Raw genomic sequence first — 57671 nt, forward strand, 5'->3', positions numbered from 1 at the left:
GTTGCGTACATAATAATTAACTAATGCACTAACTCCTCCCCCTGTAAAAGAAAACTTTACCAATTGACCCTCTATACATCCATGATTTGTACAACTGATCCGATCCGTTGTGGGAACGATTCCGGTAATTACTCGATGTACCGAATTCCATAAAGTAACAAATGTGTTTCTCGAAATTGCCTGAGCGTTCGCGTCCTTAAAGTTAATAGAAGGAGCCAGGTTCAGACCGTCTTCGATAATACTTCCGATCGGAATCAAGAAATTTGCCAAATTTATGTCAGTCGAGTCGATCCGATCTTTTAAATATTGAAAATTTTCATATTGGCGATCAAATTCGTCGTCGATTAGATCCCCATCCGCAGGAGTATTTTTGCTCCAAGTTCTTGTTTTTACTGGATTGAATACCGCCATAATCACTCCTTTAACTCTTGTTCTAATATAATAAACTTCTCATATACTTTGAAAGGCTGGTCTACGTATTTTTTTAAACGATCACGAACCGGTTTTAAATCCTCTTCTCTCGTAAACTCGGCATCCAGTCCAGACCCGTTTTTTTTATATCCCTTTCGATGGCAGTATTCTAAAAGACTTTCATGTGTTTTAAACAGTGCAACCGGAAGTAATTCAATTCTAAATTTTCCAGTTCCGGCAAATTCTACGTTAGTTTCTCTTGCAAGTATTTGAATCACTGAAATTCCTCCTTAATTACAAAATCGTAAATTATAATATGATCCTTCTCTTTAGAAGGAAAAGTCCTAAGATATAGTAGTTCCCCATCCTCGTCAAAAAGTCCTATCTCATTAATTCCATAACCCATCATCTCCCCTTGTTTGACAGTCGTTTGAAAATAACGATTGCCATCCAGATCAGATTTAATTTCGACTAACTTACGAAAAACCTCGTTCTGCAAACCAGTATCTCCGATACCGGGAGTTTTCGGAAACCCTTCAGATAATCCTCCAATTCCAAAAGCAATCTCATAAGGTCGAATCTTAACCTTTTCTCCAGACAAAAGAGTGAACCCGTTTAAGGACCAACTCCCATCTAAATATGGGGCACGAATGGACTCTCCATACAATCTTCCACCTAACGTAGATATTTCGAAACGGTATCGAATGATCGCCTTTACACCTCCGGGACAAATTTGTGCAATCGCTTGGTTAAATTCCGGAACTACAGGAAGCTCATCAACCAAACCGGTAAAAATTACTTCAATTGTAGCGGGTCTTTTTGTATTTCCAGAAAGTGGATATTCCCCGTTGAGAGTATATGTAGCATCCAAGAGCATCGGAATACCTCCGTAACAAAGCTCTTTGATTTCGTATAACGTTCCTATTCCAGCAAGTATCTGAGATCCGATTTCGTTCATCGAAAAAATATCACCTTTCGATTTACGTTTTTGACGTGCGATCGAAAGAAAGATCTTATAACGAAAATCGTCCATTCCGTTCCGGGACTGTTTTAAATTCTTACCGATCAAATCTAAAACGGTTCCATTTTGAATCCTATAATCCGTAATTCCGGAAATCGATTCCAATACGGAACGGACTTCGTTTAACAATTCAAGTTCAACTTCCCACTTTTTCGCAATCGTTGAATCTGGATCTCTTGTAAAGATCGAAGAAGGATATTTTTCTAATACTTCGTTTAAGTGGGTCATATAAAATTTACCTGAATATTAGCAGTGATCAACTTAGCACGTTGTCTGCTATTGATCGGCAGTACGTCTTGTATAGCCGGAGAAGTTTGACCTACCTTTACGGTCATGGATTTAATTCCTAATACCTTTACAGAATCGAATTCCTGAAGTGCACTTTGGGCTGCGATCAATTTCCATGCAAACACATCCGCACCAGTTCCTTCTCCTTTATAGTAAGTGGAAGTAGAAGCAATCGTGTCCACTCCTCCTATCACTTTGATACAATTCGTTTTTATAACTGATTCAGAACCCTGCATCCAAAGATTTAAATCTCTTACAACATCAATTTTTACATAAACAAGAACGTCTGTTGGTCTATTGAAATAGTACGTTCTAGGAACACCTTTATTGTCAAAAACCGTAGTAAATTCCAAACCGTAAGATTCGATTCCTCCCGGCCAGTTTCTTAAAAAAACTTCTCCAATTTCTTCAGAAGAACCTCCTTCTATTACAGCTTCCATAGAATGTGGTGGTCTTCCGTCCACATCCGTAAAATCGGTGTTATTCTCATACACGATTGCATTGAGTACAGAGGGAATGTTGTTCAACACACCTTGAACGTTTGCAGCGGAAGAACCTCCGTTTACTCCTTCTTGAATAAAACGATTCAAATACTCAGAATCCGTTTCTATCGCACGCCCACCTCTGGACGGCTCTGGATTAGTAACTGAATCGATTCCGCTAATCGCTGTATTAATCGTAGTGATCGAATTGGCATTTACATTTCCATTTACTCCATAAGAAATTTCTAATGCTTGTGCGTTCACGTCAACGTGTCCGCCAGATAAAACTCCAGATTCGATGGTAATAAAAAGTAACCCGTTGCCAGTTTGACAAATGATTCCGGCCGGAACCACTGCATCGTCCACCCCTGAAAATCTAAGAACGACTATGGAACGTTTAGCCGGTTGACGTTCAGAACCGAGAGGATTCAAAACTCGATCTAAAGAAACACCGGAAGCGGTATGTGCAAAATTAGAATAAAATATTTTTTCCGCAAGCTGATGAATCTTATCTAGTTCATCTGCTAGAATCCTCATACGAATTCCGTCTTCACTGACGATAGAAAGATCTATATCCCCACCCAAGCGAGTTTTATAACCTTCCTCCAATTCTGATAAAATTTCTTCTCTACTTTTTCGGACAAAACCTTGTTCACTGACTCCTGACATCATAATTCTCCCGTAACGATTCCATACTTTGTAATTGCAGAAAATTGAATATATATTCCACGGCTCGAACTTTCTCTCTCTACCAATTCAATTTTTTCGATCGAAACGGTTTCAGGATCTTTTTGAATCGTCTTTTTAATTTCAGTCAAGATACGATCTCTAGAAACTTTTGTGGAAAATATGGCTTCCCAGTCCACTCCGCTTAACGGCTCGTAGACGGACTCTCCCAGAGACAAACGAATCGAATGCCGAATTCTTTGGGAATAATATTCTAAATCTTGAATAATCACGGACCGTCCCCCGACGATTACCGCGTCTTTGTTCTCTATCTTAATTCCCTTCATCCTAATTTCACCTTTCCGGAAAGCAACTGCTCCACTTCTGATTTACGAACGTTAAGCTGAGAAACTACCGAAGCCGCAAGTCCCGCAGGCGAACCAGGAACCGCATTAGTAGTAAACGTAGCCGAGTTGTTCAAAAATACGTCGATCAAAGACTTAATAAACTTCACCAGGGTTTCACCTAACACAGCTGATTCGGTCAAGTCAGCAATACCACCCTGAATTTTAATTCGATCTCCATCTAGTTGGATCAAAGACTTACCTTCTTTATGAGCGATTATAAGTCCGGGCAAATTAGAAGTGGTAGCTGGAATATCGGCTTTCCCTTTATAACCACTGATTACACAAGCGCTTTGAAGATCGAAAAGAGAATCCGAAGCAACAGATTCGATTCCTCTAATTGCGTCCGATATATCGTGTGTAGAAAACGAAATCCAAACCTTGTCTCCTCGTTTATAATCAGGTTTGATATAAAAATCTCCGGCCCAGTATGTGCCGACTCGAATGCCAGACAAAACAGGAAAAGACCTTTCTTGTCCAGAATCGTCTTCCTTTTTTAGAGGAATACGAACGTTAGCCGTCATATCTTGAGGCTGAAAAGATTCTATAATTCCAGGAAGACCAATTTGTATCTTAGATACGTTGTTTTGAATGGCGGCTAAAATCGCTTTATCTAAAGTCATATAGGTTTCACCTCTAATTCCGAAAAACAATCCGTACTCAAAGTAGAGAATTTATGCTTACCGCTAACAATTCTACATTCCGAATCGAGCCCTCCTCCTTTTACGGACACGATCATATTCTTCTTAAACTTGTGACGGAAGAGACTAGTCACCTTCCAAGTATCCTGACCCTTTTCTGGAACTCCGATCAATCCAGAAGAATGATCTAAAAAAATGACGCTGTTTTTTTTAGAAGGATCAAGAGAATCAAAATGAATTTGACCATCTTGAAACCAATATTGAGATTTTGTTAAATTACAAAAACGGCGAATACAATCACCTAACTCCGTATTGGCGCTGAAGTTCACAATTTTATTGACTCCTAATTGAATCCTTCCGGGCTTTAAATTTCCCTGATTTAAAATATCCATGATCACATTTCTTGCAGGAAGATTTGTGTACGTTTTCATAATATACGCTCTCGTCCAAGCGCCAGCGCTTCCGCTGATCTGGAATTCCAACTTTTTATTGGTTCCTTCTTGTTTCCACTTAGGATGAATAATTTCTCCGGAAACAACGAGCCCATTTTCGTCTTTGTAACCTGCATTTAACAACGCAGAAGGATATTGGATTTTTTTTTCTTTTATCTGAGCGCTTACAAGACTCAACGTTTCTTCGTTTACGTTATACATCGTAACCTGAGTTATATTGAGTCCGTCTAACTCGGCTTCAAATTCGAAGTTAAAAGGAGGATAACTAAACTCTTTTGCAGCTCCAGTCGCTGGAAGAATCTCCAAAGAAACTGTACGTCCAAAAAGTTTAGGATTACCGATCATTGTTTTTCTCCTAAATACAATCTTACTCTGGAACCGAAAGTTTCCAAATTCACAGGAATGTTTTCAAATTCATCCTTGTAAAGATCGTCTAAATCAAAAGGAGTTAAAAGAATAGAACTATTAAAACCGTCCACGATCATATGATTTAACGGAACACCGTATAACAATTTAGAGGCGAAAAGATCTTTCCCGTCCTGATCTCTAATCAACACAGTAATAAAATCTCCTTCTATGTTATGCGAGAATTCAAATTCATATTCCGTTTCCTCGATCATAAACGTATAACGAATCGGGAATATATTCTGATCAATTGGTAGATATTTGAATTCTTTCATAATAATATAAATCCTCGCTAATTTATCTTTTTGACCGGGGCTCCAGATTTTGTTTGAATTTGTGTCGTTCTTTTACCCGCGGATTTAACCGTATTCAATTGTCTCGCCTTTGCCTCTGCGATCACCACAGGAAATAAAGATAAACTCAAAGATACGTCGTTACCTGTTTCCTTGGCTTCTTGGATATTCATATCACCGATCAGAAGATTTGGAATTTCATCCGTAGAACGTCCTAAATATCTTTTATCAGGATCATCGGGTTCCACAAAACGGAACAAAGACGGTAACATAGAAAGAATTTTAGAAATAATTCCTCCAGTAGAATATCCAAGCAAAGTGACTAACGTCCCTTGGGACTGCCAACGGACCAAAGTCTCTAGTTTATCATCCACGCTTTTTTCGCTTAAAGCCAACAAATCCGTAGAAGACGAAATCAAAACGTTAAGCGAAATTTCTCTTTGACCGGGAATAACGTGATCTGTAATCGAGGTCATTCCTTTTTCCTTTTCTACAGTATGACGAGTAATCTCAACCGGATAAGAGTGTTGAATACCCAAAGAGACATTCAATTCCACCTCTTCGTCTCCGTCCGTAAGCGCGACCCTATCCCTACCATTTAAAATTTTCATAAAACCGCCTCCGGTGAAATACCCGCTCCGAGCCCGATTTTAGTAGCAATTTTTTCCAATTCCTTTTCCAAATAAGATGCAAACACGTTCGCCTCTTCTTTTGTAGAAGCAGAACCTAACACTACATTAGCGATGTTGATGTTGATCGAATTACCTCCACTTTTTGACTTAGATCCGCCTAACACCCCTAAGTCTTTTACGGCTACCAAATTGTCGTCTGGATGAAATTGTACAATCTGTCCTTGTTTTGTAATAAGAGCATCATCTACTTTCTTTACGTCACTAGACTGACTGGAAGTAATCCCTAGAACTTTCAATAATTGTAATGGAAAAATTCCACCTAATTTTTTCTGAATATTCGATCCAAGTTCACCAAGAGAACTTAAAATTTTTCCCGGAAGGGATTTAAACCAGTCAATTAAATCCCTAAACATTTTCTTAATATTCGCAAAAGGTCCTAAAAATTTACCGATCGCAGATTCACTTCCGGTAAACCATTTATATAAATCCTTAATAACTAAAATGATGATTGCAAACATAGCGCCTAACGCAACTCCAATGGCGATCCATACAATCCAAGGAGCAATCGCTATAAAACCGGCCGCCGCCATACTCAATAAAGAAGGAATCATAGCTCCAAAAGTAATTCCGGACGTAACGATCATCTGAGCCGCAATTGCACCCAGAACACCTACCAAAATACTTCCAAAGATAACCAATACGTCTTCCATATATTCCGAACTTTTCCCGCCAATCGTAAAGTAATCGATCAAGTCTCCGATCACATTCAAAGAAGGAGTTAGGGCTTTTGCGAGTAGAAGTCCAAAACTTTCCTTTAATCTTTCTATAGTTTTATCAAACCTTTCTAAAATTACGGAAGCGTTTTTAACGTGGGATCCATAATTATTTTGTAATATACTATTTTCATTTAAAGCCGCAGAGATTAATTTTTCCCTTGCCAACCGTTTATCAATCGCAGACATACCGGATTCATTTATCTGTTTAAACTCGGCAGAATAACTAGAAAACAAAGCCCCGTTACTTTTTAAAAATTCTTCGGAACCGTCTTCAATTGCTTTATAAGCCCCTTTCATAGAAGATATTAAATCTTGATTCGTAAGTCTGGAGACTTTTTGAAGCCCGGAAAGATTTTTAGAAATAAATTCAACCGAAGCTCCAGTTTTGATCGCTTCGTTTGCGGCTTCGGTAAGTTCTTTTTGTGTGGTTAGGCCTTTAGAAATTTGTATCGTATTATTGATCGCGTCTTGTAATTTTGGATATTCGTTTCCAGAAAGATTTTTCAAAACTCCAATCTGTTTTTCTAATGCAATTCCTACTTTCAAAGAAGGGACAATGATAGAATTAAAAGCGTAAGAACCTATCTGGGCAAAACCTTTGAACACGGAAGAAAGCAAGGTCGTAGTCCTAGCGCTGGCATTGAGTTGAAAATCTAGTTTTGCAATTTGCCTTTCGCTAAAACCCGCAGACCTTGCAAGTCCAAAAAATTCATTTTCTAACTTTACATTTCCTTTTAACTTAGAATACAAACTGGTAAGATTAGATTCAGTCGTTTTTAAACGACTCGCAAAAATGGATAAGCCAGATTCTCCTTTTACAAAATTTCGAACTGAATCTGTCAAATCCTTCCAAGACTTAATCCCTCTTTGAGAAGTAAGACTTGTAGCATCTGAAAAGTCTACGATCTGTGATTTTAGCTTTTTCAGATCCTTTTCAATTTCAGAAAAAGCGTCTTTCGAATCCACATCTATTTTAATAATAATATTTACTTCTCGTTCTGCCATATTTTTATCATCCAATCTTATTTTATTTATATATTAATTATTTAAAATATTAAGAAACTATTAAAAACTAGAACCTTGAATCAACCTGGCCAAAAACTTCAGTTCTTCCGACTTTTCTTCGGCTTCTCTTTTTTTTCTTCTATCTACCACTTCCATCATTTTCATATAAAGAACGGTGGACGCATTTTCGAGTTCTTTAGTTGTAAAATGCGCCGCACCTAAGATAAAAGGTTTCCAAAAAAAAAGTTCTCGATCCACTTCTTCATCAATCCACTTCATCCATTCTTCGGTAGAAGGATTTTCTCCAAAGTCCGAAAACCTTTTATTCCAACTCCCACTTAAGAAATCGGTTGGCTATATACAGCCACACCTCCACGTGATTTGGTTCAACTACGTCTAACGTAGGCTCAAAGGTATGTTCTACAGGTTTTACACAAAACTTAAAAAATTTATCCAGAAGTTTGTCCTGATTCAATCCTTCAGTAAGAGAAATAGATTCTTGTCTCCAACGAAGTGCCTTTCTGTTGCCCGGATGTTGAAGTTTATATCTTTTACCATCCACAAAAAGAATCTGAGCGACTTTGGCGTCATCGTCTACTGTTTCCAAAATGGGTTCGGATGAGGTCTCACCTTCCGGTTTCTTCTTTAACTTAGAATATTCTATTTTCTGAATATTCGAAATATTTCCGATACTTTCTGCATTCATGCCGTCAAAACTCCTTTATAGTCAGGGAGAAGAAACACCCAAGTTTTGTCCTTATATTCCTTGCCTTTTTCTATGTTTGGCCTTTCCCAAACTCTTCCCTGTGCGGAAAAACCGAGCATTCCGCCGTCGCTTTTATCTTTAATCGTAAATACACAAGGAAGACGTTCTTCACCCATTGCGAAAAAAAACTCGTTTTCAGGAGAATCTCCCATGAGAGCAATAGACAATTTTACCCTTCCATCATATATTTCAGAGATGTTCCAATCTCCTTTGATGCCTACTTGAGAAAGTATGTATTCCTTTGTTACTGGTTCGATTTTAAAAAAACCGTCCGATTGACTCATACCCGACACGTCTCTTCCGTTGCAGTTAACGTTTAATTTTTTTGGATCCCAAATACCGTTCATTCCTGATTACTCCTTAGGTTAATTCCCCGTCTATGTCGACTTCGTTGATCGCTCCTCTTAAACGGCACGAAAAAGTGACGTTAGGAAGAACACGGTTGTTCCGATCATTTGTCGGAATTTCGTCTATCGTATCTGGTAAATTGATTTTATATTGATAATCGCCAAGATCAGAACGTGTTTTATCCGTATCCGTTTCCACCGGCGCGATGATACCTTGAATTCCAGCTTGAACAAAAACTTCACGCATCTTCGCTTCAATCATCTGAATTCCTTGAATTGTATAAGGTACAACATCCGAGTTCAGAAAAAGACTTGAGATGTTTTCTTTCAGACGAGCTTTGAGCCAAGAGCGATTTTCGACTACATCGGCGTAGACGTTCCCAGTGGAAATTCCTGGATAAGGAACTTGTTTTCCTCCGAAATCTACGATCAAATTTCCATTTTCCGCAAATACGGAACTTACCTGTGAATTCGCATAACCCGAATTTTCCACTCCATCCAAAGGCAAATAAGCGTAGTTATACGAACCGACTCTGCGAGGAGCAGAATTTCCTACCCAAGCGGCTTCCGGAAAAGAATTTGGAGTTTTATGAAGAGTGATGTACTCCCAGATAGAATTTCTTCCAGTTAAAACGCTTAAATCGTCAGAACACGCAAAAAACATTTTTTCGATAGAAGCGAGATAATCACCTAACGCGTGTATGGTTTCCTTATCGTGAGTAGTTGCTATAGTTTTAAACCAAGAGTCTTTACCAGAATTTCTAAGAGCTGAAATTTCGGTCGAAGCAGCCGACCAGGAAGTAAGCAGAAATACCGCGACCCGTTTTGGTCTAGGGGTTTGTCTGAACATCTGCGCGGCTTGAATGTATTCTTTATCGGAAGAAATAAAACCTAATTCCAAAAGATCATCCGATGAAGAAATTTCCATATATCTTTCGTAGCCCAAAGCGGTTTGTGCAAACGCGGAAACAATTCCGCTGCCAGAATTTGCCACTTCGATTACATCTACAATCTTAGTTGCTCCCGCGATATTTGAAATTGACTCAGCTGCTAATTTGATTTGATGCGCGGTAGACGTAGCCACTCCGTTTGCATCCGTAGAAACATTAACCGAAATTATATAAGGATCGTTTTCTGTACCGGTTCCAGTACGGACGACACTAAGACTAGTGTTGTTTCCTGAAACCACGTATTTAATTTGTATAAATACAATTCCAGTATGTGTAGACTTCCAAATAAGTCCGCCGGAATTTCCGGAAACTTGTAAAGAATAGGTCGGCTCTTTAACTCCTAAAATCAAAGGTAATCCGAATCCCATTTGAGAAACCGGAGTATTCCTAAGAAATAGATTAATACTGATCGGTTCTATTTTAGAGACTGTTTGTGCGCTCATGCTTCCTCCTGATATTCAACCGTTGGTGCGCTAGCGGTCGATTCGCCCGGTTGTTCATTATATTTTCTTAATTTAAGTAGTACATCAAAGCTAACCTTATATATATAGATTCCACTTTCTGTTAAAACAGTTTTGTCCTGAATGTTAGGTGAAATCAAAACCGGCGTGATCCCGAATTTATCACATTCAATTGTTCCTTCTTTTGAATCGAACCAATCCATTGACTTTTCTGAAAGTTCCCAACAAACTGCAATGGAACTATCGTGTAAAAAAGTTATATTGATCAAAACGCTTTGATTGATTCGAATGATCTCTTTAAAATTTGTAGGATCCAACTTCTGGATACTTCTGGAAGCGTTTGAGATGGGATCTTGAACTAATTGGATAACCTTATACGTTCCATAAGGACAAGAAGACGGTAAAACCGCTTGATCCGCAAGAATCAAAGGAATAGACTGTCCCATCCCTACGACTTCAGAAATCATTTTATTCATAATAGATTCAATATATTCAAAATTCATAATTTAACTACTCACTAAATAAAATCAACTTATCACAACCAAATACATTCAAATATAATCATATAAAATTTTAATTCCAGAATTGATTCTTCAAAAATGAATACGCGTCCAAAAATTTGATGTGATGATTTTAAGGTAATCAGACAGATAAGTCTACGTCGGAAAAGAACCGAATATGACGTATTTTCCCTTAGGTCCCATTTTCAAAAAATGGATTTATTGAGTTTATCACTCGGACGCGTTTAAATAATACTACGTTGAATTTGTTTAAGGTGAGTTCGGGATAAGAATCGAATCCGGCTGCCAAGTTAGACTTGGTTTTCAGTTTTAGTCAATAAGTTGTGTGCGGAAAACGTTATACGACATATCGTTTTTAGTTTCAATATAGAACGCGATTCGTAAAGAGCGTTCTGCTGAGTTTCTTGAACTCAATGTTGCTCCTTATTGTTGCAACATAATGTTTCAATTCCTTCGGAATTTTCAAACGCAATGCTACTTATCTACGGACCGTAGCATAATAATTGCTTTCACATTTATTATACTGAATTCACGTTAAACCTTATTTTTTAGAAAAAAAATTAGATTGTAGAAACTATTACAAATTCCAGCCACGTAAAATGAATATTTAAAAATTCATAATGTGACTTAATTTGTGGGAACTCTCACAAATTACAGATTTTACAGTTCAATTCCGAAAATGTGGGAACTACTTCTTTTAAAAAATACCAATTCCTTTTACCAACCATACCATTTCAAGTTTTGGAAACAAATTCTAAGTTCACCGATCCAAAACACATAATTACAGAAATCTGTCCGAAAACCTAAAGATTATAGAGATTTAATGACAAAAGAATTTTCAAAAAGCAGAATGAATGCGACAATCTGTAGGAACTCTCACAAATTTGAAATTTAAAAGTAAAACTTTAGGGTCGTAACTACATCCATACTTGAAATGTGGAAACTACCACTTTTAGAAATTTTTTTTTGAATACTCTTAAACCAAACTAAGCCAATAAGAAATTCCACGTATCTACGTAATCTTAGGCCTTTAAACAGCACTTTATCGCTGAATTCTTGGTGGGAGTTCCCACATTTCAGGGTCATACACTGTTCAATACTCGTATTTATCAAATTAAGTGGCTAAATAACGTGAGTTCGGTGGTTGAAAAAATTTTCTACAAGTATGAGTTCCTACAATTTTAGAATTTGTTCGTAAAATTGTGATTTGAAGTAGTTCCCACATCATTTTACAGACAAACCTAAATTTTGTGTGAGTTCCCACACTCGAATACTACAGATTCAAGTATTATAAACTTCTATTTTATCAATTGTAAGAGTTCCCACATTTTATCTTTTACGTAAAAATTAGGTTTCATAAGGATAAAGTAAAAGTTCTAGCGATTACTCAAATCTCTATTAAATCGAATACCTAAATATCTATCATAAAGTGTTGTTTCAAATAAGTTCGATAGAATCCGATGCGAAACGACTGAAGAACTCAGCAAAACGCTTTCTATGAATTCATAGGATTAAAGCATAAACTATTAAATAAGTATTTTATTATATGATTCTGAGCAGTTATATGTCCGATGAAATCTTTTGAAATAAAGAAGAAAAAACTTCCGCAAGATCCAAATCTTCCTTACGAGTAATTTTAAGATTTAAAGGATTAGATTCCACAATGGAAGAAGTTTTTCCAAAAGTTAAAGCCCAAGAACAAAGATCAGTGGGAATCGAATCCACAGAAAACGTGAGTAATTCTTTCAAAACATCACCACGAATTCCCTGAGGAGTTTTCATAAACCAGACGTGCTCGCGGTCTAAAAAGGATACGGTTTTCCCATTCAATTCTTCTAATACAGTTTCAGAAGTACGAGAAGCCAAGGTAGCAATCCCGTCGGAACGCACTTTTTCACAAAGAGAATCCAACTCATCCGCAAGAACAAAAGGCCTGGCGGCGTCGTGAACCAAAATAATATCTTCGTCTTTAAAATCCAAAACGGACAAACCACATAACATGGAAGAATGTCTATTCTCCCCACCTTGAACGATCCTGTCTTCATTTTCTAAATAAGAAGCACAAATCGATTCAATTTTTGGGATCGATTCGAAATGGGAAACCAGCACGATTCGTTTTTGTTTTCCCCAATTTTGAAATCTTTTTAAAGAATGAATAAGAATAGGCTCACCATTTAATTCCAAAAACTGTTTTGGAATTTTAGAACCCATTCTAGAACCGGTTCCACCAGCTAAAATTAAAACGTAAATTTTTTCAGAGAGAAACAGTGACTTCATTCTGAAAGATCTGTTCCCAATTCTGACGTCTTCGAATTAGTTGAAAACTTCCATCCGAATCAACCAAAACCTCTGCCGTTTCAGGAAAAGAGTTGTAATTTTTCGTGGACATAGAAGAACAATATGCACCAGCTCCTTCCATAACAACATAATCTCCTAATTTAGCTTCTCCTGTTATTCTTGTAATTGGACCGCCACCTTCTGCTTGAGTAAATAAATCCCCGCTTTCGCAACAATGACCAACATAAACATAGTCCGCCGTTTTACCGGAATGAACTCCTTCTTTGGAAACAACAACTAACGGATGTTTGGCGGCATACAAAGAAGGCCTAGTGTTTACGTCCATACCCGCGTCCAATTTAACAAAAGTATAACCGCCCGGACCGGTAGAAACCACGTCGTCCACGGTAGTAAGTATAGAACCGTTATTTACCATTAAAAACGAGCCAGGTTCTATCTCTAAACGAAGTTCAGTCCCGTGTTTTTTTGCAAACTCCTGAAAGAGTTCAACCACTGGCGGACCAATCTTTTGAAAATCAGTAGTTTTTTCATCTTCCATTCTACCTACCTTAAAACCACCGCCTAAATTTAAGATCTTACACTCAGAAAACTGAGCGGCAATATCGAGCGAAACTTGAGCGACCACTTTCCAAACTTCCGGATCACTCCCGGATCCGATATGGGTATGAACCTTAAAAATTTTCAGATCAAACTTAGACGCAATCTCTTTAACCTGATTTATATCCTCGTACCAAATTCCAAAGGAAGAAGTTTTTCCGCCCACGTCCGTCTTTTTAGTCTGACCGGAACCAAGCCCCGGATTAAACCGAACACTAACTTCTTTCCCTGGAAATAAATTTCCAAAGGTTTCTAACTGACGAAGGGAACAAGCGTTAAAAACCACACCCTTTTCTACCAATTCTTTAAGACCCTTGGCGAGTTCTTGAGAAGTCAACATGATCTGTTCCGGTTTAAATCCGTAATGGATCGCTCTCAAAACTTCGTATTCTGAACTTGCGTCAATTTGGATTCCCTTTCGTTTCATAATTTCTAAAACGGTACGATTGGGATTGGCTTTCATAGCGTATCGAACGGTCAAACCATAAGCGTTCGGAAACGCAAGAGCGACCTCACAACTTTTTTCGATTCGTTCTCTGGAATAAACGAAAACTGGAGTTCCAAATTGTCCAGCAATGGATCTCACCTGTGATTCTGTTAAAAATTTTAATTTTTCTATTGATTGCATAGTGAAACGTACAATTCTAAATGGTTTTAGAACACGCTCCTAAAGAGTTCCGTTTTTTAAAAGGCATTTTCAGTCATGGCTGGTAAAATCACTCATCTAGAAGTACTTTCTCAGATTTGTAAACATCTGGATCACGGAACTGCGGACCAAAGAAAAATCGCAGTTCTGATGCGAGCAGAATCCAATCGAAAGTTTGCAAACATAGGAGCCATCGCCCCAGATATATTTTATTTTTATCATATATTTTCTCCTCACAAAACCAAAAAGGCTACCAGATGGGGAGACATGAGTCATCACAATTCAGTCGCAGAACTTGTACTGAGTTTTTTGGATCTCATTCTACAGACAGAAGAAGGAATTCATAGAGATCGTTATATCGCGTTTACATTGGGTTATATTTGTCATTGTGTCGTGGACATAGTCACTCATCCGTATATCTTTTATATCTCCGGAGACTTTTACAATAAGGACAAAAAAATCAGCAGCCTCGCACAATACAATCATATGAGAGTGGAAAATGCACTGGATTCTTGGTTGTTAGACTATAGATGGGGAATGACTCCAAAAGAATACGACTTTGTACATCACGTAGACGCCATCTTTAAATCCGAAAAAAAAATCTGGAAGATGGACCCTATGCTCTGGCATTTCTGGCTCCGCGGACTTAAATCCACTTTTTCCGAAGAATTCAAAAAATATTATATAGGTTCGGAAGATAAAATTATTCCGGGAGATTTGTTAAACGAATCCTTTTTAGGTTATTTAGAATTCCATAAGCTTATGGATTCTAGAAGTAGATGGGTGCGAGGAACTCTAAAATTTCTAGATCAAATAACGTTTCATAAAGTTAGGTCTTCGGTACTAATGCTTCCTCTCAAAGAACATATAGACAAACGGATCATGAACGAAGAAAAAAAGAAATGGAACTATCCGGCAGATCCATCGATCGTAAGAGAAGATTCCTTTGTAGAACTAATCAACAGTTCCGCACAAAACGGCAAAGAAGCTCTGACCCACGCCTGGAATTATTTAGAAAACAAAATGAGCCGATCCGCATTTTTAAAAGAATACCAAGGATATAACTTGGACACGGGACTCCGATTTCAAGGAGTAGACAGTATGAAAGAATTTTCACCGTTGGAAGAAGTTTAATCAAACATGAAACAAGAACCAGTCAGCTATCTTTTCCGTTTTTTCGTCATTCATTTCCGGGATAAAATTCTATCTAGAGTTTTCAATTCAGAAAACCCACTAAAACAGCTAGTCAAACTTTGTTCCGTCCTATTATTTTTAAACGGATTTCTATTCGTATTTTCCATCAAGGATTTATGGAGAGTTCCAGAATCCAATCAATATGAAAAACCGTCCGTATTATACGGATTAGGCGAAAAAAACGAATACGAACCAATCGCAGAATTTTATCGTTTTTCAAGGGTCGTTTTGAACATCAAAGAACTACCGCCAGAAGCGGACGGTAAACCGAACAAACTCATCCGAAGTTTTGTTTCTACCGAAGACAATAATTTTTATTCTCATTGGGGATTGGATCTACGCGGAATCTTTAGGGCGTTTATGGTAAATATACTCGCGGGAAGGATCAAAGAAGGAGCCTCGACGATCACCCAACAAGTAGCAAGACTTAGATTCTTAAATACGGAACGTTCTTTTCTTCGAAAAGCAAGAGAAGCCTGGCTCGCTCTACTTTTAGAAGTAGTTTTTGATAAAGACACTCTGATGGAAATTTATCTCAATGAAATTCCACTCGGACACGGAACGATCGGAGTAGGAGCCGCCGCTAGATTTTATTTTAGAAAAGACGTAAAAGATTTAACCTGGGGAGAATCCGCGCTGTTAGCGAGCCTTACCACAAGGCCCACCGAATTTTCTCCCTTGGTCAATCCAAATTCATCCAGTGCCAAAGTCAGAGTTGTATTTAAGAAATTTGTAGAGAATGGAATTTTAGACGTCAAAACCGCGGAAAAAGAATACGAAAGCTTTTCAGAATATTATATTACTCTAAATCGTTCCCCAAACGATTCCGCGTTTGGAGATAGACTCAATCGTTTTCCATACTTTACAGAATACGTTCGTAAAAACCTAACACGTTATATTCCAAAATCCACACTTTATAGTGGCGGTCTCAAGATCTATTCCACCTTGAACATACAACACCAAACACAGGCAGAAAAAGCATTGTATGCAGGACTCAAAGCGCAAACTGCATTGTCCAATCAAAGAACATTCACAAAAATAGATGCATTTGATGACGCCTACGGAGAAATCTACGATCTGTTATCGATGTTAAACGACATCCCGGATTTTAAATTTAAAATTTCCAGATCAGCGAGAACCTTCAACCGCGCCTGGCAAGAAGACTTAAGAGACGAACTCAGCGCTCTCAATTTATTGAGTGGAACCGAAAGTTTAGGAGAGACAATCGATTGGAATTACAAAAGCCAACAAACGGAAGACTTTCTTTTACCAGTCGAAGGGGCTTTGATTTCTATGAGACCAGATACCGGATATATAACCGCAGTGGTAGGAGGTTCCGGATTTCGTTCGGACAATCAGCAGATCCGAGCCTTTCAAGCTTATCGTCAACCAGGCTCCGCGTTCAAACCTATCATATACGCTGCAGCAATGGAATACTTCAATGAACATCCAGATCCTAAAAAAAATGTAACCGCTGCATCCCTTTTTTCGGATTCCCCTTTGCAATACGTATTAGAAGACGGTGATGAATGGAATCCATCTAATTATACGGGAGAATATTCAGGATTTATAAAATTGCGAGAAGCCTTAGAACTTTCCAGAAACAGCGTCGCCGTCCGAGTGTTAGAGCATACAGGGATCAGCAACTTGATGCCCTACTTAGAAAAAATTCTTCAGATAGAAAACAGACCCATCCCAAAAAATTACTCTATATCTTTGGGAACTTTTGAAGTATCACCTTACGAATTAGCGCGTGCCTATGCGGTGATCGCATCCGGAGGCAAACAAGTATTTCCGCTCAGCGTTCTTTATGTAGAAGACGGGTCCGGCAAAGTGATCAAGGATTTTAGAGAGGAAGCAAACAAACAAGAAAAGAAACAAATTCTTTCTCCGGCGGTTTGTTTTATTCTTACTTCCATGATGGAAGACGTAATCAAAAAAGGAACCGGAACTGGTGCGGCCTCGTATGGGCTCAGTCGTCCTGCAGCGGGTAAAACTGGAACCACGAATAACTTTAGAGACGCATGGTTTGCCGGTTATTCTTCCGAGTTAGTCAGCGTGGTTTGGTTAGGTTACGACACTGGAACCTTATCGATGGGAAAAGGGATGTCGGGCGGAGTAGTAGCGGCTCCCATTTGGGGAAGGTTTATGTCCAACGCACTTTCCAGAGAAAAATCAAAGCCGTTTCACTTTGGAGAAACGGGTGTAGTTCGCAAACAAATCTGCTCCATTTCTGGAAAACTTCCGGGCTCTCATTGTCATCAAACCGAAGAAGAATATTTTACTAAAGAAACTGTACCAAAAGAAGTTTGTGACGATCATCGTGGAGCCGGTTTTATTCCGGAGCCAGAACCGACTACTCATCCTACACAGCCAAAAAAGAAGCAGAAAACGAATATTTTCCAGGGAGACGATGATTTGATCCGGTAATTGAGAACAAAAATACTTGTCGTTTTGGGATTGAGTACACAAATAGATTTACGGCATGTCCCAAACCAAGGGACAGTTTCGATTGTTAGCAGGAGTTTTAGATGGCCATCGGCAGGGAAAATAATAACAGCGTAATCGGTCCAGGGTCCATATTCGAAGGGAAATTTTATATCGCGGGTTCTCTTCGTATCGACGGTAAATTCGAAGGAGAGATCAAAACGGACGATACTCTTTATATCGGAGAAACTGGTAAAGTAAGAACCAATATCTCGGCCAGAGAAGTGACCGTTTCCGGAACCATGATCGGAAACATCAAAGCCGAAAACGAAGTTCGTCTGGAAGAAACCGGAAGACTTTTAGGAGACATCATCGCACCTGCCCTTCATCTTGCTAAAGGAGTGGTTGCCAAAGGAAACATAACGATCACTGGCGGACAAAAGAAAGACGTAAAAAAAATCGTAGAAGAATCTTTTGGCGGAACCAGAACCTTAGACAACGGAAAGGACGAATAAAGCTCTCTCTCTCCTCCATTAGGAAAGGGCAAAAAGCGGCCGATATTCTTTCTATATGATCTTCAAAAAGCCCAGACAACTGACCGCAGGAAAAGAAATCCTTCGGACGGAAAGTTTCACCCTGATTTATCTGGGCGCGTTTCATTTTCATTATTCTTTTTATTTTAGAGGAAATCTCTATCACGGAAACTTAGATTTTCGTAGAAGAAAATTCAGACTCATTCCTATCTTTGCATCCGTAGTTATTTTTCTTGCGATCTTGGGATTTGGAATGAATCCGAGTAACGCAATGATAGATTCTTCTGGGCACGAAGTGACAGAAAACGATTCCGAAGACTTAAAAGCAAAATCAGGGGATGAAAAATTTTTGGAAGAATCCGAAAAAGCAAAACTTACGATTTTGATGGCGAAAGAATTAAAAAACCCTTCCGAAAAGAAGAAACAATTCAAAGTTACTTCGTATCGCGTAAAACGAAATGAAACGTTAGCCGAAATAGCAACTCGTTTTAAAGTTTCAATGGAATCCATCGCCGGTTCTTCCAATATCAAAATCGAAGATACTCTTTATCCCGGACAAGTATTAAGTATTCCGAACAAACAAGGTCTTCTTTACAAGATGAAAACCGGTGATACTGTCGCCAAAGTTGCGAGTCTTTACAAGGTCAATCTAGACGAAATTATGTTGGAAAACAAATTAGATGATCTAGATATTCTTAGACCAGGTCAGAAAGTGTTTTTACCGGGTGCAGTGATCCCCGATCCTACTCCTAAATGGGTGATCCCAGTTGCTTCTAGAGTTGTAACTTCTAATTTCGGTTTTAGAACCTTTCCTAGAAAAAAGTTTCATGAAGGTCTCGACTTAAAAGCATTTTACGAACCGATCGCCGCGGCTCGTAACGGTAAAGTGATTTACGCCGGTTGGATGGGTGGCTATGGCAACGTAGTAGTAATTGAACATACGGATGATTTCAAAACCCTCTACGCACATAACTCTAAACTGTTTGTTCAAAGAGGGGACTATGTTTTAGCAGGAAAAAAAATCGCAAGATCAGGTTCTACTGGTTATTCTTTTGGACCCCATTTACATTTCGAAGTCATCAAAAACGGACGACCCGTTAATCCTTCCAAATACTTAAAAGGGCTTACGTTTAGAAAGGGCGGCCCTACTCACTGATCCTCCATAGAATTTTTTAAATTAAGATTCACCCCAAAGCTAAGAGCTTGTATCTAAACCTCAAAGAATTTTATACGATAATTTTTTAGAAATTTTTAATAAATGCAGTAGTTCCTACAAATGAACGTGAGTTCAAGCATAAGAAAACGAGAAAGAACTTTCGAAAAGTATTGAGTTCCTACAATTTTAGAATTTGTTCGTAAAATCGTGATTTGCGGGAGTTCCCACAGAAACCGTTTATCATTTTGTAATTATCTTTTTTAGAATCTGATTTTCATAGTAGTTCCCACATCATTTTACAGAGGCTTTGTGGTAGTTCCCACACTTGAATACGACAGATTCAATTATTAGAATTGTTGAAAAATTAATTCTCTATGTGTTTTCGTTGTATGGAAACGGTCGATTGAAGCGTTTTGTTAATTGTTGCTATGGAATTTTTCAACAACTCTATTATAAAACTTCTATTTTATCAATTGTGGTAGTTCCTACATTTGAAGAATCAATCTATGAAGTTCAGGTTCCAACTTTTTTCAGAATCACGGATGATTTTTTACACCTAATATACGTTGTTTACCATTGTTAGAACAAACGCAGCAACGTTCATTTTCTCTGAAATGTGGGAACTCATACAAAATTCAGTATTACCAAAAAATCTTTAAATTCCTCAAGAGACTTATTTGTGGGACCTCACACAAAAAAGACAACGATTTAAAGTTAGAAATAATTTTTTGAGAATTTCCAAGTCTTTGTAAAATCGTCCATTCATTTTCTGGTATTATTTTCATACATTCGAGTGGTAAATTTAGAAATGTTACAATCAGACTTTGAAAATGTAGTAACATCATCTATTTCCAAAAAAGAAATTGATTTCAATATAGTAATGATTTTGAAAAATCTTCTAGAATGAAAATTTTACGCCTATTACTCTCATTTTTAATTTTCACATCTCATTGTAAAACGCCAACAATTGAAGAACTACTAGAGAAACGACTGATCAAAACTTACGATCAAGCCGAAACTCTAAATTTATATTATGCGACTCTTAGATCTCAAGATCCAAACGCGGAAAATGGATGTAACGATTCCCGTTTTTTGACAACAGCGGATAAAGAAATCAAAACCGGATATTGTATCGTCAACGTTCCCGCAAACCGAGACATAGGAGCACTTCCATTAGGATTTGGGAATAGAGAAAATTTCTTTCAATTTTTAGGACACAAACCGTTCGCAAATCAAGAAAATCTAATCGAAGATCTTAAAAAAGATCCACACGACGAAATACTTGTATTTGTTCATGGGTTTAACGTAAAATTCGAAGAAGCAATTTTGAGAGGAGGACAAATCCGATTTGATCTTAAGTTTCCGGGTAAAATGATCATATTTACTTGGCCGGCCGGAAACGAAGAAGTCGGACTAGTCAGTCAAGTTTTATTAAATCAAATATTACTTAAAAAAACTTATGAAAAAAATCTATCCTCTGCTAAGGCTTCCAAAAAAGAATTTAAGAGTTTTATAAACTATCTACAGAACGCCGGAAAAAAAATCCACCTAATTGTTCATTCAATGGGACATCAAGTTGTACTTCCTGCGTTATCCGAAATTGGAAAAGAAACAGATAAACCCTTAATCCAAGAACTGATTCTAAACGCGCCTGACTTTGATTCTGCGGAATTCAGACTCATTTCAGATTCTCTAATAAAATCCTCCAAAAGAATCACTCTCTATTGTTCTCCCGGAGATAACGCACTTCAAATTTCTGCATCCTTAAATCAAGGAAGTAGACTCGGTTCTTGTGCTCCCATCGAGGGTTTCGATGTGGTGAATGTCAATCCTGTAGATTCTTCCTTAATTTCTATTGGACACGGATATTATTCTTCCAGACCTTTGTTAACGGACATTTATCAGATTCTTTTAGGAGTCAGGGCGGAAAAACGTCTTTTTATTCGGAAGTCGTCCGGAAACGAAAACTACGTTCTTAGAAATTAAAAACCGTCTCAATTATTCGGTTTATATAAAATCAATCAACTAATTCGAACTTTTGAATCTATCATTGAAATGATATCTTTTCATTTGTTCCGGGAGAAATGACTTGAAAACAAAATTTAGAATCAAAGAAATCATGTTAGCAATTCTGATTTTCTGTAATATGAATTGCAATACGTCTGATGGACTCGCTTACGATAAATCTATATTTCCTCAACATAAAAAGTATCTTAATATAGAAGATTATTTTTACCTACTTCCCTATAAGATTCTTGAAGAAAATAAGATTGAGAAAACTGATCTAAAACAGATTTTTAATCGTGAATTTGTAAAGATATGTAAACCGGGTGAATGGAGAAGAAGTAAAATCAGCATCTATTTAGGTTATCTTTCTCTTGCCGGATGCCCAGATGATTACGAATTTTCTATAGGAATCTGGCGTAATAACCAGGCATCGGATATAATCGGTATCACGATTGTCCAAAAGGATTCAAGCAAATGGAAAATGAATTACTCTCGTTTTCTTCAATTTAAGGAAAGAAAATGGAAAGACATTACAACTAAAGTTTTTCCAAGTAAAGTAGCGATTAGCTTCGCTAACAGAAAAGTGGGTGAGGATGCTCGTAATTATACCTGCCAACTGCCGCAGTTAACTTTTCGTATCGAGTGCTCTTGGATTACCCATGGAGCGCAAGTCCTAGACGAAAGGGGAATGGGTACGATATTAGATTGGGTTTATGAAGACGATATATTCTCAAAGTACCATCTAAACTTGAATTAAAACAAGTCTGAGAAATCGGTTCATATTTTTTCTCAGACGTTGGCAATGTCGTATTAACGATTGGTCTTATTTTCCCGATTGTATTTTAATAACCTCACGATTGCGTAAACGCCCGGAATCATCGGGAAGCACCGCAGTATAAAGACCGGAAAAGTAATACATCCTCGTCGTTTTGAAATAATAATTCGGCATTTCTTTTATGAGAACTCCATTGATCACCTGAATCAACAATGCAGGATCGTTAGGTTGCTGTTTCGGTTCGAGCAAGGGAAAAATAAAATGAGTGAACTCAGTAAATCCGGGACCGATAAAAAAGAATCACACTTTATTGTTCTCCCGGAAATAACGCACTTCAAATTTCTGCTTCCTTAAATCAAGGAAGTAGACTCGGTTCTTGTGCTCCCATCGAGGGTTTCGATGTGGTGAATGTCAATCCTGTAGATTCTTCCTTAATTTCTATCGGACACGGATATTATTCTTCCAAACCTTTGTTAACGGACATTTATCAGATTCTTTTAGGAGTCAAAGTCGAAAAAAGACTTTTTATACGAAAATCTTTCTGAAACGAAGACTTTATTTTAAGAAATTAGAAAAAGGATTCTAAACTTAATTCTATGAAAAGTAGTTTTCAAAACGACAAAAAAAGATCTATCGAGACAAAATGAAAAGATTCAATACGATACGACTTTCAGTTTTTAAAATACTTTATTGTTATCTAAAATACCTATTTAAGTTTTTTGAAAATATTTTAGAGATCAACTATTTATAAAAATCGTTTTTTGATTTTCATTTTTTACTAAAAAGGTGAAAAAAATCCGAAATGAAAATTATACCATGACTTTTTGTACATTCCGACAAATAACTTGTTGAATTCGGGAATATTTTTAGTAACTAATGGATATGCTTCAAAAACCCAAAATATTGGTGGTCGAAGACGAGATCATCGTTGCCGTAAACCTAGGACAAAAACTAAAAAAGCTAGGTTATGAGCTTGTAGGAATCACATCATCTGGGGAAGAAGCAATCCAGAAAGCGGAAGAAAATCATCCGGATTTAGTTCTCATGGATATAAACATAGAAGGAAATTTGGACGGAATTGAAACCGCCGAAGTACTTCGAAATCGGTTTCATACACCCGTTATTTATTTAACCGCATACGCAGATGAAAGCACTTTAGATAGGGCCAAAAAAACGGAACCTTTAGGGTATATCGTAAAACCTTTTGAATCGGATCAACTCCGCTCATCCATCGAAGTCGCCCTTTATAAAAATGAAATTGAACAAAGATCAAAACAAACGGAAGAAAAATTAAAAGGTGCTCTCGACCAACTTGGAGCAGGAATCGTAACTACCGACGAAAACGGGCTTCTTCTTTTTATGAATCCGGCGGCTGAAAAATTGATCGGTTGTAAATATGAAGATTATTTAGGAAAACCGATTCGACAAATTTTGTTTTTCAGAAATGGGTCTGGCAATACGGTCGAAAACTTAGTAGAAGAAGTACTCAAATCTGGACTTCCCAAAGATAATGGAAATCTATTTTTAATTTCCAAAAACGGAAGTAGCCATGAAATTCAATTTCAAAGTTCTCCTATCTTTGGAGGAGAAGAAAAACTAACCGGAACTTTTAACATTCTTAGAACCAAAGAACAACATACAAATAACGCCGAAAAAGATACTTATCTCAAAGAAATTCATCATAGAATCAAAAACAATCTTACGATCATCTCCTCTATCTTTAGTCTTAGATCGGGTCAAACAACTGGAGAATCTAACGACGTTCTTCGAGAAAGTCAAAATCGTCTAAGAGCGGTGGCTCTTCTTCACGAAATTCTCTATGAAAGTAAAGATCTTTCTTTGATCAGTTTTGAACTCTACGTAAAAAAACTTACAGATGCACTTTTTCAAATCTATCAAGTAAATAGAGAAAAAGTTCGTCTGGAACTCAATATCCAAGAAGGCAAGGTAAAAGCCGAGATTGGTATGAACCTCGCTTTGATTATCAACGAACTTATTACAAATTCGTTAAAACACGGACTGGCGAATTCTGAATCTGGTTCGATTCGAGTTCATTTTACAAAGGAGAACGACATTTTAGTCCTTGAAGTTTCTGACAGCGGAAACGGTCTTCCCGAAGAATCAATTCGAAAAAGAAACCCAAGTTCTCTTGGACTATCTCTTGTGGAATCTCTTGCAAAACAAATCGGCGGTAAAATCGATTTTATCAATCAAGAAGGCGCTTGCGTTCAGCTTCGTTTTCCAGTTTCAGCTTAAAATAAGAATTTTCCCGTTTCAAATTTGTCCTAGTCCAAAAAGGAATATCTGTAGGTGATATATACACTTATTCCTACAAATGTCGTGATGATGTGTCGGTTAACGCGTTTTCGGTATAATTCGATGCAAAAGCGATTGAAGCGTAGAAAAACTCAGCGTTCCGCTTCTTGAACTCAATAAAACACTTCCTGAATGTCGATTCTTAGAAAGATATTGGCTAGGTTTCCGGTTCGCGTTCAAACTCAGCAAAACGTTTCCTAAATTCAAATCTCGCTCTCAACGGGTCGCGTTTTAGGCGCTCGAAGCAACTCAGCGTCTCGCTTCTATGGGCGCTCGACAGATCTTGGTTTGAAACTAAAAACGAAATATTATATTAAGTTTCTTTCATACAGTTTATTGACTGGAATTGAAAGTACAGTCCGAGAACGCTGGATTCGCCCAATCTTTCTTACGTTGAATTCATAGGATTAGAGTTGTTGAAAAATAATTCTATGTTTCATGAAAATGATCGTTTGAAGTATAAATGATTAGATTGGGTTCTTTATTATTTAGCACTGGGTAACGATCACTAAAGAATACACATTGTATTTGAATGAAAGTAAACGTGATTTAGATGTATGATTTTTCTAAAATAAAATCCATTCAAAACCGTATAACAGGGTTTTAGGATAAAAATTCACGGTATTTAATTTTATAAAAATCAGTAAAACTTTTTAGTTCGAAAAACTTTACAAAAATTGAATTTAAAATGCATTTAAAACCTATATTCACAATGTGACTTAATTTGTGGGAACTACTACGAAAATGGAACGGCATTAGAACTACTCGAAAGCCCGCAAATTGCCAAATGAGAACTTATCTCTAGGAACTACTGCATTTTATTAAAAATTTCTAAAGAATTATTGCGTAAAATTCTTTGAGGTTTTGGGACAAGCTCTGATTTGTGGGAACTACCACAAAGCCTCTATAAAATGATGTGGGAACTACTGCAAATCACAATTTTACGAACAAATTCTGAAATTGTAGGAACTCATGTTGAGTAAGAGGAAAAAACGAACTTCCATTTCGCCTTTGGCCACTTTACCGACATTTCAATTCACTTTCTCTTGAATAAGAGAAAGAAACGGCGGCTCAATAGGGTTGAAAATAATGTATTATAAAATGCTCTATTAAGCTTTCTAAACATAATAATCGCGAACCTATTTTTACCATATTACACAATTGTTAAGCGGAACCGTTACATCGCCAAACAACGAATCCATGCAAGAGCGCGAAAGGTCCGTAATTTACCGGGAGAAACAGGTTCGCAAAAAACAATTCATTCTAAAAGATCGGCTTATCAAAGACAAACTTATAACAGGGTTTTAGGATAGATTGATGAAAGACTGACTATCCATGAGGCAAAGTTCGTCTAACTGAAATTTTTAGAAAAGGAACAAAAGAATTTTTTAGAAGTCATCTCAAATTAAAATTTTTAACAAACGTGTTTTGGTTTGTACAACTTTTAGAGATTTTAAAAGAGATCAATTCACAAACAATTGAATCTAAACTCAACAAACAATCCGACTTAACAGTAAACATTTACAAAGTTTTTAGTTTTAAGAACAATTGGGGAAGTTCTCTATAAATTCGCATTACTTAGGTTTTTTTCGGATCTGCTTGGCTCGATATAAAATCGAATAAGAATGATTTTCCTCTGTCTCTGTAGAATTATACCAAAATCGCTTTTCTGTAAAAATGTGGGAACTACCACGTTCGACCTTTTCTAAAAGTCTCTTCCATTCCTCTTTTGGATGCTGATGACGAATTTTTTCCCAACTGATAATCAATTCTAATCTCCTAAAGATTATGAGAATCATTCTCATAATTAAAAATGTCTACCATTTCTTTAAATCAGGAATGACTTGTAAGAATTTTTTTACTCCCCAAACTGGCCGGGATGAAAACCCATTTTGAATTTTTTGAAATCGTTCCAAAACCAGAAGACAAAACTGCTATCCTTTATCTCAATAGACCCGAAAAAAGAAACGCAATGAACTGGCCTTTTTGGAGAGATCTGCCAGATACAATCGAAGAAATTAACTCGAATCCGGATATTCATTCGTTTGTGATCGCCGCAAGAGGTAAATCTTTCTCCACCGGTTTAGATCTGGATTCTTTTATCCAACAGTTCGGAAGTATAATCCAAGCTCCCTTAGGTAGCGATCGAAGAAAGTTCTTTGATCTCATTTTAAAAATGCAAAAAGGAATCAATGCAGTTTACGATTCCCCTAAACCTTCCATCGCAGCGGTTCAAAAACATTGTATCGGTGGCGGTTTAGATCTGATCTCCGCCTGCGATATTCGTTATGCTACCGTGGACGCGTCTATCTCTCTTAGAGAAGCAAAAGTAGCGATTGTCGCAGATATGGGTTCTATCAACAGACTTCCTTCTATCATCGGACAAGGTCATACAAGAGAATTGGCCTTAACCGGAAAAGACATAGACGGACCAGAAGCAGAAAGGATAGGACTTGTTACTAAAGTATTTTCAACCGAAGAAGAAATGATGAACGCAGCTCTTGCAACTGCAAAAGAAATCGCTGAAAATCCTAAAATAGTCGTATCCGGAATTAAAGACGTAATGAGATATTCTGAAGGAAAACCGTTAGACGCCGGTTTAAATTATGTTGCTCTTTGGAATTCTAGCTTTTTAGATTCCGCAGATTTTAGAGGAGCAATGCAATCTTTTCGGGAACGCAAACGCCCCGTCTATAATCAATCTTAATTTATGCGTAAATGTCTAAGATTTTTCTCTGACCTTCTTCTTTCAAATTCTGAACCCCAGCTTCTACGGCAAGATTCAGCATTTTTCGATTCAGATCGCTTTGTATCTGAAAGATTTCTTTAGGCAGATTAGCTACCCTTTCCAAAAGTAAACTCTGGTTTGCATTTCCATTGATATTCATAAATTCCCTCTTCCGAGAATTTGGGGTTTTATTTTTTTTACCCCGATTCTATTCTCGGATGATCAATAGAAAACTTGATTATTTTTTGAAAATTTTTAATCTGTCAAAACTGTGAATTTCCCCACACTGATCAGATCTGCGATTCAGAGGGAGAATCAAAGAGAATTTACCAAAGCTTTCAATTTATATAAAGAAGCTCTTTCCTTCACCAGTAATCCTAAAACGATTCTTAAAATACTCAATCGCCAAGCTTGGTGTCAGTATCATATAGGAAACACTCGGGAAACTTTAAACCTATTTCAAGAAATCATTTCCAAATATTCAAAAGAACCAGAAAGTTATCTTTATTATTCCAACTATCTCATTAAGATCAACAATTTCAAACAGGCTAAAAAAATTCTCACCAAAGGAATCGATCTATATCCAGATCAATTAGAACTTTATCTTACCCTCGCTTCTCTTTTGAAAGATACCGATCGTTCCAACGAGGCGATCACGGTTTTAAAACAAGCACTGGCTCAGGAAAAACTTTCGAGAGGCAAAGGAATTTTACGCAAGGATATTTGGGCAGAACTGGGAAATCTTTACTATCAAAGGGGAAATTATAACTCTGCTTTGGTTTCTCTCAAAACTTCCATGCGTATGGACAACGACGAAAACTTTCTTCACTACGATATGATCGCTCAGTGTTATCTGAAAGTAGCCGATCATAAAAACGCACTCAAATTTATAGACTTATACATTCAATATTTTGGAGAATCCGATTCGGATATTCTCATTATCAAAGCAAGAGCTCACGCACAACTTGGAGAAAATCATCTAGCATGCGCTTCTCTCTTACAAGCCTACTCCATGGAAAACGGCCTTAAACTCAACGCAGAGGACATGATCGATTTTGCCCCTCTTCTTCAAACTGGTTTTTTTGATACATTAGAAAATGTTGAAATAGAAGATCCTTAATCTGATTGTAAGAACTTTAAGATCAAAATAGTTCCTTTTAATCAAAATTCAAAACAAAGAATACATACTATAACGTGAATTCAACGTAAGAAAATCTAGGTGAATCCAGCTTACCACAGCCAGACTCAGCTCTGGTCAATCAATTGTATACAGGAAACATGATATAATAATCGTCTTTCGTTTCAATTTATTAGAGTTGTTAAAAAAATCCTGCAGTTCAAAATAAAACTACTTCATCGTCATATTTCAATGAAACAGAAATGAATAGGAAATTAATTTTTCAACAACTCTATTATAAAACACGATTTGTCGAGCGACCATAGAAGCGAGACGCTGAGTCTGAAAGAGCGTTTTGTTAAATTTCCCCTCACATCGCCCCCTTTTCGCGCTATACTAAATTTATGCTATCATCCGCTTTCTCTAAAATTATTTAAAACAATATTCAATTTAAAGAATATTATAATAAAATAAAATTTTATAAAAAATACAAATTTTAAATATCCCTAAAATAACGCTCCTTAAGTCTTCAGTTCGATTACCTAAGTATTTTTAGATATTTTATGTTTATTAGTATTTTTTTATAAAATACTATTCATTTTTATGTTATATGATAACATAAAATACAAACATACAGAATGGAGATAGAGAACGATGATAAACAAAATAACAAAACCAAAACTACTTATAGGTTATTACCTATTGTTATTCTCTCTGATACGTTGTTTACCCGAAAAAGAATCCTCATATAAGGATTTATTTACTTCGTTATTATTCCTCCCCAACCAAACAAATAGTAATCAAGTAAATTCGGTTTCCATAAACAACGACCCTGCAAACCCAAATCCAGTTAACCCGGCATCCGCAAATAACAATCAGGTAAACGCAGTTCCAGAAAATGACAATCCAGCAAACCTAAATCCAGTTAATCCGGCATCTGCAAATAGCAATCAAGTAAATGCAGCTCCAGAAAATGGCAGCTCCGCAGATCCAAATCCAGCCAACCTCGCATCTGGAAATAATAATCAAGTAAATGCAGTTCCAGCTAACAATTATTTTACGAAAGAAGATTCCTCAAATAATATTCCTAAAAAAGTAAATTCTAAAAATGTAGAAATAAAAGTACTGAGTCACAACGTATTTATGTTGCCCACAAATCTTCCACGATGGGGAAATTTGGGACACGATGAAAGAGCAAAACGAATTTCAAAATCAGATTACGTAAAAAATCAGGACGTTATCGTGTTCGAAGAAGCCTTCGACACAAGTGCAAGAAAAATTCTTTTAGACAATCTTCGAGAAGAATATCCGTATCAAACAGATGTGGTCGGAAGAACAAAAAAAAATTGGGACGCAAGCTTAGGCAATTTTAGATCTTATTCGCTCGTTAACGGAGGAGTTGTAATCCTAAGTAAATGGCCTATCGAAGAAAAAATTCAATATATCTTTAACGACTCAGGTTGTGGAACGGATTGGTTTGCAAATAAAGGATTTGTTTATGTAAAAATCAACAAAGAAGGAAAAAAATTCCATGTCATCGGAACCCACGCTCAGTCTCAGGATCAGAACTGTTCAAATCTAGGAATACCAAACAGAGCTAATCAATTTGATGACATTAGAAATTTCATATATTCTAAAAATATTCCAAAAGATGAAACCGTTTTAATCGTGGGCGATTTAAACGTTATCAAAGAAAGTAACGAATATTACGATATGATTTCTAGGTTAAATGTTAACGAACCTAGATATGTTGGAGTTCCTTTTACTTGGGATGCAAAAACAAACGAAATTGCTGCATACTATTACGAAAACGAAGAACCGGTTTACTTAGATTATATTTTCGTTTCAAAATCACACGCTCAACCACCGGTTTGGCAAAATTTAGCTTACGATCCGGTTTCTAAACAAACTTGGACCGTATCTGGATATACAAGCGACGAATTTTCGGATCACTATCCGATATACGGTTTTGTATACGCGGATCCTTCTACTCCTACAAAGTCCGGACATAAAAAAAAATACGATCAAGTCTCTTTTCAATCAGCTGCTAATGGTAAATACATTCAAGCAGATCCTAATAGAAAAAACGGATGGTTAAAAGCGGACGCTGTAATAGAAACGGATTTTACTAAATTCAACCTATTGCAAGAAGGAAATTTAAATCCTTCCTGCATAAAAAATGGTCTCGTTAGAATTGAATCTTCCCGTTTTTTAAACTACTTTTGGAACTGGTGGTTAGGCGGAGGTTCCGGTAACTACGGCTATTACTCTAAGTTTAATGACGCTTCCAATCAACTTGAAATTATCAATTTGAGTGATGGATGCCTAGAAAACGGTAGTAAAATCGTATTCAAAGATTATGATACTTATTCTAGAAACCATTACTATCTCACCGTTTGGGACAAAGGAAATTGGAATGAACATCTTTATCTTTGGAAAGATTCGATCAGCCAGAGAGAAATCTTTTATCTCAAATTAAATTCTACTCCGGTAAGAAATTGGAGTGCGGATCTTATTTATCGCTAATTTTTTTCCTGGCCTCTTAAATCCGGAGGCCAGGTTTTTCGAAAAGAAATATTAAAAAAATAATATATTTATAAAACGAAATTATACAAAACTCTTCAAAAACTTTCCTAATCTTATTCAATAAAATACCATAAATTTTGAAACAAATTCTCATTTAGAGACGAATTTTTTAGAAACTATTCTATAGCTTTTGAGTAGTAAAAAAGCGAAAGAATGTATACCAATAATTTCCCATAAAAAGAGCCATAAATGGCGTATAAGATGTTTTCCAGAAACCATAAAATAAAAAACAAACACGGGAATAAAAACAAAATCAAAGATATTTCAATATAAAAATTAAACAGTAAGACCGTCTCAAGATTTAATTTAGAAATTTATACTATAACTTTAAAAAATAAGAAGCCAATTCCAAAAATCTCAAATTCGTCAAAACCAAAACATCTGTAGAACCTGGCATAGTTTGTTATCAATAGAAATACCATTCATTTCATATCCAAAACGAAAATTCTCTTCAAAATCAAAAACACTCTAATTACTATAAATAGAATTGTTGAAAAATTAATTCTCCATCTGTTTCTATTTTATGGAAACCGGCAATTGAAGCAGTTTTGTTAACCGTCACTATGGAATTTTTCAACAACTCTAATAAATAAAACTTCAAAAGCAATTGATTTCAAATTTTGATAACAAGTTTCAATTCAATTTAATTTCAAATTATACATATAAACACTTTTTAGTGTTTAGCCATAGAATAGAATTTTTAAAAATATATCAGCTAACAACGATTATAAAAAATAACATTATATATATAGAATATTACCTAAGTACGTAGAAATAATCAAAACAAAAACATTTTCTAGAAATTACTTTCTTTTTTTTTAAAATACTATATAAAAAATAATGGAGATTTGAGATGATCACAAAGCGAAATATACCTTGTAAAAAAAACTGGAAATATAAGAAAAAATCTATAAGTTTAACACTGATTACAATTTGTTACATGTTTCTTTTCCTTACAAGTTGTAAACCTGGCAAACAAAATTCCATAAATCTTCTATTACTCTTACTGAACACTTTAGATAACAAAAATGTAAATGAGAAAATTGAAGATTCAACAAACACAGATCCTAGTTCAAATGTAAACGAGGAAGATGAAAATTCAATAAACGCAAATGCCAACGACAACGCCCCTTCGGATTCCGACTCTTCAAATCCACGCTCTCCAGACAAAAATCCTGTAAATCCTACTTCTCCAAATTCAAGCTCTGCAGATATAGGAATTAAAATTTTAAGCCACAGCATATTTATGGCACCTACGAATCTTTCAAGTTGGGGCGATTTGGGACAAGAAGAAAGGGCACAAAGAATTGCAAGTTCAAGTTATATAAAAAATCAAGACATTATTGTGTTTGAAGGGTTATCTCATAACAACGCTGAGAAAATTCTCTTAGAAAAAATTCGTTCCGAATACCCATACCAAACCAACGTAGTAGGTAGAACAAAAAAAGGTTGGAATGCAACTCTTGGAGCTTATACAACTTCTCCAATGGCTAACGGAGGAGTTATCATCGTTAGTAAATGGCCTATCGAAGAAAAAGTTCAATATATATTCAACAATTCAAATTGTGGTCAAGACCAGTATTATAACAAAGGATTTGCTTATGTGAAAATCAACAAAGATGGAAAAAAATTTCATGTTATCGGAACTCAGCTACAAGCTCGTGAACCTGACTGCTTTAATTCTGGAGAAACCATACGTAAACTTCAACTCAATGATATTAAAAGTTTTATTGATTCTAAAGACATTCCAAAAGATGAAACCGTTTTGATTACGGGTGATTTAAACATTATCAAAGGAAGTAATGAATATTTCGATATGATCTCTAAACTAAATGTCAACGAACCTAGATATGTCGGAGTTCCTTTTACTTTAGATACAAAAACAAACGCACTTGCCGCATACTATTACGAAAAGGAAAAACCGATTTACCTGGATTATATTCTCGTTTCAAAATTACACGCTCAACCACCGGTTTGGCAAAATTTAGCTTACGATCCAATTTCAAATACAACCTGGAAAAGATCTGATGGATATACAAGTTACGAATTTTCAGATCGTTATCCGGTATACGGTTTTATATATGCGGATTCTTCCACTCCTACAAAATCTGGACATAAAAGAAAATACGATCAGGTTTCTTTTCAATCGACCTTTAATCGTAAATTCATTCAAGCAGATCATAATAAAAAAGACGGATGGTTAAAAGCGGATACAAGAATAAAAACAGATTTTACTAAATTCAATTTATTGCAAGAGAATGTTTCCGAATCTAATCCGTCTTGTATGAATAGTGGGTCAGTCAGAATTGAATCTTCCTATTATTTAAATTATTATTGGAATTGGTTTATTGGCGCAGCCAGCGGTGACTACGGCTATTATACGAAATTTAATAACGGCTCCGATAGCTTAGGTATTAAAAATTTAGACAATGGATGTTTAAAAGATGGTAGTAGAGTTGCCTTCTATGATTGGGATACAATTGGTGGTGGCTATTATTACCTAACAGTTTGGGACAAAGGAAGCTGGAAAGAACATTTGTTTCTTTGGGTACAATCCTTTCTTAGCTCAAGAGAGATTTTTTACTTACATCTAGACTCTAACCCACCCAAAGACTGGAGTAAAGATTTAATCTATCATCATTAGAGTTGTTGAAAAATCAATCCTCCATTTATTTCTATTTCATGAAAACGGACAATTAAAACAGTTTTGTTAATCTGAACTAGGAAATTTTTCAACAATTCTATTAAATTTTCTCTCAAAGAGTAAAGTATTGTTTATTCCTTTTATTTTTTGGCTTTATCAATAAATTTATTATACAATTATATTATTTTTTTATAATATAATTTTGTCATATCTCATTTATTGTACTTGGCATTTTCGATTTTATCCTTAAATCTTTTGTCGGCACAATTAAATTCAGTTTTTACTTTTTCAACGTAAGCTCGACGTAAGGAACACATCATTCTGAAAAAAGTTGGAATCTGAACTCTACAGATTGATCCTTTAAATGTAGGAACTACTGCAATTTATAAAATAGAAGTTTATAACAATTGAATCTATAGTATTCAAGTGTAAGAACTACCACAAAACTTAGATTTGTCTATAAAATGATGCGGGAATTACTGCAAATCACGATTTTACGAACAAATTCTAAAATTGTAGGAACTCATACTTTTAAAAAATTCTTTCTTACGCCGAACTCACGTTTTAAGGTCCCTGGACTACAATCCTACTGTTAAATCTCGTGATTTGTAAGAGTTCCCACACTTTCTAAATTTAGGCGTAGTTCCGACCCAAAGGACCCACTGAATCATCAATAGATCCAACGAATAAAATACATTCAAAATTATTGATGTATTTTTAAAACACTACTTTCTGGAAGAAAACAAGAAGCCTCATTTTATCTTCAAATAATATTTCGAAATAAAGAATTTTCTAATATTTTAAAGGATATAAAATGGTTACCGTGCAAAGCAAAAAAGAAATCTCCTAGCCTATGAGCGTTTTGTAAAGAATCCATAGAAACCAACTTGGAAGTATCCCTAGGTTCCAACCCAGAATCAGAATTACTCACGACTTCAACATATTCATTAGAACTTCTTTGTTTAAATTGTGCGAACAAAGGAACAATTACACGTTGTGTTTTATCCAATAAAACGTAAGAATAATCAAAACCAAAAAGAAAATTACCGTCGGAAAGCTGAAAACAAATAATCGGAGAACGTTCCAAACGAATCGGCTCACCTAAAGGTTGTAAGTTGTAATCCAAAAGCAAAATTCCACTTCTATTGTTTTTTCCCTTTTTAAATTCGCCGTATAAAATGATTTCAGAAGCACCACAAAATACGTTGGATGGATTAAAATCAGAAAACTCTTTTTTGTTTTTGATTTCTAAATACCCGTTTATAATAGAAACTTCATATAAAAATGGATCATTTTTTAAATTGCTAACGGTAAAAATTCTATCACCGAACGGAACAAAACATTCCACACACTTATTTTCAATTTTTAGTTTTTGAACCGGTTGAATTTGATCAGGTAAATTCAAATCTACCAATCCAATTCCCTCCCAATTCATAGCAAGAATTGCATTTTCGCCAATAAGCTTCATGTCATAAATGTCGTAGCCTAATAATACGAAAGAATCTACACGTTTCGGATCGGAGACATTAGACAAATCAAATATATGAAGCGCCCTTTCATTTTCTATGACGTATAACGTATCGTCTTTAATTTCTACTTTTACGATCTCTTTTTGAAACGAAATAGATTGAACATGAGTGAGTTTTTCTGGAATTTCAAGACTAAGAATATGAATTTCATGCGCCTGACCGTAATCTCCGTATACGAACGCATAATCTTTATAAACTACAAATTGGTTTACATTTTTTAGAAAAATTTTATCCAACAATTCCAAATGAAAACTTAACATCTTGATCCTTAATTTAAAGAGTTTATAAATTCCTTATATATTTCGTGATGTTCTATAGATAAAAAATCTTTTTCAGAAAGAATTTTTACTCTATTGTAAATTTCTGGCTCAAGAACTACAGCTTCTTTCAAATAAGATATGCTTCTTTCCGGATCTTGCAACTTGGAATATAAACAGGCCGCGTTAAACTTTGCGAGTGCATAATATTTACGAAAAATATCCGAATACTGCTTATCTAAATCCTCACCAAAAATCTTATCCATAAGTTCAGATTCCTTTGTGTAGTCAAAATGACTCCAATCCATGGAAAAAATTGAATCAAAAGTTTGTTTAGCTATTTCTAAATTGCCAATTTCTATTTGCAAAACTCCTAAATTAGTAGCAATCAAAACATACTCAGGTTTTCTCTGATCCAAACCTTTCAGAATTTGAATCAGAATCGATTCAAACTCATTCAAACGATTTTCATTTTGAAACGCCCAGTAAACGGAAAAAAAACAATATATGATCGTATCCGGGTCCAAGTCTTTTATGGTTTCTACAATTACTAATGAATTTTGTTTTTCCTTAAGTTTAGAAAAAATGAATTTAGCGAGTTCTCTAGAAGAAACCCCTTTGTAGTTTCTAATAAAAAATGACAAATGAGTATGAAAAACTGAATTTTGTAAAAGTTCTTCTTTTAAAAACTCATTTGGATAATACAATTTCAAAATCTGAAAAATTGAAGCTTCCTCGGTTTCCCATTCTAAAAGTTGTAAAAATTCCTTAGAAAAGTTTTTAGAACTTCTTAAAAGTTTAGACACAATCGAAAGGTTGAGAGATAAATTACCAGGTTTTAAAAACGTAACTAGTTCCTTTTCGGAAGCAGAACCTAAGCTTTCGAAAAGGAAGTATTCTTCGGCTTGATTTTGAACCCAGGCCTTATGTGAGTCTATTTCAAGTTTTGAATATTCTTCTTTTAATACGTCTATAAACAAATTCATATCAAAGGATTCTAAATCGGCTACGAAATTACCGTCCCGAAAAAAATGATTTTGAAAAACGAAACGAACTTTTGTATAAAAAGCATATAACTTTCCGAAAGGGATCTCGTCCCAATTCTGATTCGGAAATAAAAGATATAAAAAGAACGCTTTTGAAAGTATAAGATCGTCTTTCCAAAAAATAGGAAGAATTTGTCTTAATTCTTCCATACCCCGTTTGACCCCTTCTTTTTTTTCTATGTAATTTACTTTCAAAAAAACTAATAAATGGTTTTTAGATAACGTTTTATTGAAAATATCTAACGCATCCGCCTTTTCTAGTAAAAAGGCTTCAATTGACTTTGCTACAATCCCACATTCAAGATATACTTTTTGTTTGCTATTGAGTTTCTCATATACATTCAATAACTTTAAAATTTCCGTCATTTCGGATATAATCTGAAAAAAGTTCTCTCGATTTTTTTTAGCCTTATTCCTTAACTTTTCTGCGTAAAATAAAGCAAAACGAAAAGGGACGTCTTGAGGGTCGTTTTTTAGGGCTTTTAAAAACGCATAAAAAATTCGGTTTCGATTTATACTCTTTTCAATATTTTCATAATATACTAAAAAACCAGGCTCGCTATCATAAAGAAGATCTTCCCAAATTTCAGAACGCGCAAAATCTTCTGGAAAATTTTCAAACCGATCTAAAAAATATGCCCAACGTACCGCAGGGGCCTGCTTAGACCACTGATCGTAAAATTCCTCCATATAAAATTCGTTTTCTTTATGCAATTCATGAACAAGAGAAGGAATATCATCACATCCGATGTTGTATAAAATAGTAGCAAGATTACGCGTAGAATCCTCGTAATTATATCTTTCCATCACTTCAATCACTGCGGGAACCGCCCTTTTTGCCTTTTTTCCTAAAGACAAAAGTCTATCTTCAAAAATAAAATCCCACGCTTCTCCAAACCAAGGAAAATTTTTCGGCATACAATGAATCAGATCGATGATCACATCTATAAATTCTTCGGGTGGATCTAAATATATCGGATTTTCTTCGGAATCCAATTGATTGGATTTAAATCTAGCCTCGATCTCCATAGCTAGGATTTTAAATCCAGGATGAGCCAGGGACTTCATTTGATTTAACGTCTCTTCAAACGAATTATAAAACTCAGATCTATATTCTTCCGGTATAGACAAATAAGAATCAAACAGAACATATGAAAAATTATTAATATTAGGAATTGCTATTTTGTATGAATCAACCAACGGAGGTGGGGAACGGAAAAAAACTTTGTTTTGAAAACTTCGGGCGTTTTCCAGATGAGATTTGGGATTGAATTGCGCCAGTTTCCAAAAAAACGAAGAAAATAGATAAGGCTCAAAATCTCTTACTCTTGCAAGTTCTTCGTCTTCAAAGTTATAATTGAGAGAATCTAAGGCTAATTCTTCTAAAATAGATTGAAATTCCGGATTAGAATCTACAATTCTAAGTAAGGTCTGAAATTCCCTAGAGTCTTGTTGATCTAAAAATTTAAGATAAAATAAAAATTCTTCCTTTGCAGAAATGGAATTTTCGATTTTGGATGACGTTTCATACGACGTGAAATTAGGATTCTCTCGAAGCGATTGTAATTCGATCGAAGGCAAAATTTCCAGAAAAAATAATTCCTGAGTGTAAGAGTAACATTCTTCCGAGTTCACTAGAACGTAAAAAGGAAAAACTTTCGGAAACCTTGCGAACCTTTCGTCTAACAAAAGTTTATCTACAATTTCACGAATCATTTTTGCAAATAGAAGCAGTTTAGTATGAACGTGTAAGTCCTTTCCTTCGATTTTTTCTTCTTGATAGTAAATCGAATATTTCCCCTCTTCCATATCGTATATAAAATCATAGAGTTCGGAACTGTTTTCTTCTGTTTCCTCCACATCTTCTCCAGAAGGATACGAATCTTTTTCAAAAATGATTTCGTGATTGAGTCCAAATACATTTGAAACTTCTCGTGTTTCCGGATCAAAATGAATCGAATTTAAAACAGCACTAGAAAATCCATCATCGGACATCTTAAAAAGAAAACCGTTAAAAGGTTTAAATCGATGAATCCTTAAATTTTCCGGATTGAAACTCTCTTCTAAATGTTTTAAGACCAGATCCACTTTTTTAGACAACGGTTTAGAAAAATGAAATCCATCTAACATCTCTTGAAAACGAACAGATAAACTTTTGTATTCTTTCTTTTCGTTTAAAAAGTCGGTAGGTTTTCCCTTTTTATTTTGGTTGCGTTCATCTTGAAAAATTTTCTCAAGAAGTTTTATGGCTCCTTCAAAATCAAAATGATTCAGTCTTTCGAAATAGTCTGAGTAGTATTTTGGAATTGTCTTTTTTTGAAAGTCTTTCGGTCTAAAAATCATAAATTACAGTTCAATCAAAAGTATTCGGTAACATAACAGACGACTTAGAAAGTCATATCACTTTTTATCCTAAAGATTACAAATTGAGGACGTAAATATTGTGAATTCTAAGTAAGAAAGTTTGGGCTCATTTGGCTCCAGCCCTCATATAAAAAATGGATTGCTCGCTTAAACTTTTTCTAGGTCATTCCAATTTTTGATTCTAAAATACAACGTAATCTAACTCAATCCGAGAATACTGAATTAACACGGTGACACGTTACAAAAAATCAATCAACATAACCCATAACAATACGAACCAAACCACTTATGTTTTACTGGATGTTTTAGATAAAAACTCAAGATAAATAGATATTCTTAAAATACCATTATCACCAAATTTTAGGGGAAAACCGAAGGGTTCACACTTATAGTTCTAAACTAAAAAAAGAGAAGAATTTTCTTACAGACCAAAAAATAAAAGTATTCTGACGTAAAACCGGCACTAATTTACTCTCATGAAAATAGAAACCATTTACAAATATTTTCTACTTACACCATCGACACATCTACCCGTCGTAGATAACTCAGGAAAACTGATCGGCTTGTTATCTCGCAAATTGATCCAAATGGAAATGGCTGATTTAAGTAATTCCGAAAAAGAATATGCACAAATTCCGGAATCATTTTTAGAAACAGAAATTCCAGAATCTTTCTTTCAATACTTTCAAAGACAAAAATCAATTCCGGTTTTATCTACAACCGGCGAAAAAAAAGAAGAATGGGACAAGATACAATTGATGGCGGAACTAGGACAACTCGTCTCAGCCAATCGTCCAAGTGCACCTCCCATAACCGAAGTTCAAAAACAAGAAAAAGAACAAAATTCCCGTTTTTGGTTTATGGAACTTATACTTCAAAATTTTCCGGACGGACTTTTAGCAACCGATTTGGAAGGAGGTTCCCTATTTTACAACGAAACCTTTGAACAAAATATTCTGCCTAAAAAATACTTTCGGGATTCAATCCAACAAGCGGAAAGATTACTTAAGGAAATGAGTAAAAATCTTTTAGCGGATTATCTAAAGACCAACGAACTTCGATTAGATGGAAGTTCCACCTTTTCTCTACAAACCTATGTGACCGAACTAGAATGTAACGTAAGAATCATCGTTCTCAAACAAAACTCCAAAATAGTAGGATATCTCTATCATTTCATAACACCTAAAGCCGTATTAGGACGCCAGGACGAAAGTGGACTGGAATTCCCATCCATCCGGGACGCGTTTTTACAAAAACTTCCGCTGGAAACTATGCTTAAAGAAGTGGAAAGTTCATTTATCTTTTATTCTTTAAAAGCAAACCAAGACAATATATCCCATACCGCTCTACAATTAGGAGTTCCTAGAACCACACTTCAAAATAGAATCAAATTTTTAGATCTACAAAATCGTTATTCCCTTTCGAGAGAAAATCCGATTCCCCGTAAAAAAACGTCCACAACCGTTGATTCTACAGAAACCCAGCCTAATAAAAATGAGAAACGTCCGAGTTTAAAAAAACAAACTTCAAAATCCACCGAGGTTTCCAAACAAACTTCCACTCCTAAGAAATCCGGTAAGAATAGAGTAAAAAAGAACTCTTCTTCTAAAACCGCTGTAAAAAAAAGAAGCCGTCGCTGAATAATTTCGTTGACAACTACCGTTCCTATCCGTTATCTCATGGTTAGAGCCGATCTAACTGATCTCTTCTCCACTCTGAATTCTCAAAAATAAAATCTCAAAAAGGCGAAATCCTTCTCCCTTTTTAAAACTCAAGTAGTTCTTAATATGGCAACAGCAAGACGAGACAATAAAAACAGACACCAACATTCCAACCACAATCATAACAACCAAAACGATTCTGGAGATTCTTTCGAAGAAGAAAGTACAAACCAAGAATCTCAAGAATTTGATTCTTCCGAAAATTCAGATCCCAGATCTCGTAAACGCAAACGAGGGGGTTACGAAGGCCCCGCCCCTGCTCCTATCGATCTAGTAGAACTGAAGAAAAAAGCAATTTCTGATTTGATCGAAGTCGCCAAAAGTTTAGGAGTAGAAAATACCGGCGGTTTAAAAAAGCAGAATTTGATCTTTGCCATTTTACAAGCGCAAGCGGAAAGAGACGGACAAGTCCACGCCGCCGGGGTTATGGAAAAACTTCCGGACGGATATGGATTTTTACGTTCTCCGGATTACAACTACGTGCCGGGTCCGGATGACATTTATGTTTCTCCTTCTCAGATCAAATTGTTCGGTCTTAGAACCGGGGATACGGTAGAAGGTCAAATTCGTCCTCCCAAAGAATCGGAACGATTTTTTGCCATGCTCCGAGTGGAAACCGTCAACAGTTATACTCCGGACGTAGCCGGTAAACGCGCCTTATTTGACAACTTAACACCTCTTTATCCAAACGAAAGACTCAAGATGGAATACGATCCATCGATGCTCGACACTAGAATCTTAGATTTAATGTGTCCAATTGGAAAAGGACAAAGGGCTTTGATCGTAGCACCTCCCAGAACCGGTAAAACGATTTTGATGCAGAATATCGCAAACGCGATTACATCCAATCATCCGGAATGTTCTTTAATTGTACTTCTGATCGACGAACGTCCCGAAGAAGTGACAGACATGGCCCGTCACGTTCGGGGAGAAGTAGTTTCTTCCACATTTGACGAACCTGCACAAAGACACGTTCAAGTCGCCGAGATGGTCATCGAAAAAGCAAAACGTCTCGTCGAACATGGAAAAGACGTGGTTATACTTTTAGATTCGATCACTCGTTTGGCTCGGGCCTACAATCAAGTCATTCCAACTTCCGGTAAAATTCTTTCCGGTGGAGTGGACTCCAATGCACTTCATAAACCAAAACGATTTTTTGGAGCCGCAAGAAACATTGAAGAAGGTGGTTCTCTCACGATCATCGCCACTGCTTTGATAGATACTGGATCCAAGATGGACGAAGTAATCTTTGAAGAATTCAAAGGAACTGGAAATATGGAGATCCATCTGGATCGGAAACTTTCTGATAAACGGATCTTCCCTGCAATCGATATTAATAAATCCGGAACTCGTAAAGAAGAACTACTAATTACCAAAGACGTCCTTCAGAAAGTGTTTGTTCTGCGAAAAGTACTTTCTCCTATGAGTATCACGGAAAGCATGGAATTATTGCTGGAAAAAATGAGGCTTTCTAAAACAAACGACGCCTTTTTAGCCAGTATGAACACACAGTAAACGTTTCAACAAGGGAATTTATGAAAACTGAAATTCATCCAAACTATAAGGCGGCTAAAATCAGCTGTGCATCCTGTGGAACCGTATACGAAACCAGAACTTCTATCGGCGATATTAATATTGAGATCTGTTCCGCTTGTCATCCTTTCTTTACTGGAAAGTCTAAACTAGTGGATACTACCGGTCGGGTAGATAAGTTCAAGAAAAAATATAAAATGCAGTGAGAGTTTACAAACTCTTCTTTCTTTTTATGCCGTCTAAAAACCGGGCAGGAAAACTTTCATGAGTGTAATGGACTTTGCACGGTACAAACAAATTAACGACGATCGAGTCAACTATCGTGAAATGGAAGACGCGACCGTCGTTTCTAATTATAGAAACGTTGGTTGTGGAGACGGTTATCGAATTTATCTAAAAATCGATTCTTCAGAAACGGTCACAGACGCAAGTTACACCACAACCGGTTGTGGGTTCGGAATTGTAGCTCTTGCGATGGCGACAGAATTTGCAAAAGGAAAAACAATCGACCAACTCAAATCGATCACTTCTACGGACATCGAAGGCATGTTCGAATTTCCTGAACGTAGAAAAAATTATCCCGAATCCGCAGTCGCAGCCCTACTCCAAGCGGTGCGCGATTACGAAAGCGGAGCTGGCGTTCCCAAAGAAAAAAGAATCACCGCCGGGAAAGCATTAGAAATTTTAAAAACGAAAGGTTCTCTCAAAGACGAAGACCTTTCCAGTATTATATTAGAGAAACTTAAACTTGATGGGGTCGATTTTTCAGGCGCCAATCTAGGACACGCATTTCTACAAAATTCTTCTTTTGTAGGAGCCAACTTCTCCGGAGCCAAACTCAGAGGTTCTTTTTTAAACAACGCAGATCTTAGAAACTCAAATTTTAGAGGAGCCGATCTTCGTTGGGCAAAATTAGCGGGTGCAAACGTAGAAGGCGCAGATTTTACGGACGCAATCTATGACATTGGAACCCGTCTGGATCAAAAACAAATTCATCTTTTTTCCGTCATGAAAAAGGAAGGTAAAGATATTTACTTAAACAAAGAGGCGGAATGAAACCGGGAGACAAGGTTAAAATCGTAAAACGCACGTTTCTACACAACGGAATTTTCGTTCATACAAATACGATCGTAGAAGTAATCTCCTTCGAAAACGAAAAATTAGTCGTCCTCTTTCACGACAAAGAAGGATTTACTCACAATATCGAATCTCTAACTCCTGCAGACGTAGTGCCAGCTTAGGTTTTTCGCACTTCCATAAACGGATAGAACTCAATCCTTATCTGTAAAGAGAAGAACCATCCGGCGAAAGTTACGTAAACAAAACCGGACCTTCTATAAATAAAAAGATTTTCCTACAAAGTAATAAGGTTCGGCTTATAAGTGATTCAAAGAATCGCACCTTTTTGTAAAATGTGGTGTCGTTTCGAATCTTTTTCGTAAAAAAAATTCTCTTAGACCATCAACTCAAAATAAAAACGACCGAAAAAAGAGTAATCTTTGGAAAAAGATCGTATTCCATTCATTGTGGAGATTAATTTACGCAAACAATTATGCACGTACTCGCACGTTACAACAAAATCTTTGATCTAAAAATTTTAGTCAGTAAAATCGCATTTTATTTCCTTTTAAGTCCGGCCTTTCTCCTAACAAATCGGGCCCTGTTTACGGAACCGGCAACCGAAGACGCGCTCGAAACGGGACGTTATGCGGAAGCGGCCTCTAAATATACGAACTTATGTGGGAAAGGCTGCGGAAACACAGATGTGAAAGAATTAGTTTCTTCCTTCGAAACGGAAAATGTAGGCGATCACTGCAACCGTCTTGGGGTGGCATACATGGGTTTGAAGAACTTTAAAGCGGCAATTCGCTCCTTCCAACTTGCTGTATCCTGCAAAGATTCCTCTAAATTCCATTCCAATTTGGCCCTGGCATTTTCCTACGACCACAATTCCAAGTTAGCCGAAATTCATTATGAAAAATCGATGAGCCTTGCGGGAAACGATCCGGGGAGTTTTTCGGCGATGCTCAATTATTCCATTTTTCTAATTAAGAAAAAGGATTTTTCCAAAGCGGAAGAACTTCTACAGGAGGTCATCCATCATAAAGTTCATCTTTTTTACGCAAGATTGTATCTGGGATATTCCTTTTATCAAAGAAAAAAGTTCGAAGAAGCTTTGTCCCAATTCGATCAAGGCATCCAAGAAAATCAGAAATACCCGGATCTTTATCTGTATCGCGCTTACTCCAAATATCAATTGAACAATTTAGCGGGCGCGGAGTACGACCTAAACCAAGCGGAACTCTTGGAACCCGAGTTTAAAAATCCCAAAATCGATCAACTTCGAAGTTTGATTGCAAGAAGAAATCAAGGAAGAATCAGATGAAGTTTAGAAACCGCTTATTTTTGTCGCTGATGATCGTTGCTCTTTCGGGAATTCACTCCGAAAACGGTTATTTATATCTCGAAAATGGAATTTTAGATTATTCGAATATTCCCTCCTCTTCGCCTAAAACCGGAAACGAATCCAAAGGAAAAAAGTCCGTATATTTTTCCAAAAAAGGTTTGAACTTTAAAATTCCTCTCTCCTACAACGTGGTTGAACGTCTGCGTATAGAAAATTCCGGCGAAAAAGAAGTTTCTATCAAAGTAAACTCAAAGGCGGAAAAAAATTTACTCTACGGTGTGACGGGAGAAGGAGGAGATTCCTTTATCAAAATTCCTCCCGGAAACGTACTCTCTTTGCCCGTGCGATTTTTCGCTCAAGACACGTTACCCGGAACCTATTCCTTGGAAAATTCCATATCGGACGAACAGGGAAATATTTTAGACACGATCCGGGGAACGGTCGAGATTACCAAACCGGATTTTAAAATCGAAACGGAACTTCTGAAAAAAACTCCTCTCGTTCAACAGTTTCGTTTTAAAAACAAAGGGGACACACTTGCGAATCTTTCCATCCGTTTAAAAAATTCGGATTCGCTACGAATGGAACCCTCCGTAGACCACTATCTATTTCCAAAAGACGGATCCTTAGAAATTGCGGTTTATACTACGAACAGATTGGAAAAAAATCAAAGCGCGTCCTTTCATGTCTCCTCATCGGGGATCGAAAAAGAAGTTCCTTTTCTTTTCGAAGCTGCGTCTGCCGACTCCGTTGAAATGGTCAGCTTGGATCCGATCGTTCGTCTGAGAAATAAAGATTGGTACTGTACAAATCGACCGATCATCCATATGTCTTACACGGTTCCCTACTTCGAAAAAAAGGAAGTTCAAAATTTAGGATTCACTTCTAAGTTTTCTTGGCTGACTTCGAAAGGAGAAGGTTCCGATACAAACGGAAACGATAAAGCGGATCATTGGACTCTGACCGAAAAAGGGAACGTCATCATGGCGGGAGACGACTACGACGAAGACGGAGAGATCGACTTTTTTCGGGAACAAGACAGCGAGAATCGCACTCTCAACCGAGCCTATTTCAAAAAAGACGGCAAATGGTTCGAAACGAATATCGTGGATTTATATCTGATCAGTTCCTATCTTCCGTTTAACGACGGAGCAAACGTTCAACCCCACGATCTGGAAGTTTTGATAAACGACGTATCCTTCGCTCAGGAAAAACAAATCATTCCGACGGGCTCCAGACTTCGTCGAATCCCCTTACATCGATTCAACGAAAATCAAATAAACGGTTATTCGGAAAACAGAATCACGGTACGAACGAGTCATCTGCCGGAAGCGAACTACCAGGTGAACGCGGAAAATACTCTTCTAATCTTTTATTCCACTATACAAATTCCGGTGGTCTCTCGGAAAAAATTGGATCTGAACATAAAGACGATTTCGGAGAATATCGCTGAAGAGGAAAAAAAAGCCGCCGATGAACCGAATGAAGTAAAAAAGGAAGCCTCTCTCAATCTATTGTCTAAACTCAAACAATTGAGAGATCAGAAACTCAAGGAAATCGAAAAATTCTTTCAGGAACATTCGGAAGCGGATACTGCTTTAAAACTCACCGGGGTTCAGTACAGAGGGGCCGACTTGGCGGTGTACGGTTCCGATCTTTCGATCCAGGGAAACGGAATTTCCGGTAAGATCAGAAACATGGGCTACGAGTCTTTACCCTACACGGTTTCTCTCTTCCAATCGTCCGAAAAAGGATATACGTTAGTCGAAACACAGGAAGGCAGGAACCTACCTCCCTTTGCCAAAAGGAACTTTCGTTTTTCGATCAAAAATTTTTCGGACAAAAAACGTAAGATCTATAAAATCACGATTTCACCCAAGGATAAAAAAAAGGAAGAGCTTGTGACGAGCAACAATCAGGCTCATTTAATCGTAGGAAAGGAAAATAACGCGGCTGAATTGAAAAAGGAAATGGTGGCCTTAGCCTCGGAAATGGGTCTTACAAACGATCAGGTCACTCTCGTTTCCAAACCTGCCATTCCGGAATTCAGCTTGAAAGAGTTAGAGAACGTAAAGATGAACCAAATCGAATTTCCCTGGCCGCAAAAACTCAAAAAAGAAGAACGAAAATTCATTTTGGAATGATTTTATGAAACTACATTCACTTTTACTCATATTATTTACGCTCCTATCGTTAACGATCCAAACAAAACGGTACACGCCTATCAAGAACAAAAAAATAACTGTCTGTTTCCTGTAAAAGATGGAAATCTATGGCAATACCAAATCTATAAGGACGGCCAAAAGGTGGGCGTCTTAAAGATGGAAGTTGTCGATGGGAAAGAGGATAACACTAAAGTATCCGATCTTCTCGGTGAACTTTATCCAGACTCATGGACTGGAAGTATAAAATTCGAAGACAGTTATCTGCAAAAGACCTACTATCAATCCGTTTTTAATTACTACGCAGGTTACGTCTATTTATTCGACCTCCAGGAAAAAAGGCTGTTTCCTTTTTTGAGACAATATCTTCGGGAAGGGGATCAAATCGGAAATCGAGTGGTCACTTCCTCCGGAACAAAATCGTTCCAAGGCAAACGGCTCCAAACCTTCGTCTTGAAGGATTTAAACGAACCGATCGTGGAAGAATACATGGAATACACGGGTTTGTACTATTACAAAAACGGAAACTTGGAATATAAGTTGGAAGCGGCGATGGTGCAAAACTGTTCCTATTACGTCGACTCTCCCGGCAGACCACGATAAGGTCTTTAAAAAGATCTTACTACAAACGGAAATTTTTATTGCAAAACACTGTTTCAGTGCAAAAACTAGATACTTTATTAGAGTTGTTGGAAAATTAATTCTCCCTCTTGTTTCTGTTTTATGAAATGGTCAATTGAAGTAGTTTTGTTAATCGCCTTTGGATTTCTTAATAACTCTATTATATAGATCTGAGTAAAATAAAAATATATTAATATTTAATTATATTTTACTTTTCAAGGAATCATTTTAATGTCTAAGATAAAATTTACAGATCCAAACGTTGCCGAAGTATTTAAAAACTATCCTAACGAGGCCCGCGAAAAGTTACTCGAGTTGAGAAAACTCATTTTTAATACCGCCAATTCAATTGAAGGTGTAGGCACCTTGGAAGAAACCTTAAAATGGGGTCAACCTAGTTATCTTACTTCGGAAACAAAAAGTGGAAGTACAATTCGAATTGATAAAGTTCCATCAAAAGAAGATAAATACGCACTCTATTTCCATTGTCAGACAAATTTAATCTCTACTTTTAAAGAACTTTTTCCCAAAAAGTTTGAGTTCGAAGGAAATCGCTCCATTCATTTAAACGTCAAAGATCCTATTCCAAATAAAGAATTGAAAGTCTGTATTTCTTTGGCGTTGACATATCATCTAAATAAAAAACGAAAAAGATAAAACATTTTGGAAAGCTACAGATAAATACGCATAACGTTCATTAAGCGAGAAGAAATCTTTATTTTTTGAATCTACCTTTACTCAATAATTGCACACAAATTCCAAACTATTATAATTAAAAACTGATTTTTTAAATTTTAGAAAAAATTAAATGAACCTATAATTTTTCTTTTCTAAACTTCCGGCTTCATTCCATGAGAAAGATCGTCTGTAAGAATTTCAAACGCGGTTTTACGACTCGAAGTCAGTTTTAAGAAAGTGAGATCTTCTTTCCTCTTAACAAATAGTTCCGTGCTTGCAATCTTACTATTGAGGCAATATTTCCAACCACCGGGAGGATTCCAATACTGAAGACAAGCGAAGTCCTTGGGTTCGGCATAAATTCTACCTTTAAGTTGAATCTCTTTCGAACTCGCGGAAAAATTCCAATCGAAGTAACGATACTGAGCCCTTCCAAAACTTTTAAAAGGATGATTGAGTTTATAATCCTTTCCTCTAAAACGAAATACGATAGGAGTAATTGCAGGAATCCAGAAAGGTCCTATTTTTAAATTAGCGGTAGCAAGTTCTAAAAAAGAATCTATTTCTTCCTCAAAACCAACAACCTGTCCCCAAGCATATTGATCCGTATGTTTGGAACCCCAGTTATGATTATGACTTCCTAACCAATCTTGGACTGGAATCTCTTTCGAATCTAATTTCAAATTACCATTAAGTTTCACCAAAGGATTTCCGACTAAAACTTTCGCTTTTGGAAAAGATCCCTGGTATAAGTTTTCAGGAAAAAGAAAGAGCGGAGGGCTTCCATTTGAAATATTTAAGTCCCAGAAAAAATCTTCGGAATCTTTTTTATTTCCAGCACTTCCTTTAAGATGAGAATCAGAAAGTTCTGAATCTCCTATCATTATAGATAAAGGAGTAGTATTAAATTTACATTTATCGATTGGGAATTCAGACTTAGAAACGAACCGAGTATTTTTTTCGCCGTCAAAATAAATCGCCCAAAGTTCGCCCATTGCCTTTTCGGGAAAGTTTTTTGGAGAAAAAATCGTATAACGAATCCATATCGCCTTACAAGTGTTAGGATGATTAGCTCTAACAAACCAACTTTCATAATGCCCCTTCGAATCGTTCTCTTTAAATCTAGGATGATTGAAATTAGATAGGATCACGTTCACAATTTTCCTTAAATCAAAAAATTTGTGACCCTTTACTATCGAACTTTTTTACTTTCTCAAGTAGAATTCTACTTTTTAAATTGAATTTTTGCTTTGAGGTAGTTCTAAAATTTATATATATGTAGGAACTCATACTAAATATTAGAACTTGAAGGTTCGCAAATATGACGGTTTTTGTAGGAACTTACATTATTTTATTAAAAATTTCTAAAGAATTATCACGCAAATTCCTTTAGGTTTTGGGACAAGCTCACTGTTTAAAAATCTATAAATCTCCCGAAGAGACTTAATTTGTGGGAACTATTACATTTTGTTATGACTTAAACATCATCGATCGTGGTTTCTTTTTAAATTTTATGACAATCAGTTTATGTAAGAGTTCCTACATTTTAGTATCTGGATTTTAAAATAATAATTTTAAAAAATCCTCAAACAAGCACTCTCATCACTCGTTTATCTTTTTTATTTAACGTGAATTGAAAGTAAGAGATTTTTTTATAAAACCAGAGTTTTCCGTAAAAAATAAAAAATGTGGGAACTACCATAAGATTGATGTTTTACGATTAAATTTTGAAAATGTAGGAACTACTCATACGAGTTAAATCACAAAAAAAAATGAATGCTTAAAAATTTATAATGTGACTTAACCTATAGGAACACCACATTTTATTGAAAATTCAAAAATGATTCATTTTAAAGTGAGTTCGGCATAAGAACCAAGATTCATTTTTCTGAAAAAAGTTGAGATCTGAATTGTGCAGATCTTATCTAAAATGTGAGAACTTTTACAATTTATAATAGCAAAAAGAACTATTCAAAAACTCTATTTTGTTTTAAGAGACTTAATCTGTAGGAACTACCACAAATCACGATTTTACGAACAAATCCTTAAATTGTAAGAACTCATACTTTTAGAAAATTCTTTCCCATAATCTCCAAAAACTCACGTTAGTTTTATGATTTTTTGAACAAGTTCTAAAACAAACGAATAACACCGTTTTATTGATAATAGATGGAATTTTTCAAAAACTCTATTTTAAATCCAATACGTTTACAGAAATTTTCTTTAAATCGACCGAATAAAATTTATATTGATTATCGCTTGAAAAGCCCTCTACAAAAAAACGATTTAGAGATTTACGATATACTAAATTCCTCATTTGAAACGAAGACTCTAAACCATCCGAATTCGCAAAGATGATTTGAACCGGTATCGGATTATAGGAAGAATTGGAAAAAATTAAACTCAACTCTTCTTGATCTGAAGTAAACAAAGGAGTTGCTAAAATCGCATCCAAAGAAAATTCAGGAAAAGGAACACAATATTGAGGTTGTATTAAACTTTTCTGAAATAGAGAGCCCTTCCCATACTTACAAATAAATGAAGGTTGGTTAGAAATGTTAAACTCAGTTCTCATTCTTCGATAATCCCAAAAAGGTGTGGGATTTTTTTCTCCGGAAAATAATTTTTCATCCAAAAGTTTACCATAATTAGAATCTGCTTCATCAGAATCAGATTCTTCCGTTTTATCTAAAACGTTTTTTCCTAAAAAATATTCAAACACAGGGTCAGCAGTATCGGCGTTCAAAAGACTTATAACTTTTAACAGCCCAGAGCTACTTTCAAAATTTTTAAAACACACCCTGGATAAAAGTTCTTCCGATTCATCTCCTGGAGAAAACTTTTTCGAAAGATTAGAACAAGCTTCCTGTTTTCTTCCAGAGATCAAAAGGGTTTTTGCAGTTTCAATTTCACTTCGCTCTTTATTAGCATAAGAACCGCTCATCCAAAAGTATCTCGCAGAAGAATCGTATTTTCCTAAGTTTCTAAGAAACTTTCCATATAAATACAAAAGATCCGATTTACCTTCTTCGCTTAACATTTTCAGTTTGCCGCCTGAATAGATTCTTTTATAGGCACTACCTCTTCCCGAATGAAGAGTAAAACTGATACGCAAAGCCAAAGAAGTTTCGGAAGATAAAACTCCTTTCATTTCTCCAAAAGCGTGTATTTTTTCCCAACCGTCAAAGTCACCCGTTTTGATCTTTACCGCATAACAAACCTTATAGAGCGAAGCATTTTCCTTTTTTAAAAGGATTTTAAACAATAACGGCATCTCTGGAATTACAACGGTTTCGAACGTTTGTATTGTAGGTATTTCCTCCTCGATAAATTCTTCTTTTGATTGTACCGATTTGACTTCTTGAAAAAAAGCATCTGGTTTTGGAATTGGTTTACTACAACCGGAAACAACAGAAACCAACGCAAAAGGACTTACATTCAAACCGTTCGCAAGTTCTGTTACGATCGCAGGATATTTTCCTTTTTTATCCGTAATTTTTCCAGAACGAATCATGATTAAAATAGCGGGAATGTATTTGCGATATTTCTCATAAAGAAAAAAAAGTCTAGAAGACGCGGTTTTACGTATATCCGATTTTTGTGAAGTTCGAACTAATTCTTCGTATAAAGGGATTGAAAACAACGGATCTTCTTTTTCCATCGCATACGCTTCTTCATAAGAAACAGAATGTAGGCTATAGATAAAAATTAAGAATATAATAATAAAATAATAAATTTTAAAATACATTACGAAGGACTTCTCGCTTTACATCCGTTCCGTGATTTAGGGGACAAACTTCAGAAGGTACAGTTCCGTTCTTAAAAAGTTCCTTTCTAGGATGTTTACAAGAAGGACCGGGAAGTTTACCTGATTCTTCACAGACGGTTGTGCTAATTGCATGTTCACTAATGGAATATTTTCTTCTTTCGTCCGAACCTTCCGCCGCTTCGAAAATTTTAGCAACGGTTCCCCAAAGAGGAGCCGCGACAGTTCCACCTAACGCGGATGAGCCGAGTCCGTAACTAGGATCATCGTATCCTAACCAAATCGCCATTGACATTCCGGGTTTTACTCCCACAAACCAGTTATCTCTGTTGTCGTTTGTGGTTCCAGTTTTACCTGCAACTTCTCCTCTATATCCAGTACTTCTTACTCCTGCAGAATTTGCGCTCCCATGAAGTAGGTCGATCATTATCTCTGCGACCTGAGAAGATACTACCTTTCTTTCTTCCGGAACTTTTAAACCGAACTCATCCGTAGATTTTCTTTCAAATACAATCTTTCCAGATCGATCCGTGATCTTTTGAATTAGATAAGGACGTTTGATCACTCCGTCATTTGCAAACGCAGAATAAGCAAGAGCCATTTCCAATGGCGAAATTTCTAAAGAACCTAAAGCTAAGGAAAGATCTCCTCTAAATCTAGAAGATAATACTTTCAAATCAGGGAAAAAATATTTTTGAAAAAAATCTTGAATCTTTGATATTCCTAACTTCTCAGCAATTTGAACCGCTGCGGTATTTTTAGATTTTGCTAAAGCAAGCCTAACGCTAATATCTCCGTCGTATTGATTTCCAATATTTTCAGGCATCCAGTTTCCGGTTTGATTTCTATAAATTAACGGTGCGTCTAAAATTCGAGAAGAAGCGTTGATCAGTCCGGTCTCTATCGCTGCGGAATATAAAATCGGTTTGATAGAAGATCCGGTTTGACGTTTCATAGCAGTAGTTCTGTCCAATTGATTATCCGCTTTAAATTCGGAACCACCGTGCATCAATAGAATCTCTCCAGTTGAAGGATCAACGGCGACTAACGCTACTTGCAATCCAGATTCGTTTTGACCACCAAAAGAATCCGTATCGATAAATAATTCTAACGCTGGCGAAAGATCTTGTATATATCTTCTAAAAACAGCGGTTTCGCTAGAATTTTTATTATCTGTAAGTCTTGTTTTCCGGACCAACCCGTTTTTCTGCACGTTATCTACATAGTTCTTTACGATTTTTGGAAGTTCCGCTTGAACTGGCTCAGAAACAGTAGTATAAATAGAAAATCCTCCAGTTTCGTAGATATTGGAATCTGGGTATAAAGAATTCAAAAATTTACGTACGTGTTCGGTTACATAAGGAGAATGATCCTTTCGATTTCCAAATACGGTTTCTCCGGGAGATCTCATGTGAAAAGAAAGATAAATTTCATCGAGCTTTGCCTTGGGATTTTCCTTTAGGATTTGATCCTCCCTAAAAGAGTGAATGATCGCGTTGACCCTTTGTCTAGAAAGATCAGGATTTTTCAAAGGTGAAAAACGATTTGGGGCAGAAGCCAAGGAAGCAAGTACAATCATTTCTTCCGTATTGAGTTCAGAAGGAGTTTTTTTGAAATAAAATTCTGCTGCGCTCGCAAATCCAAACGCCCCGTGTCCTAAATATACATTATTTAAATAATATAAGAATATTTGCTTTTTTTCATATGAATATTCTAAAGCAAAAGCAAGCTGCGCCTCTTTGATCTTTCGGACGAGACTTTTTTCCCTATCGTCTAACAAGATCCTTGCGAGCTGTTGTGTGATGGTGGAAGCCCCTTGTTTAAATCGAAAACTTGTAATGTTTACAAAAATCGCACGGAGTAAAGACATATAATTGATTCCGCCGTGGGAAAAAAATTTACGATCTTCTACCAACAGCACGATCTTTTTCAGGTTTTCAGGATAAGCGTCCCATTCCAGATTACTCGTTTTTTTTGCAAAAATTTCAGAGACCTTTTTTCCATCCCGATCGTAGATCACAGAAGGTTGATGATTATAGAATAAAGAAATCATCTCTTTGAGTTCCGACTCTCGAGTAATAACTCCCACCCAAAAAAGGATCATTCCCAAAAGAAGTAGAGAAATAACCGCTCCCAAAGAAAGTAAAATCACATTCGGAAGTCGGATATTACGATTGCCTATTTGTTCTCTGAGTCTTTCAGCAAGTGTTTTGACTGTATGTTGGCCATTTGCCCCAATTTCTCGTCTAACGGTTAAAAACGGTTTTTTTTCGAATGTAATCTTTTCTTTTCTAAGAAGTGAATGCGAACTCGATAGAACGGTATCGGATTCAACTCGATTCTTTTTTATTTCCCTAAATTTTTGTGTGAGTTCCCACAATTTCTGTCGCAGTCTATTCTGAATCTCGGAAAGTTTTTCAAAAATTCCGGGCCCGGATGTTTGGGGAATTGTCGGCTCAGGCTGAAACTGTGGAGCAGACTGCAATTTAGGAGTTCCTACATTTTTAGGTAATTCCGGATGACGCAAAATTTTGTCGGATGGCTGAACTGGAGCCGGAACTTTTGGAATATCCGCTCTCACCAAAACCTTGTGCCCACATTGATAGCAAGTAAGTCTAAAAACAGAACCGGTAGGAACTCCTTCCGGAAGCCTAGAAGTAGTTCCACATTCAGGACATAAAAATCGAGTCGTTTTTAGAGTCTGAATCCCAGTCTCCATCATCTTCATAATTGTCGGAAAATGTACGAATTCCAGACAAGCAATTTAATTCTCTTTTTCTCTCCTTTCCGTAATCACTGTAAAATCACAACCCTTGAGTATTTCGGTCGGAACTACGTCACCTTCCTTCAAAGGAAACATAGAAATCGAAAGAATCTTCAAACCTAACTCTCTCAATCGATGGGTGACACCGAGCCCCTCGTCGCTATGAAAACGACCGTTAATATGAATCACTTTTCTATTTTTCATCAAAAAAATGTTCGCGATCGAGTCCGCCATTCCTGCGTCCCAAAGATACTGAGCGTCTATAAATCTATTTTCCGAACTTGCTCCAGGATGTTTTCTGAGAGTATTTTTGATTTTGATCTCATAAGTTTCCTGGGAAAATTTACGGATCAAATATTTTGGAGGTAAAAACACGGAACGAATCCGAAACAGTGCTTCAAGTCCATTAGAAGCTACTAAATTTACGTATTTTCTAGGAACGTTAGACGCAAGCACTGGAATTTTATGTTCTTTTGCAAATTTAATAAAAGGATGATAATCCCGAATATAATTGGGCCAAAGTGTCAGAGAATTTAAATAAGCCGTTTCCGTGATCTGACCTGTCAAATATTCATCCAAAGTTTTTTGCTGATCCCTTTCCAACATTTCCAAAGATAAAATTACAGGAGTTTTCAAAGCAATTTTCTGAAACCAATACAGGCGAATTCTATGCCCCACTACGTCATCATGCTCCTCCCCGAATATCAAAACATCATAATTTTCTAATTTTTTAAAAATCATATCAGAATCTACAAATTCTCCGGTAGACCCACTTTGAATAGACGCTGGTATTGGAATTTCTTTAATTTCCGATTTTTTATCTGGAAATATTGGATTTGTATTTCCTAATATAATGAATAAAAATACTATGAAGTTTTTTCTTAAAGTAAGAATCACAGAACCACCTCTAGCCTATCACCAAACAAAGATTTTACGTAGTATCATTTTAAAATTCTTCTATTTTGTTGCCGAACCAAAATTCTAAATGTTTTTCAAGATAAAAATTTAAATAAAATAGTTTTTTAATTCTTCATAAGTTTTGAGACAACTCAACAGCTATGCTTTATAGATAAAATTTACAATACTATCTATAAAATTGAGTATTGTGAATTTTAATTGTAAAACATTGTTTTACTTAAAACTATATAATAAAATACACAATCGTTTACACATCAATCCTGTGAAATTCAGCTTAAAAAAATCTGGGCAAATTTAGAGTGTTTTCAGCTCCAGTCAATAAATTGCATGAAAAAAACGTAATACAATATTTAATCTTAAGTTGCAATTTATTATAGAAGCAAAACGGCTTTAGTTTGAAAGAGCATTCTTCTGAGTTCCTAAATTTCAATCTATTTCGCATTAGATTATACCGAACATCCATTAATCGACACTTTACCGCAACATTTACAGATACTCAATTTTGCAGGGATCAGTAATATAGAACATTATATACTTCATTTTATGGCCTGAAATATGCATCAATTTTAATATAACTCCAAAACTTTCATTTTGAAGTTTTTAATAGTTTAGAATTTTATAGAGATTTTAAATTCAAAAGTTCTATTAAAGAAGAATGTTTCAAATGCATACAGTCACTTTAAGAGAGTCTCAATTTTTTGAGTCACTGCGGAACTATCAGGCTCAACAGAAGAACGGTATCTCGCTTCTATTGTTCCACTTTTTGATATTAAAATTTTTTCGAAGTTCCATTCTACTTCTCCCGGATTTGGAGAATTTTGAATCAGATAAAAATATAAAGGATGAATGTCCTTTCCTTTGACTGAAATTTTAGACATCATATCAAAACTTGCACCTTTTTGAATTCTGCAAAACGTTTCGATTTCTTGATCGGTTCCTGGTTCTTGGCCTCCAAAATTATTAGCGGGAAAACCTACTACTGCAAATCCTTGATCCTTATATTTTTTATAAACTTTTTCGAGATGTTCGTATTGATAGGTATAACCACATTTAGAAGCTACGTTCACCACCATCACTACCTTTCCCTTATATTTAGAAAGAGACACTTCGTTTCCTTTGATGTCTTTTACTTTGAAATCATAAAAACTTCCCTTTGCAAAAATCCCCGCTAATGGTAAAAAAATTCCTAAAGTCATAAACCAAATGAAATACTTTGAATACATAAAACTGGCTCCTTCTTTCATAAATTTAAATCCAAACCTTTATTTACTTCAATCGTTTTTCTAAACTGAAATTATAGGAAAGTCATCTATTCTATGTTAAATAAAGTAAATTCGGTGTAAGATTTTGTTTTATGAAACCTAATTTTTCCATAAAAAATAAAATGTAGGAATTCCAATAGAGTTGTTAAAAAATTAACTTTCTTCCGTTTTTTTCATGAAAACGAATAGAAAATCGTTTGTAGATGTTTTTTCTCAACAACTCTATTCGCGAAAAATGAACGTTTTAAAATTTGCATGATGACAAATCTGTAGGAGCTCTCACGAATCATCTAGTTTACAGTGAAATCTTTTTCTCTACAAACTCACGTTAAATCATTGTTCTAAAATTTTAGAGAACATTATAAAAATTGAATTATTCAAAAACTTGCAGATATCTACTATGCGGGTGCATAAAAATACTACCAAACATTAACGGACTATTTTACCAAAGATGTAGAAATTCTCAAAAATTGTGTCTGACTGAGAATTGTTAACTTTTTGAAGGAGATCCTACATTCTAAGTTTTTTAAACAAGCTCAACATAGTAACGTGAGTTCGGTATAACCAATACGAAAGAGATTGATGCGAGGAAAACTCAACACAACGCTCTCTATGAATCGCGTTGTGAGGTGGGAACTAAGTTTTACAGAGGATTTGTCGTAACTCCGACAGATTTATATTGAGATCAAATATTTGTGGTTATGATAGAGAGCAGCATTGAATTTATTATTCGCCCAGATATTCTTACGCCAAACTCACGCTACTTAACTTTCTTTTTCGTCCATTCTGTAAATATCTTACGTTTAAGAGAAAAATCATAATCAGGATTTTCTAAGACAGCATGAGGACTATATAAATACTCTTTTCCACGAGAATATCTTTTTACAGCCAAATCCGTTTTAGCTCCGTATTTCAATAATAATTGTAATGAACTTATGGATGTTTCTTTACTATCCTCTAAACAAAGTATCAAAAAAGTATCTTCTTCAATCCCATCGATCCATCTGTCATTAACGAATACACTTTTTTTATATCCATAGATCCGATTCGGATCCAGTCCCGCTTGTAATAATTTTTCAAGTATCTTAGGAGATCCAA

Annotated in this window: 48 protein-coding genes and 1 pseudogene (2 of these 49 only partly in view); 21 read left to right on the top strand and 28 right to left on the bottom strand. The window is 36.0% G+C overall.

Translation table 11 applies throughout. The features are described 5' to 3' along the window. From BW942_RS06335 to BW942_RS06415, 17 genes are all read right to left on the bottom strand, one after another. Positions 1–411: the beginning of a hypothetical protein gene (locus BW942_RS06335; protein WP_000257955.1), read on the bottom strand. 459 nt of this gene lie to the left of the window's left edge; 411 of the gene's 870 nt are visible here — the first part of the coding sequence; it begins with the start codon at positions 409–411; its stop codon lies off the left edge, out of view. A gap of 2 nt (positions 412–413) precedes the next feature. Continuing rightward, complete coding sequence (locus tag BW942_RS06340; RefSeq protein ID WP_000614734.1) at positions 414–689, bottom strand: LA_1064 family peroxide-responsive upregulated protein; 276 nt, start codon at positions 687–689, stop codon at positions 414–416. Next, positions 686–1660 carry a hypothetical protein gene (locus tag BW942_RS06345; RefSeq protein WP_000149359.1) on the bottom strand — a complete coding sequence of 325 codons (975 nt, stop codon included), beginning with the start codon at positions 1658–1660 and terminating at the stop codon, positions 686–688. The genes BW942_RS06340 and BW942_RS06345 overlap by 4 nt, the downstream gene beginning before the upstream one ends. Further along, positions 1657–2871 carry a baseplate J/gp47 family protein gene (locus tag BW942_RS06350; RefSeq protein ID WP_000017270.1) on the bottom strand — a complete coding sequence of 405 codons (1215 nt, stop codon included), beginning with the start codon at positions 2869–2871 and terminating at the stop codon, positions 1657–1659. The genes BW942_RS06345 and BW942_RS06350 overlap by 4 nt, the downstream gene beginning before the upstream one ends. Continuing rightward, positions 2871–3215: a contractile injection system sheath initiator gene (locus BW942_RS06355; RefSeq protein ID WP_000676196.1), complete on the bottom strand. Its 345-nt coding sequence runs from the start codon at positions 3213–3215 to the stop codon at positions 2871–2873. The genes BW942_RS06350 and BW942_RS06355 overlap by 1 nt, the downstream gene beginning before the upstream one ends. Further along, positions 3212–3895, bottom strand: coding sequence for a Gp138 family membrane-puncturing spike protein (locus BW942_RS06360; RefSeq protein WP_000171192.1), 684 nt, complete (start codon positions 3893–3895; stop codon positions 3212–3214). The genes BW942_RS06355 and BW942_RS06360 overlap by 4 nt, the downstream gene beginning before the upstream one ends. Beyond that, the gene (locus BW942_RS06365) at positions 3892–4710 is read right to left on the bottom strand and encodes a phage protein (RefSeq protein WP_000579997.1); all 819 of its coding nucleotides are present in this window, start codon (positions 4708–4710) and stop codon (positions 3892–3894) included. The genes BW942_RS06360 and BW942_RS06365 overlap by 4 nt, the downstream gene beginning before the upstream one ends. Next, complete coding sequence (locus tag BW942_RS06370) at positions 4707–5045, bottom strand: phage baseplate plug family protein (protein ID WP_000657656.1); 339 nt, start codon at positions 5043–5045, stop codon at positions 4707–4709. Before BW942_RS06370 ends, BW942_RS06365 begins: the two co-directional genes overlap by 4 nt. A gap of 17 nt (positions 5046–5062) precedes the next feature. Continuing rightward, complete coding sequence (locus BW942_RS06375) at positions 5063–5674, bottom strand: phage baseplate protein (protein ID WP_000698509.1); 612 nt, start codon at positions 5672–5674, stop codon at positions 5063–5065. Continuing rightward, positions 5671–7476, bottom strand: a complete 1806-nt coding sequence (locus BW942_RS06380) for an LIC12611 family phage tail protein (protein ID WP_000840737.1) — start codon at positions 7474–7476, stop codon at positions 5671–5673. The genes BW942_RS06375 and BW942_RS06380 overlap by 4 nt, the downstream gene beginning before the upstream one ends. A gap of 60 nt (positions 7477–7536) precedes the next feature. After that, positions 7537–7755, bottom strand: coding sequence for a hypothetical protein (locus tag BW942_RS06385; RefSeq protein ID WP_000871054.1), 219 nt, complete (start codon positions 7753–7755; stop codon positions 7537–7539). A 43-nt stretch (positions 7756–7798) separates the two neighbouring features. Continuing rightward, positions 7799–8182, bottom strand: a complete 384-nt coding sequence (locus BW942_RS06390; protein ID WP_000990862.1) for an LIC_12613 family protein — start codon at positions 8180–8182, stop codon at positions 7799–7801. Further along, on the bottom strand, positions 8179–8589 hold the full coding sequence (locus BW942_RS06395) for a phage structural protein (protein ID WP_001013415.1): 411 nt from the start codon (positions 8587–8589) through the stop codon (positions 8179–8181). Before BW942_RS06395 ends, BW942_RS06390 begins: the two co-directional genes overlap by 4 nt. Positions 8590–8602: 13 nt before the next feature. Next, positions 8603–9982 carry a DUF3383 family protein gene (locus BW942_RS06400; RefSeq protein WP_001276053.1) on the bottom strand — a complete coding sequence of 460 codons (1380 nt, stop codon included), beginning with the start codon at positions 9980–9982 and terminating at the stop codon, positions 8603–8605. Further along, complete coding sequence (locus BW942_RS06405; RefSeq protein WP_001008704.1) at positions 9979–10503, bottom strand: phage neck terminator protein; 525 nt, start codon at positions 10501–10503, stop codon at positions 9979–9981. Before BW942_RS06405 ends, BW942_RS06400 begins: the two co-directional genes overlap by 4 nt. Positions 10504–12081: 1578 nt before the next feature. Further along, on the bottom strand, positions 12082–12798 hold the full coding sequence (locus tag BW942_RS06410; protein ID WP_000838282.1) for an IspD/TarI family cytidylyltransferase: 717 nt from the start codon (positions 12796–12798) through the stop codon (positions 12082–12084). After that, positions 12776–14044, bottom strand: coding sequence for a diaminopimelate decarboxylase (locus BW942_RS06415; RefSeq protein ID WP_001190627.1), 1269 nt, complete (start codon positions 14042–14044; stop codon positions 12776–12778). The genes BW942_RS06410 and BW942_RS06415 overlap by 23 nt, the downstream gene beginning before the upstream one ends. A gap of 75 nt (positions 14045–14119) precedes the next feature. Between BW942_RS06415 and BW942_RS06420 the strand changes: the two genes are divergently transcribed. The 6 genes from BW942_RS06420 to BW942_RS06455 all read left to right on the top strand — a co-directional run bounded on the left by BW942_RS06420 (position 14120) and on the right by BW942_RS06455 (position 22136). Beyond that, positions 14120–15196: a zinc dependent phospholipase C family protein gene (locus tag BW942_RS06420; protein WP_000907506.1), complete on the top strand. Its 1077-nt coding sequence runs from the start codon at positions 14120–14122 to the stop codon at positions 15194–15196. Between the two features lie 6 nt (positions 15197–15202). Next, the gene (locus BW942_RS06425; protein ID WP_000808190.1) at positions 15203–17686 is read left to right on the top strand and encodes a penicillin-binding protein 1A; all 2484 of its coding nucleotides are present in this window, start codon (positions 15203–15205) and stop codon (positions 17684–17686) included. A 101-nt stretch (positions 17687–17787) separates the two neighbouring features. After that, on the top strand, positions 17788–18198 hold the full coding sequence (locus BW942_RS06430) for a bactofilin family protein (protein ID WP_000974282.1): 411 nt from the start codon (positions 17788–17790) through the stop codon (positions 18196–18198). A gap of 55 nt (positions 18199–18253) precedes the next feature. Next, positions 18254–19372, top strand: a complete 1119-nt coding sequence (locus BW942_RS06435) for a peptidoglycan DD-metalloendopeptidase family protein (protein ID WP_000576385.1) — start codon at positions 18254–18256, stop codon at positions 19370–19372. Positions 19373–20275: 903 nt separating this feature from the next. After that, on the top strand, positions 20276–21358 hold the full coding sequence (locus BW942_RS06450) for an alpha/beta hydrolase (protein ID WP_000698726.1): 1083 nt from the start codon (positions 20276–20278) through the stop codon (positions 21356–21358). 103 nt (positions 21359–21461) lie between these two features. Further along, positions 21462–22136: a hypothetical protein gene (locus BW942_RS06455; RefSeq protein ID WP_000850048.1), complete on the top strand. Its 675-nt coding sequence runs from the start codon at positions 21462–21464 to the stop codon at positions 22134–22136. 66 nt (positions 22137–22202) lie between these two features. On the opposite strand, the gene BW942_RS06460 is transcribed toward BW942_RS06455, so the two are convergent. Further along, the gene (locus BW942_RS06460; RefSeq protein WP_000892863.1) at positions 22203–22403 is read right to left on the bottom strand and encodes a hypothetical protein; all 201 of its coding nucleotides are present in this window, start codon (positions 22401–22403) and stop codon (positions 22203–22205) included. A 44-nt stretch (positions 22404–22447) separates the two neighbouring features. On the opposite strand from BW942_RS06460, the pseudogene BW942_RS06465 reads away from it, so the two are divergent. Together BW942_RS06465 and BW942_RS06470 are read left to right on the top strand one after the other, a co-directional pair. Further along, positions 22448–22699, top strand: a pseudogene (locus tag BW942_RS06465) (alpha/beta hydrolase); the annotation flags it as partial. Positions 22700–23030: 331 nt separating this feature from the next. Continuing rightward, on the top strand, positions 23031–24410 hold the full coding sequence (locus BW942_RS06470; RefSeq protein ID WP_000367388.1) for a histidine kinase dimerization/phosphoacceptor domain -containing protein: 1380 nt from the start codon (positions 23031–23033) through the stop codon (positions 24408–24410). A 1634-nt stretch (positions 24411–26044) separates the two neighbouring features. Here the strand turns inward: BW942_RS06470 and BW942_RS06475 are convergent. Further along, positions 26045–26275 carry an LIC12628 family protein gene (locus BW942_RS06475; RefSeq protein ID WP_001242356.1) on the bottom strand — a complete coding sequence of 77 codons (231 nt, stop codon included), beginning with the start codon at positions 26273–26275 and terminating at the stop codon, positions 26045–26047. Between the two features lie 74 nt (positions 26276–26349). On the opposite strand from BW942_RS06475, the gene BW942_RS06480 reads away from it, so the two are divergent. After that, a complete protein-coding gene (locus BW942_RS06480) occupies positions 26350–27177 on the top strand; it encodes a crotonase/enoyl-CoA hydratase family protein (RefSeq protein ID WP_000848056.1) in 828 nt (275 codons plus the stop codon). Between the two features lies 1 nt (position 27178). On the opposite strand, the gene BW942_RS06485 is transcribed toward BW942_RS06480, so the two are convergent. Then, on the bottom strand, positions 27179–27358 hold the full coding sequence (locus BW942_RS06485; protein ID WP_001024527.1) for a hypothetical protein: 180 nt from the start codon (positions 27356–27358) through the stop codon (positions 27179–27181). A gap of 111 nt (positions 27359–27469) precedes the next feature. Here BW942_RS06485 and BW942_RS06490 point away from each other — a divergent pair, with 111 nt between their 5' ends. From BW942_RS06490 to sph (BW942_RS06500), 3 genes are all read left to right on the top strand, one after another. Continuing rightward, the gene (locus tag BW942_RS06490; RefSeq protein ID WP_001010757.1) at positions 27470–28318 is read left to right on the top strand and encodes a tetratricopeptide repeat protein; all 849 of its coding nucleotides are present in this window, start codon (positions 27470–27472) and stop codon (positions 28316–28318) included. 651 nt (positions 28319–28969) lie between these two features. After that, positions 28970–30841 carry a sphingomyelin phosphodiesterase gene (gene sph, locus BW942_RS06495; RefSeq protein ID WP_000608695.1) on the top strand — a complete coding sequence of 624 codons (1872 nt, stop codon included), beginning with the start codon at positions 28970–28972 and terminating at the stop codon, positions 30839–30841. A gap of 913 nt (positions 30842–31754) precedes the next feature. After that, the gene (sph, locus tag BW942_RS06500; RefSeq protein ID WP_000629003.1) at positions 31755–33545 is read left to right on the top strand and encodes a sphingomyelin phosphodiesterase; all 1791 of its coding nucleotides are present in this window, start codon (positions 31755–31757) and stop codon (positions 33543–33545) included. Positions 33546–34308: 763 nt separating this feature from the next. Here sph (BW942_RS06500) and BW942_RS06505 read toward each other — a convergent pair. Both BW942_RS06505 and BW942_RS06510 read right to left on the bottom strand, forming a co-directional pair. Beyond that, positions 34309–35334, bottom strand: coding sequence for an LVIVD repeat-containing protein (locus tag BW942_RS06505; protein ID WP_000947957.1), 1026 nt, complete (start codon positions 35332–35334; stop codon positions 34309–34311). A gap of 8 nt (positions 35335–35342) precedes the next feature. After that, positions 35343–38720 carry a TPR end-of-group domain-containing protein gene (locus BW942_RS06510; RefSeq protein WP_000577467.1) on the bottom strand — a complete coding sequence of 1126 codons (3378 nt, stop codon included), beginning with the start codon at positions 38718–38720 and terminating at the stop codon, positions 35343–35345. 497 nt (positions 38721–39217) lie between these two features. Between BW942_RS06510 and BW942_RS06515 the strand changes: the two genes are divergently transcribed. The 9 genes from BW942_RS06515 to BW942_RS06555 all read left to right on the top strand — a co-directional run bounded on the left by BW942_RS06515 (position 39218) and on the right by BW942_RS06555 (position 47842). Beyond that, a complete protein-coding gene (locus BW942_RS06515) occupies positions 39218–40381 on the top strand; it encodes a CBS domain-containing protein (RefSeq protein ID WP_000687885.1) in 1164 nt (387 codons plus the stop codon). 147 nt (positions 40382–40528) lie between these two features. Then, positions 40529–41977: a transcription termination factor Rho gene (gene rho, locus BW942_RS06520; protein ID WP_000179609.1), complete on the top strand. Its 1449-nt coding sequence runs from the start codon at positions 40529–40531 to the stop codon at positions 41975–41977. 20 nt (positions 41978–41997) lie between these two features. Then, positions 41998–42201, top strand: coding sequence for a 50S ribosomal protein L31 (gene rpmE / locus BW942_RS06525; RefSeq protein ID WP_000845534.1), 204 nt, complete (start codon positions 41998–42000; stop codon positions 42199–42201). A 58-nt stretch (positions 42202–42259) separates the two neighbouring features. Further along, positions 42260–43051: a pentapeptide repeat-containing protein gene (locus BW942_RS06530; protein WP_000115243.1), complete on the top strand. Its 792-nt coding sequence runs from the start codon at positions 42260–42262 to the stop codon at positions 43049–43051. Next, the gene (locus BW942_RS06535) at positions 43048–43236 is read left to right on the top strand and encodes a hypothetical protein (protein ID WP_000802251.1); all 189 of its coding nucleotides are present in this window, start codon (positions 43048–43050) and stop codon (positions 43234–43236) included. Before BW942_RS06530 ends, BW942_RS06535 begins: the two co-directional genes overlap by 4 nt. 311 nt (positions 43237–43547) lie before the next feature. Continuing rightward, positions 43548–44381: a tetratricopeptide repeat protein gene (locus BW942_RS06540; RefSeq protein ID WP_001983198.1), complete on the top strand. Its 834-nt coding sequence runs from the start codon at positions 43548–43550 to the stop codon at positions 44379–44381. Continuing rightward, the gene (locus BW942_RS06545; RefSeq protein ID WP_000672174.1) at positions 44378–46546 is read left to right on the top strand and encodes a hypothetical protein; all 2169 of its coding nucleotides are present in this window, start codon (positions 44378–44380) and stop codon (positions 46544–46546) included. The genes BW942_RS06540 and BW942_RS06545 overlap by 4 nt, the downstream gene beginning before the upstream one ends. Before the next feature lie 177 nt (positions 46547–46723). After that, a complete protein-coding gene (locus tag BW942_RS06550) occupies positions 46724–47167 on the top strand; it encodes a hypothetical protein (protein WP_000454196.1) in 444 nt (147 codons plus the stop codon). Between the two features lie 249 nt (positions 47168–47416). Continuing rightward, positions 47417–47842 carry a DUF1801 domain-containing protein gene (locus tag BW942_RS06555; RefSeq protein ID WP_000034818.1) on the top strand — a complete coding sequence of 142 codons (426 nt, stop codon included), beginning with the start codon at positions 47417–47419 and terminating at the stop codon, positions 47840–47842. Positions 47843–48015: 173 nt separating this feature from the next. Here the strand turns inward: BW942_RS06555 and BW942_RS06560 are convergent, their stop codons facing one another. The 6 genes from BW942_RS06560 to BW942_RS06585 form a co-directional block, all read right to left on the bottom strand. Next, positions 48016–49014 (bottom strand): hypothetical protein, encoded by a 999-nt coding sequence (locus BW942_RS06560; protein ID WP_002082862.1) that lies wholly within the window; start codon positions 49012–49014, stop codon positions 48016–48018. A gap of 1037 nt (positions 49015–50051) precedes the next feature. Next, entirely contained in the window at positions 50052–51611 is a 1560-nt protein-coding gene (locus BW942_RS06565; protein ID WP_000273657.1) for a hypothetical protein, read from the bottom strand. Then, a complete protein-coding gene (locus tag BW942_RS06570; protein WP_000783273.1) occupies positions 51601–54357 on the bottom strand; it encodes a transglycosylase domain-containing protein in 2757 nt (918 codons plus the stop codon). The genes BW942_RS06565 and BW942_RS06570 overlap by 11 nt, the downstream gene beginning before the upstream one ends. Before the next feature lie 36 nt (positions 54358–54393). Then, positions 54394–55290 carry a ChaN family lipoprotein gene (locus BW942_RS06575; RefSeq protein ID WP_000604122.1) on the bottom strand — a complete coding sequence of 299 codons (897 nt, stop codon included), beginning with the start codon at positions 55288–55290 and terminating at the stop codon, positions 54394–54396. A gap of 695 nt (positions 55291–55985) precedes the next feature. Beyond that, positions 55986–56555 (bottom strand): glutathione peroxidase, encoded by a 570-nt coding sequence (locus BW942_RS06580; protein ID WP_000657852.1) that lies wholly within the window; start codon positions 56553–56555, stop codon positions 55986–55988. 778 nt (positions 56556–57333) lie between these two features. After that, positions 57334–57671: the 3' end of a YceK/YidQ family lipoprotein gene (locus tag BW942_RS06585; RefSeq protein ID WP_000465279.1), read on the bottom strand. It continues 1207 nt past the right edge of the window; 338 of the gene's 1545 nt are visible here — the last part of the coding sequence; its start codon lies off the right edge, out of view — the gene reads right to left on this strand; it ends in the stop codon at positions 57334–57336.

This window comes from Leptospira interrogans, from assembly GCF_900156205.1.
Lineage (GTDB): Bacteria > Spirochaetota > Leptospiria > Leptospirales > Leptospiraceae > Leptospira > Leptospira interrogans.

What these genes read in the sequence shown, in the direction of transcription:
- BW942_RS06345 (WP_000149359.1), bottom strand. Translation starts at nt 1,660, where the DNA reads ATGACCCACTTAAACGAAGTATTAGAAAAATATCCTTCTTCGATCTTT.
- BW942_RS06350 (WP_000017270.1), bottom strand. Translation starts at nt 2,871, where the DNA reads ATGTCAGGAGTCAGTGAACAAGGTTTTGTCCGAAAAAGTAGAGAAGAA.
- BW942_RS06355 (WP_000676196.1), bottom strand. Translation starts at nt 3,215, where the DNA reads ATGAAGGGAATTAAGATAGAGAACAAAGACGCGGTAATCGTCGGGGGA.
- BW942_RS06360 (WP_000171192.1), bottom strand. Translation starts at nt 3,895, where the DNA reads ATGACTTTAGATAAAGCGATTTTAGCCGCCATTCAAAACAACGTATCT.
- BW942_RS06365 (WP_000579997.1), bottom strand. Translation starts at nt 4,710, where the DNA reads ATGATCGGTAATCCTAAACTTTTTGGACGTACAGTTTCTTTGGAGATT.
- BW942_RS06370 (WP_000657656.1), bottom strand. Translation starts at nt 5,045, where the DNA reads ATGAAAGAATTCAAATATCTACCAATTGATCAGAATATATTCCCGATT.
- BW942_RS06375 (WP_000698509.1), bottom strand. Translation starts at nt 5,674, where the DNA reads ATGAAAATTTTAAATGGTAGGGATAGGGTCGCGCTTACGGACGGAGAC.
- BW942_RS06380 (WP_000840737.1), bottom strand. Translation starts at nt 7,476, where the DNA reads ATGGCAGAACGAGAAGTAAATATTATTATTAAAATAGATGTGGATTCG.
- BW942_RS06385 (WP_000871054.1), bottom strand. Translation starts at nt 7,755, where the DNA reads ATGAAGTGGATTGATGAAGAAGTGGATCGAGAACTTTTTTTTTGGAAA.
- BW942_RS06390 (WP_000990862.1), bottom strand. Translation starts at nt 8,182, where the DNA reads ATGAATGCAGAAAGTATCGGAAATATTTCGAATATTCAGAAAATAGAA.
- BW942_RS06395 (WP_001013415.1), bottom strand. Translation starts at nt 8,589, where the DNA reads ATGAACGGTATTTGGGATCCAAAAAAATTAAACGTTAACTGCAACGGA.
- BW942_RS06400 (WP_001276053.1), bottom strand. Translation starts at nt 9,982, where the DNA reads ATGAGCGCACAAACAGTCTCTAAAATAGAACCGATCAGTATTAATCTA.
- BW942_RS06405 (WP_001008704.1), bottom strand. Translation starts at nt 10,503, where the DNA reads ATGAATTTTGAATATATTGAATCTATTATGAATAAAATGATTTCTGAA.
- BW942_RS06410 (WP_000838282.1), bottom strand. Translation starts at nt 12,798, where the DNA reads ATGAAGTCACTGTTTCTCTCTGAAAAAATTTACGTTTTAATTTTAGCT.
- BW942_RS06415 (WP_001190627.1), bottom strand. Translation starts at nt 14,044, where the DNA reads ATGCAATCAATAGAAAAATTAAAATTTTTAACAGAATCACAGGTGAGA.
- BW942_RS06420 (WP_000907506.1), top strand. Translation starts at nt 14,120, where the DNA reads ATGGCTGGTAAAATCACTCATCTAGAAGTACTTTCTCAGATTTGTAAA.
- BW942_RS06425 (WP_000808190.1), top strand. Translation starts at nt 15,203, where the DNA reads ATGAAACAAGAACCAGTCAGCTATCTTTTCCGTTTTTTCGTCATTCAT.
- BW942_RS06430 (WP_000974282.1), top strand. Translation starts at nt 17,788, where the DNA reads ATGGCCATCGGCAGGGAAAATAATAACAGCGTAATCGGTCCAGGGTCC.
- BW942_RS06435 (WP_000576385.1), top strand. Translation starts at nt 18,254, where the DNA reads ATGATCTTCAAAAAGCCCAGACAACTGACCGCAGGAAAAGAAATCCTT.
- BW942_RS06450 (WP_000698726.1), top strand. Translation starts at nt 20,276, where the DNA reads ATGAAAATTTTACGCCTATTACTCTCATTTTTAATTTTCACATCTCAT.
- BW942_RS06470 (WP_000367388.1), top strand. Translation starts at nt 23,031, where the DNA reads ATGGATATGCTTCAAAAACCCAAAATATTGGTGGTCGAAGACGAGATC.
- BW942_RS06475 (WP_001242356.1), bottom strand. Translation starts at nt 26,275, where the DNA reads ATGAGAATGATTCTCATAATCTTTAGGAGATTAGAATTGATTATCAGT.
- BW942_RS06480 (WP_000848056.1), top strand. Translation starts at nt 26,350, where the DNA reads ATGAAAACCCATTTTGAATTTTTTGAAATCGTTCCAAAACCAGAAGAC.
- BW942_RS06485 (WP_001024527.1), bottom strand. Translation starts at nt 27,358, where the DNA reads ATGAATATCAATGGAAATGCAAACCAGAGTTTACTTTTGGAAAGGGTA.
- sph (WP_000608695.1), top strand. Translation starts at nt 28,970, where the DNA reads ATGATAAACAAAATAACAAAACCAAAACTACTTATAGGTTATTACCTA.
- sph (WP_000629003.1), top strand. Translation starts at nt 31,755, where the DNA reads ATGATCACAAAGCGAAATATACCTTGTAAAAAAAACTGGAAATATAAG.
- BW942_RS06505 (WP_000947957.1), bottom strand. Translation starts at nt 35,334, where the DNA reads ATGTTAAGTTTTCATTTGGAATTGTTGGATAAAATTTTTCTAAAAAAT.
- BW942_RS06510 (WP_000577467.1), bottom strand. Translation starts at nt 38,720, where the DNA reads ATGATTTTTAGACCGAAAGACTTTCAAAAAAAGACAATTCCAAAATAC.
- BW942_RS06515 (WP_000687885.1), top strand. Translation starts at nt 39,218, where the DNA reads ATGAAAATAGAAACCATTTACAAATATTTTCTACTTACACCATCGACA.
- rho (WP_000179609.1), top strand. Translation starts at nt 40,529, where the DNA reads ATGGCAACAGCAAGACGAGACAATAAAAACAGACACCAACATTCCAAC.
- rpmE (WP_000845534.1), top strand. Translation starts at nt 41,998, where the DNA reads ATGAAAACTGAAATTCATCCAAACTATAAGGCGGCTAAAATCAGCTGT.
- BW942_RS06530 (WP_000115243.1), top strand. Translation starts at nt 42,260, where the DNA reads ATGAGTGTAATGGACTTTGCACGGTACAAACAAATTAACGACGATCGA.
- BW942_RS06535 (WP_000802251.1), top strand. Translation starts at nt 43,048, where the DNA reads ATGAAACCGGGAGACAAGGTTAAAATCGTAAAACGCACGTTTCTACAC.
- BW942_RS06540 (WP_001983198.1), top strand. Translation starts at nt 43,548, where the DNA reads ATGCACGTACTCGCACGTTACAACAAAATCTTTGATCTAAAAATTTTA.
- BW942_RS06545 (WP_000672174.1), top strand. Translation starts at nt 44,378, where the DNA reads ATGAAGTTTAGAAACCGCTTATTTTTGTCGCTGATGATCGTTGCTCTT.
- BW942_RS06550 (WP_000454196.1), top strand. Translation starts at nt 46,724, where the DNA reads ATGGAAGTTGTCGATGGGAAAGAGGATAACACTAAAGTATCCGATCTT.
- BW942_RS06555 (WP_000034818.1), top strand. Translation starts at nt 47,417, where the DNA reads ATGTCTAAGATAAAATTTACAGATCCAAACGTTGCCGAAGTATTTAAA.
- BW942_RS06565 (WP_000273657.1), bottom strand. Translation starts at nt 51,611, where the DNA reads ATGTATTTTAAAATTTATTATTTTATTATTATATTCTTAATTTTTATC.
- BW942_RS06570 (WP_000783273.1), bottom strand. Translation starts at nt 54,357, where the DNA reads ATGAAGATGATGGAGACTGGGATTCAGACTCTAAAAACGACTCGATTT.
- BW942_RS06580 (WP_000657852.1), bottom strand. Translation starts at nt 56,555, where the DNA reads ATGAAAGAAGGAGCCAGTTTTATGTATTCAAAGTATTTCATTTGGTTT.